The organism is Microbacterium sp. LWO14-1.2 (assembly GCF_038397715.1).
GTDB lineage: Bacteria > Actinomycetota > Actinomycetes > Actinomycetales > Microbacteriaceae > Microbacterium.
In genome coordinates this window covers 2,242,238-2,297,809 of the sequence record NZ_CP151633.1, presented here as the reverse complement: position 1 = coordinate 2,297,809, position 55,572 = coordinate 2,242,238, and the positions used below count along the sequence as shown (strand labels likewise).

At 70.6% G+C, this 55,572-nt stretch carries 53 protein-coding genes and 1 pseudogene (2 of these 54 only partly in view); 28 read left to right on the top strand and 26 right to left on the bottom strand.

Annotated features, from left to right (window positions below):
- Positions 1–738, bottom strand: partial view of an epoxide hydrolase family protein gene (locus MRBLWO14_RS11010; RefSeq protein WP_341933198.1) — the 5' portion only. It extends 411 nt beyond the left edge of the window; only the first 738 of its 1,149 coding nucleotides appear in the window; it begins with the start codon at positions 736–738; the stop codon falls past the left edge of the window.
- A 67-nt stretch (positions 739–805) separates the two neighbouring features.
- On the opposite strand from MRBLWO14_RS11010, the gene MRBLWO14_RS11005 reads away from it, so the two are divergent.
- A complete protein-coding gene (locus MRBLWO14_RS11005; protein ID WP_341936190.1) occupies positions 806–1,801 on the top strand; it encodes a WYL domain-containing protein in 996 nt (331 codons plus the stop codon).
- On the opposite strand, the gene MRBLWO14_RS11000 is transcribed toward MRBLWO14_RS11005, so the two are convergent.
- Both MRBLWO14_RS11000 and MRBLWO14_RS10995 read right to left on the bottom strand, forming a co-directional pair.
- A complete protein-coding gene (locus tag MRBLWO14_RS11000) occupies positions 1,788–3,173 on the bottom strand; it encodes a glycine--tRNA ligase (RefSeq protein ID WP_341933197.1) in 1,386 nt (461 codons plus the stop codon). The two genes, MRBLWO14_RS11005 and MRBLWO14_RS11000, sit on opposite strands and share 14 nt — an antisense overlap.
- Positions 3,174–3,250: 77 nt before the next feature.
- Positions 3,251–3,943: a GNAT family N-acetyltransferase gene (locus tag MRBLWO14_RS10995; RefSeq protein ID WP_341933196.1), complete on the bottom strand. Its 693-nt coding sequence runs from the start codon at positions 3,941–3,943 to the stop codon at positions 3,251–3,253.
- A 93-nt stretch (positions 3,944–4,036) separates the two neighbouring features.
- On the opposite strand from MRBLWO14_RS10995, the gene MRBLWO14_RS10990 reads away from it, so the two are divergent.
- Positions 4,037–5,500, top strand: a complete 1,464-nt coding sequence (locus tag MRBLWO14_RS10990; protein ID WP_341933195.1) for an oligopeptide:H+ symporter — start codon at positions 4,037–4,039, stop codon at positions 5,498–5,500.
- A gap of 57 nt (positions 5,501–5,557) precedes the next feature.
- On the top strand, positions 5,558–7,000 hold the full coding sequence (locus tag MRBLWO14_RS10985) for an MFS transporter (protein ID WP_341933194.1): 1,443 nt from the start codon (positions 5,558–5,560) through the stop codon (positions 6,998–7,000).
- A 46-nt stretch (positions 7,001–7,046) separates the two neighbouring features.
- Here the strand turns inward: MRBLWO14_RS10985 and MRBLWO14_RS10980 are convergent, their stop codons facing one another.
- The 4 genes from MRBLWO14_RS10980 to MRBLWO14_RS10965 all read right to left on the bottom strand — a co-directional run bounded on the left by MRBLWO14_RS10980 (position 7,047) and on the right by MRBLWO14_RS10965 (position 11,188).
- Entirely contained in the window at positions 7,047–7,442 is a 396-nt protein-coding gene (locus MRBLWO14_RS10980; RefSeq protein WP_341933193.1) for a hypothetical protein, read from the bottom strand.
- Positions 7,443–7,496: 54 nt separating this feature from the next.
- Positions 7,497–8,420: a serine hydrolase gene (locus MRBLWO14_RS10975; protein ID WP_341933192.1), complete on the bottom strand. Its 924-nt coding sequence runs from the start codon at positions 8,418–8,420 to the stop codon at positions 7,497–7,499.
- Between the two features lie 187 nt (positions 8,421–8,607).
- Positions 8,608–10,572 (bottom strand): M13-type metalloendopeptidase, encoded by a 1,965-nt coding sequence (locus MRBLWO14_RS10970; protein ID WP_341933191.1) that lies wholly within the window; start codon positions 10,570–10,572, stop codon positions 8,608–8,610.
- Between the two features lie 46 nt (positions 10,573–10,618).
- A complete protein-coding gene (locus tag MRBLWO14_RS10965) occupies positions 10,619–11,188 on the bottom strand; it encodes a DUF1992 domain-containing protein (protein ID WP_341933190.1) in 570 nt (189 codons plus the stop codon).
- 90 nt (positions 11,189–11,278) lie between these two features.
- Here MRBLWO14_RS10965 and MRBLWO14_RS10960 point away from each other — a divergent pair, with 90 nt between their 5' ends.
- Positions 11,279–12,598, top strand: coding sequence for an MATE family efflux transporter (locus MRBLWO14_RS10960; RefSeq protein WP_341933189.1), 1,320 nt, complete (start codon positions 11,279–11,281; stop codon positions 12,596–12,598).
- A 134-nt stretch (positions 12,599–12,732) separates the two neighbouring features.
- Positions 12,733–13,020, top strand: coding sequence for a hypothetical protein (locus tag MRBLWO14_RS10955; RefSeq protein ID WP_341933188.1), 288 nt, complete (start codon positions 12,733–12,735; stop codon positions 13,018–13,020).
- A gap of 46 nt (positions 13,021–13,066) precedes the next feature.
- Here MRBLWO14_RS10955 and MRBLWO14_RS10950 read toward each other — a convergent pair whose 3' ends face one another.
- Positions 13,067–13,744, bottom strand: a complete 678-nt coding sequence (locus MRBLWO14_RS10950) for a TrmH family RNA methyltransferase (RefSeq protein ID WP_341933187.1) — start codon at positions 13,742–13,744, stop codon at positions 13,067–13,069.
- A gap of 69 nt (positions 13,745–13,813) precedes the next feature.
- Between MRBLWO14_RS10950 and MRBLWO14_RS10945 the strand changes: the two genes are divergently transcribed.
- The 6 genes from MRBLWO14_RS10945 (at position 13,814) to MRBLWO14_RS10920 (ending at position 17,753) form a co-directional block, all read left to right on the top strand.
- Positions 13,814–15,097 (top strand): Nramp family divalent metal transporter, encoded by a 1,284-nt coding sequence (locus tag MRBLWO14_RS10945; RefSeq protein ID WP_341933186.1) that lies wholly within the window; start codon positions 13,814–13,816, stop codon positions 15,095–15,097.
- 71 nt (positions 15,098–15,168) lie between these two features.
- A complete protein-coding gene (locus tag MRBLWO14_RS10940) occupies positions 15,169–15,471 on the top strand; it encodes a hypothetical protein (protein ID WP_341933185.1) in 303 nt (100 codons plus the stop codon).
- A gap of 38 nt (positions 15,472–15,509) precedes the next feature.
- Positions 15,510–16,142, top strand: coding sequence for a metal-dependent transcriptional regulator (locus MRBLWO14_RS10935; RefSeq protein ID WP_341933184.1), 633 nt, complete (start codon positions 15,510–15,512; stop codon positions 16,140–16,142).
- 63 nt (positions 16,143–16,205) lie between these two features.
- Positions 16,206–17,015, top strand: a complete 810-nt coding sequence (locus MRBLWO14_RS10930; protein WP_341933183.1) for an HAD-IIA family hydrolase — start codon at positions 16,206–16,208, stop codon at positions 17,013–17,015.
- A 1-nt stretch (position 17,016) separates the two neighbouring features.
- Positions 17,017–17,583, top strand: coding sequence for a YdeI/OmpD-associated family protein (locus MRBLWO14_RS10925; RefSeq protein ID WP_341933182.1), 567 nt, complete (start codon positions 17,017–17,019; stop codon positions 17,581–17,583).
- Positions 17,580–17,753 carry a hypothetical protein gene (locus MRBLWO14_RS10920; protein WP_341933181.1) on the top strand — a complete coding sequence of 58 codons (174 nt, stop codon included), beginning with the start codon at positions 17,580–17,582 and terminating at the stop codon, positions 17,751–17,753. The genes MRBLWO14_RS10925 and MRBLWO14_RS10920 overlap by 4 nt, the downstream gene beginning before the upstream one ends.
- A 93-nt stretch (positions 17,754–17,846) precedes the next feature.
- On the opposite strand, the gene MRBLWO14_RS10915 is transcribed toward MRBLWO14_RS10920, so the two are convergent.
- Positions 17,847–19,013 carry an anhydro-N-acetylmuramic acid kinase gene (locus MRBLWO14_RS10915; RefSeq protein ID WP_341933180.1) on the bottom strand — a complete coding sequence of 389 codons (1,167 nt, stop codon included), beginning with the start codon at positions 19,011–19,013 and terminating at the stop codon, positions 17,847–17,849.
- 241 nt (positions 19,014–19,254) lie between these two features.
- Between MRBLWO14_RS10915 and MRBLWO14_RS10910 the strand changes: the two genes are divergently transcribed.
- Positions 19,255–19,686, top strand: coding sequence for a hypothetical protein (locus MRBLWO14_RS10910; protein WP_341933179.1), 432 nt, complete (start codon positions 19,255–19,257; stop codon positions 19,684–19,686).
- Between the two features lie 27 nt (positions 19,687–19,713).
- On the opposite strand, the gene MRBLWO14_RS10905 is transcribed toward MRBLWO14_RS10910, so the two are convergent.
- Both MRBLWO14_RS10905 and pyrE read right to left on the bottom strand, forming a co-directional pair.
- Positions 19,714–20,616: an ROK family protein gene (locus MRBLWO14_RS10905; RefSeq protein ID WP_341933178.1), complete on the bottom strand. Its 903-nt coding sequence runs from the start codon at positions 20,614–20,616 to the stop codon at positions 19,714–19,716.
- Positions 20,613–21,173, bottom strand: coding sequence for an orotate phosphoribosyltransferase (gene pyrE, locus MRBLWO14_RS10900; RefSeq protein WP_341933177.1), 561 nt, complete (start codon positions 21,171–21,173; stop codon positions 20,613–20,615). Before pyrE ends, MRBLWO14_RS10905 begins: the two co-directional genes overlap by 4 nt.
- Before the next feature lie 37 nt (positions 21,174–21,210).
- On the opposite strand from pyrE, the gene MRBLWO14_RS10895 reads away from it, so the two are divergent.
- Together MRBLWO14_RS10895 and MRBLWO14_RS10890 are read left to right on the top strand one after the other, a co-directional pair.
- The gene (locus MRBLWO14_RS10895; RefSeq protein ID WP_341933176.1) at positions 21,211–22,071 is read left to right on the top strand and encodes an exodeoxyribonuclease III; all 861 of its coding nucleotides are present in this window, start codon (positions 21,211–21,213) and stop codon (positions 22,069–22,071) included.
- 110 nt (positions 22,072–22,181) lie between these two features.
- Positions 22,182–22,991 (top strand): Cof-type HAD-IIB family hydrolase, encoded by an 810-nt coding sequence (locus MRBLWO14_RS10890; protein ID WP_341933175.1) that lies wholly within the window; start codon positions 22,182–22,184, stop codon positions 22,989–22,991.
- Between the two features lie 15 nt (positions 22,992–23,006).
- Here the strand turns inward: MRBLWO14_RS10890 and MRBLWO14_RS10885 are convergent, their stop codons facing one another.
- The 4 genes from MRBLWO14_RS10885 to MRBLWO14_RS10870 all read right to left on the bottom strand — a co-directional run bounded on the left by MRBLWO14_RS10885 (position 23,007) and on the right by MRBLWO14_RS10870 (position 26,051).
- A complete protein-coding gene (locus MRBLWO14_RS10885) occupies positions 23,007–23,591 on the bottom strand; it encodes a dihydrofolate reductase family protein (protein WP_341933174.1) in 585 nt (194 codons plus the stop codon).
- A gap of 75 nt (positions 23,592–23,666) precedes the next feature.
- Positions 23,667–24,365 carry a helix-turn-helix domain-containing protein gene (locus MRBLWO14_RS10880; protein WP_341933173.1) on the bottom strand — a complete coding sequence of 233 codons (699 nt, stop codon included), beginning with the start codon at positions 24,363–24,365 and terminating at the stop codon, positions 23,667–23,669.
- The gene (locus tag MRBLWO14_RS10875; RefSeq protein WP_341933172.1) at positions 24,365–24,814 is read right to left on the bottom strand and encodes a VOC family protein; all 450 of its coding nucleotides are present in this window, start codon (positions 24,812–24,814) and stop codon (positions 24,365–24,367) included. Before MRBLWO14_RS10875 ends, MRBLWO14_RS10880 begins: the two co-directional genes overlap by 1 nt.
- Before the next feature lie 58 nt (positions 24,815–24,872).
- On the bottom strand, positions 24,873–26,051 hold the full coding sequence (locus MRBLWO14_RS10870) for an MFS transporter (protein WP_341933171.1): 1,179 nt from the start codon (positions 26,049–26,051) through the stop codon (positions 24,873–24,875).
- A 76-nt stretch (positions 26,052–26,127) separates the two neighbouring features.
- Between MRBLWO14_RS10870 and MRBLWO14_RS10865 the strand changes: the two genes are divergently transcribed.
- The 6 genes from MRBLWO14_RS10865 to MRBLWO14_RS10840 all read left to right on the top strand — a co-directional run bounded on the left by MRBLWO14_RS10865 (position 26,128) and on the right by MRBLWO14_RS10840 (position 32,802).
- Positions 26,128–27,516 carry a sensor histidine kinase gene (locus MRBLWO14_RS10865; RefSeq protein ID WP_341933170.1) on the top strand — a complete coding sequence of 463 codons (1,389 nt, stop codon included), beginning with the start codon at positions 26,128–26,130 and terminating at the stop codon, positions 27,514–27,516.
- Complete coding sequence (locus MRBLWO14_RS10860) at positions 27,513–28,226, top strand: response regulator transcription factor (protein WP_341933169.1); 714 nt, start codon at positions 27,513–27,515, stop codon at positions 28,224–28,226. The genes MRBLWO14_RS10865 and MRBLWO14_RS10860 overlap by 4 nt, the downstream gene beginning before the upstream one ends.
- Before the next feature lie 23 nt (positions 28,227–28,249).
- Positions 28,250–29,443: a benzoate/H(+) symporter BenE family transporter gene (locus MRBLWO14_RS10855; RefSeq protein WP_341933168.1), complete on the top strand. Its 1,194-nt coding sequence runs from the start codon at positions 28,250–28,252 to the stop codon at positions 29,441–29,443.
- A gap of 9 nt (positions 29,444–29,452) precedes the next feature.
- The gene (locus MRBLWO14_RS10850; RefSeq protein WP_341933167.1) at positions 29,453–30,676 is read left to right on the top strand and encodes a hypothetical protein; all 1,224 of its coding nucleotides are present in this window, start codon (positions 29,453–29,455) and stop codon (positions 30,674–30,676) included.
- A 120-nt stretch (positions 30,677–30,796) separates the two neighbouring features.
- On the top strand, positions 30,797–31,690 hold the full coding sequence (locus MRBLWO14_RS10845; RefSeq protein WP_341933166.1) for an ATP-binding cassette domain-containing protein: 894 nt from the start codon (positions 30,797–30,799) through the stop codon (positions 31,688–31,690).
- Between the two features lie 50 nt (positions 31,691–31,740).
- Positions 31,741–32,802 (top strand): ABC transporter permease, encoded by a 1,062-nt coding sequence (locus MRBLWO14_RS10840; RefSeq protein WP_251588659.1) that lies wholly within the window; start codon positions 31,741–31,743, stop codon positions 32,800–32,802.
- Between the two features lie 282 nt (positions 32,803–33,084).
- Here MRBLWO14_RS10840 and MRBLWO14_RS10835 read toward each other — a convergent pair whose 3' ends face one another.
- Complete coding sequence (locus tag MRBLWO14_RS10835) at positions 33,085–36,558, bottom strand: bifunctional proline dehydrogenase/L-glutamate gamma-semialdehyde dehydrogenase (protein WP_341933165.1); 3,474 nt, start codon at positions 36,556–36,558, stop codon at positions 33,085–33,087.
- A 146-nt stretch (positions 36,559–36,704) separates the two neighbouring features.
- Here MRBLWO14_RS10835 and MRBLWO14_RS10830 point away from each other — a divergent pair, with 146 nt between their 5' ends.
- From MRBLWO14_RS10830 to MRBLWO14_RS10820, 3 genes are all read left to right on the top strand, one after another.
- Positions 36,705–37,613: a LysR family transcriptional regulator gene (locus MRBLWO14_RS10830; protein ID WP_341933164.1), complete on the top strand. Its 909-nt coding sequence runs from the start codon at positions 36,705–36,707 to the stop codon at positions 37,611–37,613.
- 113 nt (positions 37,614–37,726) lie between these two features.
- Positions 37,727–38,314, top strand: coding sequence for a nitroreductase family protein (locus tag MRBLWO14_RS10825; protein ID WP_341933163.1), 588 nt, complete (start codon positions 37,727–37,729; stop codon positions 38,312–38,314).
- 191 nt (positions 38,315–38,505) lie between these two features.
- On the top strand, positions 38,506–40,011 hold the full coding sequence (locus MRBLWO14_RS10820) for an amino acid permease (RefSeq protein WP_341933162.1): 1,506 nt from the start codon (positions 38,506–38,508) through the stop codon (positions 40,009–40,011).
- A 1-nt stretch (position 40,012) separates the two neighbouring features.
- On the opposite strand, the gene MRBLWO14_RS10815 is transcribed toward MRBLWO14_RS10820, so the two are convergent.
- The 4 genes and pseudogenes from MRBLWO14_RS10815 to coaBC form a co-directional block, all read right to left on the bottom strand.
- Positions 40,013–41,464: a nucleobase:cation symporter-2 family protein gene (locus MRBLWO14_RS10815; protein ID WP_341933161.1), complete on the bottom strand. Its 1,452-nt coding sequence runs from the start codon at positions 41,462–41,464 to the stop codon at positions 40,013–40,015.
- Positions 41,465–41,590: 126 nt separating this feature from the next.
- Positions 41,591–42,972: pseudogene (locus MRBLWO14_RS10810) on the bottom strand (8-oxoguanine deaminase).
- Positions 42,973–43,270: 298 nt separating this feature from the next.
- Positions 43,271–45,463: an AAA family ATPase gene (locus MRBLWO14_RS10805; RefSeq protein WP_341933160.1), complete on the bottom strand. Its 2,193-nt coding sequence runs from the start codon at positions 45,461–45,463 to the stop codon at positions 43,271–43,273.
- Between the two features lie 70 nt (positions 45,464–45,533).
- A complete protein-coding gene (gene coaBC, locus MRBLWO14_RS10800; RefSeq protein WP_341933159.1) occupies positions 45,534–46,748 on the bottom strand; it encodes a bifunctional phosphopantothenoylcysteine decarboxylase/phosphopantothenate--cysteine ligase CoaBC in 1,215 nt (404 codons plus the stop codon).
- A 68-nt stretch (positions 46,749–46,816) separates the two neighbouring features.
- Between coaBC and MRBLWO14_RS10795 the strand changes: the two genes are divergently transcribed.
- Positions 46,817–47,515, top strand: a complete 699-nt coding sequence (locus tag MRBLWO14_RS10795) for an NRDE family protein (RefSeq protein WP_341933158.1) — start codon at positions 46,817–46,819, stop codon at positions 47,513–47,515.
- 67 nt (positions 47,516–47,582) lie between these two features.
- Here the strand turns inward: MRBLWO14_RS10795 and MRBLWO14_RS10790 are convergent, their stop codons facing one another.
- Positions 47,583–48,554, bottom strand: a complete 972-nt coding sequence (locus MRBLWO14_RS10790) for a helix-turn-helix domain-containing protein (protein WP_341933157.1) — start codon at positions 48,552–48,554, stop codon at positions 47,583–47,585.
- An 86-nt stretch (positions 48,555–48,640) separates the two neighbouring features.
- Between MRBLWO14_RS10790 and MRBLWO14_RS10785 the strand changes: the two genes are divergently transcribed.
- The 3 genes from MRBLWO14_RS10785 to MRBLWO14_RS10775 all read left to right on the top strand — a co-directional run bounded on the left by MRBLWO14_RS10785 (position 48,641) and on the right by MRBLWO14_RS10775 (position 49,987).
- Complete coding sequence (locus tag MRBLWO14_RS10785) at positions 48,641–48,802, top strand: hypothetical protein (RefSeq protein WP_341933156.1); 162 nt, start codon at positions 48,641–48,643, stop codon at positions 48,800–48,802.
- A 404-nt stretch (positions 48,803–49,206) separates the two neighbouring features.
- Positions 49,207–49,464, top strand: a complete 258-nt coding sequence (locus MRBLWO14_RS10780; RefSeq protein ID WP_341933155.1) for a hypothetical protein — start codon at positions 49,207–49,209, stop codon at positions 49,462–49,464.
- Positions 49,465–49,477: 13 nt separating this feature from the next.
- Entirely contained in the window at positions 49,478–49,987 is a 510-nt protein-coding gene (locus MRBLWO14_RS10775) for a hypothetical protein (RefSeq protein ID WP_341933154.1), read from the top strand.
- Here the strand turns inward: MRBLWO14_RS10775 and MRBLWO14_RS10770 are convergent.
- Together MRBLWO14_RS10770 and MRBLWO14_RS10765 are read right to left on the bottom strand one after the other, a co-directional pair.
- Positions 49,981–51,186: a glycosyltransferase gene (locus MRBLWO14_RS10770; protein ID WP_341933153.1), complete on the bottom strand. Its 1,206-nt coding sequence runs from the start codon at positions 51,184–51,186 to the stop codon at positions 49,981–49,983. The genes MRBLWO14_RS10775 and MRBLWO14_RS10770 overlap by 7 nt on opposite strands.
- Positions 51,187–51,195: 9 nt before the next feature.
- Complete coding sequence (locus MRBLWO14_RS10765; protein ID WP_341933152.1) at positions 51,196–52,422, bottom strand: glycosyltransferase; 1,227 nt, start codon at positions 52,420–52,422, stop codon at positions 51,196–51,198.
- Positions 52,423–52,586: 164 nt separating this feature from the next.
- Here MRBLWO14_RS10765 and MRBLWO14_RS10760 point away from each other — a divergent pair, with 164 nt between their 5' ends.
- Positions 52,587–53,177 (top strand): hypothetical protein, encoded by a 591-nt coding sequence (locus MRBLWO14_RS10760; RefSeq protein WP_341933151.1) that lies wholly within the window; start codon positions 52,587–52,589, stop codon positions 53,175–53,177.
- Positions 53,178–53,191: 14 nt separating this feature from the next.
- Here MRBLWO14_RS10760 and MRBLWO14_RS10755 read toward each other — a convergent pair whose 3' ends face one another.
- The 3 genes from MRBLWO14_RS10755 to MRBLWO14_RS10745 all read right to left on the bottom strand — a co-directional run.
- The gene (locus tag MRBLWO14_RS10755; protein ID WP_341933150.1) at positions 53,192–54,697 is read right to left on the bottom strand and encodes a DUF222 domain-containing protein; all 1,506 of its coding nucleotides are present in this window, start codon (positions 54,695–54,697) and stop codon (positions 53,192–53,194) included.
- 313 nt (positions 54,698–55,010) lie between these two features.
- On the bottom strand, positions 55,011–55,421 hold the full coding sequence (locus tag MRBLWO14_RS10750; protein WP_341933149.1) for an MmcQ/YjbR family DNA-binding protein: 411 nt from the start codon (positions 55,419–55,421) through the stop codon (positions 55,011–55,013).
- 87 nt (positions 55,422–55,508) lie between these two features.
- A protein-coding gene (locus MRBLWO14_RS10745; RefSeq protein WP_341933148.1) for a glycoside hydrolase family 38 C-terminal domain-containing protein crosses the window boundary here: on the bottom strand, positions 55,509–55,572 show its 3' portion. It continues 2,933 nt past the right edge of the window; 64 of the gene's 2,997 nt are visible here — the last part of the coding sequence; the start codon falls outside the window, past its right edge; its stop codon occupies positions 55,509–55,511.

Here is a 55,572-nt window from a genome sequence, read left to right as displayed (position 1 = left end):
CGAGGCGTTCATGGCGTTGTAGCCGCCGACCGACTGGAACCACTGCATGTGCTCAAGGGCGGCGTAGTCCTGCGGCTCCAGCTTCTCGAACTCCGTCGGGTCGCCCGACGGGAACGAGAACAGCTGCAGCACGTGCAGACCGAGGAACCCGTCCGGATTCCGCAGACCGAGTTCGCGCGCGACCATCGCTCCGTTGTCGGAGCCGTGGATGCCGTACGACTCGTAACCGAGTCCCCGCATCAGACGGTCGTAGGCGGCGGCGACCCTCGCGGTCGTCCAGCCTGGCGACGCGAGCGGCTGCGAGAAGCCGTAGCCGGGCGCGTCGGGGATGACGACGTCGAAGGCGTCCTCAGCACGACCGCCGTGCGCGACCGGGTCGACGAGCTCGTCGATGAGGTCGAGGTAGTCGACGGCGGACCCCGGGTAGGTGTGCGCGAGGAGGATCGGCGTCGCACCGTCATGCGGAGAGCGCACGTGGATGAAATGGATGGTCTGCCCGTCGATCTCGGTCGTGAAGTGGGGGACGTCGTTGATCCGCCGCTCCGCCGCGGCCCAGTCGAAGTCGCGCCACGCTGCGATCGCCTCACGCAGGTACGAGTTGGGGGTGCCGGCATCCCAGTCGTCCGTGGGCGACGACTGGGGAAGGCGGGTGCGGGCGAGGCGATCCTGCAGATCGGCGACCGCGGTGTCGGAGACCGAGACGGTGAAGGGGCGGAACGTGAGTGTCGTGTTGTCCATGTGTCCACGGTAGGAAGCCATTAGGTTGAATCCATTCCTAATGACGAACCGATTCTCGGAGGCGATGATGGCCGATCCGACCGCACGTCTGCTGGCCATGCTGTCGCTGCTCCAGACCGGACCGGAGCGCTCCGGCTCCGAGTTGGCAGAGCGGCTGGGCGTCTCGACCCGCACCGTACGGCACGACGTCGAGCGGCTGCGCGACCTCGGCTATCCCGTCGACGCCACCCGGGGGTCGACCGGCGGCTACCGCCTCGGCGCGGGCGGGAAGCTGCCGCCGCTCCTCCTCGACGATGAGGAGGCGGTCGCCGTGACCGTCGGCCTCCGGGCCGCGGCCGGCATCGCCGGCGTGAGCGAGTCCGGCGCGCGGGCACTCGCGAAGCTCGAACAGGTCCTCCCCTCGCACCTGCGGCCGACCGTCGACGCCCTCCGGTCGAGCGTCGACCGCGCACCGGAGAACAACGACACCGACGCTCCCGACCCTGAGGTGGATGCCGCCGCACTGCAGGCGATCGCCACCGCCATCCGGGGCGAGGAGTGGGTGCGGTTCGACTACGAGGGCTCGCCGACGCTCGTCGAGCCCTACCGACTGCTGACGTGGCACCGGCGCTGGTATCTCGTCGGCCGCGACCCGCAGGCCGGCAGCTGGGCGACCTACCGCGTCGACTGGATGGAACTGCGGATGCCGACACGGCGCCGCTTCACACCGCAGCCGCTGCCCGGCGGCGACTACACCGCTTTCGCGATGCGGACGATCGCCGTGAGCGGATGGGTCGTGCACGCCCGGTTGCGGATCGACGCACCGGCGGAAGCGGTGCTCGACCGCATCCATGCCGCCGTCGGCGTCGTCGAGCCGGTCGACGAGAGCCACTGCATCCTCGTCACCGGTGCGGACAGCCTCGACACGGTCGCGGCGTACATCGGGATGCTGATGATGGACTTCACCGTCGAGTCACCGCCCGAGCTGGTCCCCCGCCTGCAGGTGCTGTCGGAGCGCTATGCGCGGGCCGTCGCCGGGAGCCCCGCGACGGCCGCGCATCGCGCCGAGGTCAGGCGCCCTTGAGGCGCGCAGCCAGGTAGTCGTGCAGCTCGTCGATGCCGACGCGCTCCTGAGCCATGGTGTCGCGGTCACGCACCGTGACGGCCCTGTCGTCGAGCGAATCGAAATCGATCGTGACGCAGAACGGCGTGCCGATCTCGTCCTGACGGCGGTAGCGACGGCCGATGGCACCGGCGTCGTCGAAGTCGACGGCCCACGAGCCGCGCAGTGTGTCGGCGACCTCGCGCGCGAGCGGCGACAGGCGCTCGTTGCGGCTCAGCGGCAGCACGGCCGCCTTGACGGGGGCGAGGCGCGGGTCGAGCTTGAGCACCGTTCGCACATCGGTGCCGCCCTTGGCGTTCGGCACCTGCTCCTCGACGTACGCGTCGACGAGGAAGGCCATCATGGCGCGGGTCAGGCCGAACGACGGCTCGATCACGTACGGGGTGTAGCGCTCGCCCGACGCCTGGTCGAAGTACGTCAGGCTCTGGCCCGACGCCTCGCTGTGGCTCGACAGGTCGTAGTCGGTGCGGTTGGCGACGCCCATGAGCTCGCCCCACTCCTTGCCCTGGAAGCCGAAGCGGTACTCGACGTCGATCGTCCCGGCCGAGTAGTGCGCACGGTCCTCCTCCGGCACGTCGAACTGGCGCATGTTCTCGGGGTCGATGCCGAGGTCGATGAACCAGTTCCAGCACGCCTCCACCCAGTGGTCGAACCACTGCGGCGCCTCGGCCGGAGGAGTGAAGAACTCGATCTCCATCTGCTCGAACTCGCGCGTGCGGAAGATGAAGTTGCCCGGCGTGATCTCGTTGCGGAACGCCTTGCCGACCTGCCCGATGCCGAACGGCGGCTTCTTGCGGCTCGCGGTGAGCACGTTCGAGAAGTTCACGAAGATGCCCTGCGCGGTCTCCGGGCGCAGGTAGTACAGGCCTGACTCGTCGTCGACGACACCGAGGTACGTCTTCACGAGTCCGGAGAAGTCCTTGGGCTCGGTGTACTGGCCCTTGGTGCCGCAGTTCGGGCACGGCACGTCGGCGAGGCCGTTCTCGGCCTTGCGGCCCTTGCGTGCCTCGAAGTCCTCGATGAGGTTGTCGGCGCGGAACCGCTTGTGGCAGCTCAGGCACTCGACGAGCGGGTCGCTGAAGGTCGCGACGTGACCGGACGCCTCCCACACCCGCTTGGGCAGGATGATGCTGGAGTCGAGGCCCACCATGTCGCCGCGGCCGCGCACGAACGTCTGCCACCACTGCCGGCGGATGTTCTCCTTGAGCTCCGTGCCGAGGGGCCCGTAGTCCCACGCCGACCGCGAGCCGCCGTAGATCTCACCCGCCTGGAAGACGAACCCGCGGTGGCGGGCAAGGGCGATGACCTTGTCGAGACGGGACTGTTCGGCCACGGTGGCTCCAATGGTCGGATGCGGCGGGAAGCGGAGAAACCCGGGAATCCGGGCACGTCAATCTTATCCGCGCCGGATTATGCCCGCGTGAACAGGTACCCGCGCTCGACGTCGAAACCGGCGATCCGCAGGCCGCTCCCGAGTAGTCCCTCCATCTGCGCGCGCAGGCGCGTGCGCCATTCGTGCGCGGCGGCGGGATCGGACTCCCGCATCGCCTCGATGTCGGTCGGGATCTCGAGCGTCTCGACCACGAGATCGGATGCCGGCGGCTTGGCGATGTCGGCGAGCGCCCACTCCACGTCGAGACGGTCGCTCTCGTCTCCGGCGTCCCCTCCGCCGAAGATGCCGTAGCGGTTGACCGAGTAGCCGGTGACCCGGGCCCCGAGCACCGAGAGGAAGAAGTGCGCGTTGCGGGCGACGAGCGGGTCGTACGTCCACGTGATGCGGCCGACGTCGCGGGAGAACGCCCACTGGCGCTGGTGCTCCTTGAGCTCGCGACCCCACCCGCGTCCGCGGTACTCGGGAAGGAGAGCCGTGATGTGCGAGTGCATCGCACGACGAGCCGGGGCGCCGAAGAACGCGATCGACGCTCCGACCATCCGCTCCTCCCCGCCCTCGCCGTCGAAGAGCCCGACGACGTAGTTGCCCGACTGCTGCAGGGCGCGCAGCGTCCCGGCGTCGATGACGCGCTCGGGCCCGCGGATGGAATCCAGCAGGCTCTGCGCGTCGATGATCAGTTCAACGGTGTCGAGGTCACGGATGGTTCGCACGCCCCCAGTCTGCCCCTCTCGCCCGCGATAGCGGAATCCGACGCCCTGGGGAATCCTCTGCCGCGGCCTCGGCGGCGGGCGTACCGTGGGGGAATGGCAACACGCGACACGGCGACGACGGCGTCCGACACCCGGTTCTTCGGCCAGCCGTGGGCGCTCGTCCACGTCTTCGGCGTGGAGATGTGGGAGCGTTTCAGCTTCTACGGCATGCAGGGCATCCTGCTCATCTACCTGTACTTCTCGGTCACCGAGGGCGGGCTCGGGCTCTCGCAGGCCGTCGCGGGCGGCATCGTCGGCGCCTACGGCGGCTCCGTCTACCTGTCGACAATCCTCGGCGCGTGGATCGCCGACCGGATGCTGGGCTCGGAGCGTGTGCTGTTCCTCAGCGCGATCGTGATCGTCGCCGGTCATGTCGCCCTCGCCCTGCTGCCGGGGTTCCTCGGCGTCGGCGTCGGACTGGTGCTCGTCGCCCTCGGGTCCGGCGGGCTCAAGGCCAACGCGACCTCGGTGGTCGGCACGCTCTACAGTGCAGACGACACACGCCGCGACGCCGGGTTCTCGCTCTTCTACCTCGGCATCAACCTCGGTGCGTTCCTCGGGCCGATCCTCACCGGCATCCTGCAGTCGACCCTCGGCTTCCACTTCGGGTTCGGCCTCGCCGCGATCGGCATGACGCTCGGGCTCGTGCAGTACTCCTTCGGTCGCAAGGCGCTGCCCGACGAGGCGCGGCGCGTGCCCAATCCGCTGCCCCGCTCGCGGTACCCGCTCGCGGCAGTCGTCGCCGCGGCCGCTGTCGTCGTGATCGCCGTGCTCGTGCTGCTCGGAGTCATCAAGGCCGATAACCTCTCGACGATCGTCATCATCGGCACGGTCGTCGCCGCGATCGCCTACTTCGCCGTCATCCTCGGCAGCCGCCGCATCGATGCGACCGAGCGGTCACGCGTGTGGGCGTTCCTGCCGCTGTTCATCACCAGCGTCGCGTTCTGGTCGCTGTACCAGCAGCAGTTCACGGTGCTCACGGTGTACTCCGACGAGCGCCTCGACCGGAACCTGTTCGGCTTCGAGATGCCCGTGTCCTGGGTGCAGTCCATCAACCCGGTCTTCATCATCATCCTGTCGGGCGTCTTCGCGGCGATCTGGACGAGGCTCGGGAAGCGCCAGCCGTCGACGCCGGTCAAGTTCGCCTTCGGCGCGATGATCATGGGCGCCGCGTTCCTGCTGTTCCTGATCTTCGCGAACGGCAGCGCGAACTCCACCCCGCTGCTCGCCATCGTCGGCATCCTGCTCGTCTTCACGATCGCCGAACTCCTCATCTCGCCGGTCGGCCTCTCGGTGACGACCAAGCTCGCACCGAAGGTCTTCCACACGCAGATGGTGGCGCTGTTCTTCCTCTCGGTCGCGCTCGGCACAGCGATCTCAGGGTGGCTCGTGCGGTTCTACGACCCGAAGAACGAGGTGCCCTACTTCTCGATCCTCGGCCTGATCGCCATCGCCGTCGGCGCAGGACTGCTGCTGTCGGTCAAGCCGGTGCTCAGACTCATGAAGGGTGTCAGCTGACGGGATCCGGGGGGGCGATCGGGCCCCGGAGTCCGACACCGCCGATAGCCTGAGGGGATGGGAGAGACCGATGATCGCGCGCGCAGAAGACTCTCCCGGAAGGTCCCGCGCTGGGCGATCGTCGCGGTGCTCGCCTTCGCGGGCCTCTGCTCGTCGTTCATGTTCACGCTCGTGGTGCCTCTGCAAGCGGAGCTCCCCCGACTGCTGAACGCCTCCCGCGAGGACACCACGTGGGTGGTCACGATCACCCTCCTCGTCGCCGCGGTGGCGACGCCGATCTCCGGTCGGCTCGGCGACATGTACGGCAAGCGCCGTGTCGTGATCGTGCTTCTCGGCCTGCTCATCGTCGGTTCGCTGATCGCCGCCCTGTCGGGCTCGATCGTCGGCGTCATCATCGGCCGCGCGCTGCAGGGCGCCGTCACCGGCGTCGTCCCGCTCGGCATCGCGATCATGCGCGACGTGCTGCCCTCGGAACGCCTCGGCACGGCCGTCGCATTGATGAGCGCGACCATGGGCGTCGGGGGCGCGATCGGGATGCCGGTGGCGGCGCTGCTCGCCGAGAACGCCGACTGGCACTGGCTGTTCTGGCTCGCCGCCGGCCTCGGCGTCATCGGCCTCGTGCTCGTGCTGCTCGTCGTCCCGGAGGATGTGCTGCGCTTCCCCGGCCGCCTCGATGTGCTCGGCGCCATCGGGCTCGCGATCGGCCTCACCGGCATCCTGCTGTTCGTCTCCCGTGGTGCCGAGTGGGGCTGGACCGCCCCGCTGACTCTCGCGAGCATCATCGGCGGTGTCGCCGTGCTGCTGATCTGGGGCTGGTACCAGCTGCGCACCGATGACCCGCTGCTCGACCTGCGCGTGGCCGCCCGTCCCGCCGTGCTGTTCACGAACATCGCCGCGATCGGCATGGGCTTCGCGCTGTTCGCCTCGAACGTCACGTTCCCGCAGCTGCTCGAGATGCCGGTCGCGACGGGGTCAGGCTTCGGTCTCGACATGGTGTCTGCGGCGCTCGTCATCATGCCGGCCGGACTCGTGATGATGGTCATCTCTCCGCTCTCCGGATGGCTCGAGCGCACCGTCGGACCCCGGCCGCTCTTCACGGTCGGGGCGGTGGCGATCGTGCTCGCCTACGTGTTCGTGCTGCTGTGGTCGAGCGAGGTGTGGCACATCCTCGCCGCCAACCTGCTCATCGGCGTGGGAATCGGCTTCACGTTCGCCGCGATGCCGATGATCATCATGCGCTCGGTCCCCGCGAACGAGACCGGAGCCTCGAACGGTCTCAACGCGCTCTTCCGCTCGGTCGGCACGTCGAGCGCCTCCGCGGTCATGGGCGGCGTGCTCGCGGCGATGAGCGTCGACGTCGGCGGGGTCGCGGTGCCGACCAGGGCGGCGTTCGACGTGTGCTTCTGGCTCGCGATCGCCGCCGGCCTCGTCGCGGTCGTCCTGTCGCTGTTCATCCCGCGGCAGCGGGCGAGCGAGCAGCACCCCTCGCTTCCGGGCTGAGTGTCCGAGGGCGGACGGAGTCGCGCTGCGCGTCGCAGCGTTCGCGTCAGAGCACGCGCGGGTCGGGGTCACCGGGGCGCGGCGGGCGCAGACGCGTCGGCATCGGCCACGGCAGCACGTACTGCTGCGTCGGGGGACGGTTCACGTCGCCGAAGTCGTCGATCTTGACCACGATGCGACCGGGTGCGGCCTCGTCGTCTGGCGTGACCTCGAGGATGCGCACCCGCAGCGGTCCGCCCGCCTCGTCGTCGAGCACCCAGGGATCGGCGAGCCAGGCGATCCCTCGGTCGTCGAGAGCGGCCTCGGCGTCGAGCCAGTCGGTCGGGTCGGAGCACACCCGACCGAGCACGTCGACGGCGACCCAGTCGTCGCCGGAGGGGTGGATCCAGCCCAGCAGCTCGCCGTCGTCTCGGCGATGCGGGGTCCAGTCGGTGCGCGGCATCCTTCGATGCTAGCGACCCGGTGTCGCCGGGCGCCGGTCGTGCCGGCGGGGGGGCTAGTGCGTGTACTCCATCAGCTCGACCCCGAGCACGCGGAACGCGTCGTGCGCCCGAAGTCGATGTGTGATCGAGAGGTCGTCGAAGCACACGATCAAGGAGTAGGCGACACCCGCGCGCGGACCGGCGAGCACACCGGCCTCGGCACGCACACCACGGTCCCGGCCGGTCTTGTTGATGAACAGCAGGCCGTGCGCGTCGTGGTCGTGGGCGAACGGGTCGAGGCCGGTGGCGGCCGCGACCAGGCTCAGGTCCTGGTTGAGGCTGAGCCACTCCGACACCTGAGCGCTCACCGGCGCCCCGACCACCTGCGAGTTGACGAGAGCGGAGAAGAGGCCCGCGAACTCCCTGGCCGAGCCGACGGCGACCTGCGGGGCGTCGTCGGGGCCGCGTTCGTCACGGAAACGGTCGAGAAGCGCGGTGCGACGCAGGCCGAGGTCCTCGATGCGCTGCCGCACACGATCGTGACCGACGCGGGTGAGCAGCGCATTGACGGCGATGGGGTCCCCGGCCGTCGCCGCGAGCACGGCGAGGTCTTCGAGCGGCAGCGCGGGGGCATGCAGATGACGCCACACGCCCGAGGTCGAGACCGAGTCGACGGCAGACCGGTCGACGATCTCGAGCGGGTCGAGCGCGCCCGACTCGAACGCTGCCGCGACCTCGATCAGGAGCGGGACGACGCCGAGACCCGCGACCGGCATCGTGACGTGGTCGTCGCCGGCCAGCACGTGCACGTGGCTGTCGAGATCGACCACGTGCACCGAGACCTGCGCTCCCGCATCCGCGAGCTGCTCGAGTGCGCGGAGCGTCGACGTGAACGAACGACGCCCCTCGGCAGCGCGCCGCGGCAGGCGGCGTCCCGCTCGCTGGGAGCGGCGCAGCGAGGCTAGAGGAGGCCCATCGAGAGGCTCGGGAGCGCCCACGCGTGATCCTTACAGGGGGTCGGATTGGCGGGATGCCGGAGGCTCGCGGCCTACGGCACGGATATCGTAACCCCCGGGGGTGAGGATGCCCTACAGACGACGATGATCGGTCACCAGAACGTCACATGCCCGACGGCAGGGCACCCCTCTGGGGCGTGCGGGTCGCGCGCAGCGGCGCGACCGACGGTCACCAGATGGTGACGCGAGACTCCTCGGGCAGCCATAGCGCATCGCTCTCCGTCACGCCGAACGCCTCGTAGAACGCGTCGATGTTCCGCACGATCTGGTTGCAGCGGAACTCGTTGGGCGAGTGCGGGTCGATCGTGAGCAGGCGCAGCGTCTCGGCCTCACGGCTCTTCTGCTGCCATACCTGCGCCCACGAGAGCAGCAGTCGCTGCACCCCGGTGAGGCCGTCGATGACCGGCGCCTCCGCACCGCGCAGCGACAGCTCGTAGGCCTTCAGCGCGATGCCGAGACCGCCGAGGTCGCCGATGTTCTCGCCGATGGTCAGGGCCCCGTTCACGTGGTGCTCCGCATCGAGCCCTTCGGGCACCAGCTCGTCGTACTGCGAGATCAGCGCCGCGGTGCGCTCCTCGAACGCCGCGCGATCGGCATCCGTCCACCAGTCCTCGAGCTTGCCGTCGCCGCCGTAGCGGCTGCCCTGGTCGTCGAAGCCATGGCCGATCTCGTGTCCGATCACGGCGCCGATCCCGCCGTAGTTCGCGGCAGCGTCGCGCGAGGCGTCGAAGAAGGGGTACTGCAGGATCGCCGCCGGGAACACGATCTCGTTCATGAGCGGGTTGTAGTACGCGTTGACCATCTGCGGAGGCATGTACCACTCCGTCCGATCGATGGGCTTGCCGATCTTGTCGACGTTGCGGTCGTGCTCGAAGATCGCCGCGCGACGGACGTTGCCGAACAGGTCGTCACGGTCGATCGTGAGCGTCGAGTAGTCGCGCCACACCTCGGGGTGACCGATCTTCGGCGTGAAGGCGTCGAGCTTCGCGAGAGCGCGCTCGCGCGTCTCGGCCGTCATCCACTCGAGGTCGGTGATGCTCTGCCGGTACGCCTCGATGAGGTTCGCGACGAGCTCGTCCATCGCGGCCTTCGCCGTCGGCGGGTAGTGCCGTTCGACGTAGACCTTGCCGATGGCCTCGCCCAGCGCTCCCTCGGTGACCGAGACACCGCGCTTCCACCGCTCGCGGATCGTGGGGACGCCGGTGAGTTCGGTGCCGTAGAAGGAGAAGTTCTCCTGCACGATCTCGTCGGTCAGGTAGGGGGCGGCGGCGTGCACGACCTGCGCGCGCAGCCAGGCCTTCCAGTCGTCGAGGCGATCGGCGGCGAGCAGGGTGCCGAGTCCCTCGAGGAAGCTGGGCTGGTAGACGACGGCCTCGGCGAAGGCGCCGTCGTTGTTCGGGGCGACGGCCTCGCGCCAGGGCGTCAGGTCCACTCCGACGAGCGCCTGGATCTCGTCCCAGGTCTTGAGGTTGTAGGTCGCGACCGCGTCACGGCTTCGGACGTTGTCCCAGTGGTGTGAAGCGAGCTCGCCCTCGAGGGCGATGGAGCGGTGCGCTTGCGTCGCGGCGTCCGCGACCCCGGCCAGCGCGAGCAGGCGCTCGAGGTGGGCCCGGTAGGCCGCGCGCGTTCCCTCGAAGGTGTCGAGCCGGTAGTAGCTCTCGTCGGGCAGCGAGAGACCGGACTGCACGAGGAACGGCACGTACCGCTCGGGGTTGCCGGGATCGGGCTCGATGTAGAGGCCGATCAGGTGGGCGCGCCCGTCGCGGTCGTACGCGCCGACTGTGCGGAGGAATGCCGCGACGTCATCGATCGCGTCGATCTCGGCGAGAGTGTCGGCCAGCGGCGAGACACCAGCCGCGGCGATGCGCTCGGTGTCCATGAAGCTCGCGAAGAGATCGCCGATCTTGCGGGCGAGGGTGCCGCCCTCGGCATCCTGCGACTCCTCGATGATGGTGCGCACGTCTTTCTCGGCCTGCTCGGCGAGGAGGTGGAACGAGCCCCACCGCGCCTTGTCGCCGGGGATCTCGGTGCGCGCGAGCCACGCTCCGTTGACGTGGCGGTACAGATCGTCCTGCGGACGGGTGTCGGAGCTGAACTCGGAGGTCTCAAGGCCAGAGGGGAGCACGTCGGTCATGCGACCAGCCTATGCGGGCCTCCGACATCGGCGGCGGGCGCGTCGCTCACTCGGGCCGTTCGGCTCGGCGACGGCGGCGGAAACGCCGCCGACGCGGCTCGTCGGATGCCGGAGCGGATGCGGCGGCGGAGCGCGCGGCCCGTCGCTCGCGCCACGCCTGCACCTCGGCATCGACGTCGCGCGGGGCCGTGACGACGGGCGGCCCGCCCTGCAGCTGGCGTCGAGCCTCGATCACGCGCCGGTTGAAGTCGTCGAGGACGGAGCGAACGTCGTCCTCCCGCCCGAGCAGGTCGAGCTGCGCGTCGAGCTCGCGATCCTCGGTGCGGAGCATGATCGCGGGCGGGCCGAGCCCCGTGAGGTTCTCGGTCTCGATCTTGCGACGGATCCACCAGTCCGGGTCGTGCTGCGTCCCCAGCCCCTCGATCGGCTTGCCCGCACCGGGCAGGTCGTCGAAGTCGCCGCGGCGGATCGCGACCTGGATCGCCGACTCGATGAAAGCCGCCCGGTCGACAGCCGCGGCGGCGCCGGGAGTCGTGGCGACGCGGGACTCCTCGTCCCCCTCGTCGGCCTGCCTCTGCGCGCGGTACCTCGCCGCGGCCTCGCGTGGATCGGTCATGGCGCACCTCCGTGCCTCCGGTCCTCTCCACCCTAGAACGCGAAGCACGAGCACGGGGCGGGCGTCGGTGGCACCCCATAGGCTCGGAGGATGACCGGGCGCACCCTCAACCGCGAGATCCTGCGGCTCGCGGTTCCGGCGCTCGGGGCGCTGATCGCCGAGCCCGCCTTCCTCATCGTCGACGCCGCGCTCGTCGGCCACCTCGGGACCACACCGCTCGCCGGCCTCGGCATCGCCGGGGCCGTGCTGCAGACGATCGTCGGCCTCATGGTCTTCCTCGCCTACTCCACGACCCCTGCCGTCGCCCGTCACTTCGGCGCCGGGCGCCCGGGCGACGCGGTGTCGGTCGGCGTGAACGGCATGTGGCTCGCGCTCGCCCTGGGCGCCGTGCTCGCTGCGGCGGGAGCTGCCTCCTCGCCGTGGCTCGTGTCGCTTTTCGGCGCGAGCGAGGCCGTGTCGGAACAGGCAGGCGCCTACCTCGTCGTGTCGATGTGGGGTCTCCCGGCGATGCTGATCGTGTTCGCCGCGACCGGTCTGCTGCGCGGGATGCAGGACACGGTGACACCGCTCTGGATCGCCGGTCTCGGCTTCGGCGCCAACGCCCTGCTCAACGTCGTGTTCATCTACGGTCTGGGCTGGGGCATCGCCGGGTCGGCCGCCGGGACCGTCGTGGCACAGTGGGGCATGGTCGGCGCGTACGTGCTGGTCGTCCGACGGCTGGCCGCGAAGCACCGGGCGTCGCTGCGCGTGCAGCGCGAGGGTCTCGGACGCACGGCGCGCTCGGGCGGCTGGCTGTTCCTGCGCACCGTGAGCCTGCGCGTCGCGCTGCTCGCGACGGTCGCCGTGGCGACCGGGATCGGCACGTCGGAGCTCGCGGGCTGGCAGATCGTGTTCACGATCTTCTCCGCGGCCGCGTTCGCCCTCGATGCCCTGGCCATCGCCGCGCAGGCGCTCATCGGCAAGGAGCTGGGCGCCGGCGACGAGCAGCAGGTGCACCGCGTCCTGCAGCGCACGGTCGCGTGGGGCGTGTGGTTCGGCGTGATCGTGGGCGGCGTCATCGCGGCTCTGTCCGGCGTTCTGGGCATCGTGTTCACGGGTGATGCGGGGATCGCGGCACTCGTGCAGCCCGCACTCCTCGTGCTCGCGGTGGCGCAGCCGATCGCCGGCGTGGTGTTCGTTCTCGACGGCGTGCTGATGGGGGCGGACGACGCCCGGTACCTGGCGGTGGCCGGCGGGCTCAACCTCGTCCCCTTCCTCCCTGCCCTCTGGATCATCGCCGCGACCGGAATCGACGGCACGGCCGGGCTGATCTGGCTGGCCGTCGCGTTCTTCGGCGTGTACCTGCTCGCTCGCCTCGCGACTCTCGGATGGCGCGTGCGCTCCGGCCGCTGGGTGGCCGCAGGCGCCTGATCCCTCGGCGGTCCCCTCCTGCACATCTCCACTGCGGAGAACGCTGTTCACAGACCCCGGAGTTTTCCGGGATACAGCGTCCGAACGACTCGCGCCGCCCTGCATCATCGAGGGACACTGAAGGGATGCTGGGGATGAACGAACCACAGGTGTGGACACTGATCGGCGTCTTCGCGGCGGGGATGTGCGGCACGATCACGCTGGTCGTGACGATGTTCGTGCGCATCATGAAGACCGAGTTCGCGAGCGTGCGGAACGAGTTCACGAGCGTGCGGAACGAGTTCGCGAGCGTGCGCAGGGAGATGGCGCTCGGCTTCGAGGCCGTGAGAACGGAGTTCCGCGCTGTGCACGGCCGCATCGACGCCATCGATCGCGACGTCAACGCGATCTATCGTCACCTCTTCGGCATCGATCGCAGCTGACCGCCGAGGCCGAACAGGCGACTCCGGAGCGGATCCGCGGCTCGGCTCAGGCCGCGTACCTCCGGCACCACTCGTACATGATGACGGCGGCCGCGGCGCTCGCGTTGATCGAGCGCGTGGAACCGTACTGAGTGATCTCGATGTGGGCGGATGCCGCGGCGAGCGCCTCCGCCGACAGCCCAGGCCCCTCCTGCCCGAACAGCAGCACGCACCGCGAAGGGAGCTCGGCGCGGTCGACCGGCACGGCGCCCTCCACGTTGTCGACCGCGATGATCGGAAGCTCCTGCGCGCGCGCCCATGCGGCGAAACCCTCGACGTCGTCGTGATGCACGACGTGCTGGTAGCGGTCGGTGACCATGGCTCCGCGCTTGTTCCAGCGACGCCGACCGATGATGTGCACCGTGTCGGCGAGGAAGGCATTGGCGCTTCGCACGATCGATCCGATGTTCATGTCGTGCTGCCAGTTCTCGATCGCGACGTGGAACGGGTGTCGGTGCGTGTCGAGGTCTGCGACGATCGCCTCCATGCGCCAATAGCGGTACCGGTCGATGACGTTTCGCGTGTCGCCCGTGGCGAGCAGTTCGGGGTCGTACTGCACTCCCTCGGGCCATGCGTCCTCTCCCCCGGGCCAGGGTCCGACGCCGTAGCCGGGCTGGGGTGAGACCGCGTCGCCGTCGGTCGATCCACGCGGCACGGGGTGCTCGGAGAGGGGCTGCTCGTCCATTCCGTCAGGGTATCCCGCGCCTCCCCCGGTCATATTTAGGTACACCGAAATATCCGCTACGATTTCGGCATGCCGAAAAATGACGTGCTCCCGACGCCGACGTCGCGCGTGACCCCGACTCGCAGCCTGTGGCTCCTGGGGCCCGCCCTCGTCGCCGGGGTGGCGTACCTCGACCCGGGAAACGTCGCCAGCAACATGACGGCGGGCGCCCAGTACGGCTACCTGCTGGTCTGGATCGTCGTCGTCGGCAACGTCATGGCCTGGCTCATCCAGTACCTCTCCGCGAAGCTCGGCGTGGTGACGGGGCAGAGCCTGCCGCAGGTGCTCGGCGCGCGCATCCGGCGCCCCTGGGCCCGCCGCGCCTACTGGCTGCAGGCCGAGCTCGTCGCCATGGCGACGGATCTCGCCGAGGTGATCGGGGGCGCGGTCGCGCTCAATCTCCTCTTCGACGTGCCGCTGCTCCTCGGCGGAGTCATCACCGGCGCCGTCTCGATGATCCTGCTCGCCGTGCAGAGCCGTCGCGGCCCCCGTCCGTTCGAGTTCGTCATCATCGGCCTCATGGCGATCATCACCGTGGGCTTCGTCGCCGGCCTCTTCATCGCCCCGCCCGACCCGTCCGGAGTCGTCGGCGGCCTCGCGCCGCGCTTCGAGGACACCGGGTCGGTGCTCCTCGCCGCATCCATCCTCGGGGCGACCATCATGCCGCACGCGATCTACGCCCATTCGTCGCTCGCCCGCGACAGGTTCGGGTCCGCCGCTGAGCACGCACCGACGGAGGCCGCGCGCACCGAGACCTCGCGCATCCGCCGCCTGCTCAGCGCGACCCGGTGGGACGTCTCGATCGCGATGCTCATCGCGGGCTCGGTGAACCTCAGCATCCTGCTGCTGGCCGCGGCGAACCTCGCCGGCGTCGAGGGAACCGACTCGCTGGAGGGTGCGCACGCGGCTCTCGCCGCCGGACTCGGTCCGGTGTTGGCGACGTTCTTCGCCGTCGGCCTGCTCGCCTCCGGCCTCGCCTCCACGTCGGTGGGCGCCTACGCGGGAGCCGAGATCATGCACGGCCTGCTGCGCGTGCGCATCCCGCTGCTCGCCCGACGACTCGTGACGCTGATCCCGGCGCTGGTGATCCTCGGAGTCGGCGTCGACCCGACGCTCGCCCTCGTGCTGAGTCAGGTCGTGCTGTCGTTCGGCATCCCGTTCGCGCTCATCCCGCTCGTGGCGCTCACCGCCCAACGGCGCACGCTCGGCGCGTGGGCCAACCGCGCGTGGACGACCGCCGCCGGTGTGATCGCCTCCGTTCTGCTCATCGCGCTCAACGGCGCGCTGCTTTGGCTGGTTCTCACGGGAGCCTGAGCCGCGACAGCGCAGAGCAGAGCAGAGCAGAGCAGCCTGCGGGCTCTCCGCCGCCGATTAGGCTCGATGACATGTCTGCCGATTCCGCGCGCCGCACCGTCCGCATCCTCACCTGGGTCGGACTCGCCACCGGCGTCATCGGCGGCCTGCTCGTCGCCTTCCCGAAGGTGCTGCCCGTCGGCGGTCCGTGGGTGCAGCTCGCGCTCGGCGTCGCGACGCTCGTGCTCGCCTTCCGTGCGCGCAAGATCGGGATCGCCGAGGTCGAGGGCTTCGACGGGCGTCTCTCCCTGTTCGCGGCGCTGCTCGGGTTCCTCGTGGTGTTCTTCGCGGGTCAGGTGGCCTTCGGCATCCTCGTCGCGGTCGCCAACCCCTGACTCACGGCTGTCCGAAGGGGCTCGCCTAAGCTGGAACAGTGGCATCCCCGGCAGCAGACGACTACCTGAAGACGGTCTACGCGCACACCGAATGGCAGGACGCGCCGATCACCCCGTCGGTGCTCGCGGCGAAGCTCGGCATCGCGCCGTCGTCGGTCACGGAGATGGTGAAGAAGCTCGCCGCGGCGGGTCTGGTCTCGCACGTGCCCTACGGGGCGGTGCGATTGACGGATGCCGGAACGCAGCGGGCCCTCGCCATGGTGCGGCGTCACCGGCTGATCGAGACGTGGCTCGTGCAGGAGTTCGGCTACGGCTGGGACGAGGTGCACGACGAGGCCGAGGTGCTCGAGCACACCATCAGCGACCGCCTGCTCGAAGGCATCGACGAGCGCCTCGGACGCCCGCGGTTCGATCCGCACGGCGACGCGATCCCGGATGCGGACGGCATCGTCGACCGGGAGCCGTTCGTGCTGCTCGCCGACGCGCCGGCCGGTCACACCGGTCGCGTGCTGCGCGTCGACGATCGCGACCCCGAGCTGCTGCGCACCCTCGATGCGCTGGGTCTGGTCGTGGCGGCGACGGTCGAGACGACGGCATCCGGCATCCGCCTCGACGGCGCTGACGTGGAGCTCCCCGCGGGAGCGGCCGACGTCGTCTGGCTGACCGCCTAGCGCCTGACTCGGCCGCCAGGAGACTGTCACCTCCCGGCAACACGCGCCCAATAGGCTGTGCACATGGGACACCGCGACGACATCGAGTGCTGGCTGACCGACATGGACGGCGTGCTCGTGCACGAGAACACCGCCATCCCCGGCGCCTCCGAGCTGCTCGCCGGATGGGAGCAGAACGAGATCCCCTACCTGGTGCTCACGAACAACTCGATCTTCACAGCACGCGACCTGTCGGCGCGACTGCGAGCCAGCGGACTCGTCGTGCCCGAGGAGCGCATCTGGACCTCGGCGCTCGCGACGGCGGACTTCCTCAAGCAGCAGCTGCCCGGTGGCTCGGCGTTCGTGATCGGCGAGGCGGGCATCCTCACGGCCCTGCACGAGGCCGGGTTCATCATGACCGAGACGGCCCCCGACTTCGTCGTCGTCGGCGAGACGCGGAACTACTCCTTCGAGGCGATCACGAAGGCGATCCGGCACATCAACAAGGGCTCGCGCTTCATCGTGACGAACCCCGATGCGACCGGTCCGTCCGCCGACGGAGTGCTGCCGGCGACCGGCGCGATCGCGGCGCTCATCACGAAGGCGACGGGCAAGGAGCCCTACGTCGTCGGCAAGCCCAACCCGATGATGTTCCGGTCGGCCCTGAACAAGATCGGCGCCCACTCGAAGAAGACCGGCATGATCGGCGACCGCATGGACACCGACATCGTCGCGGGCATCGAGGCCGGTCTGCACACCGTGCTCGTGATGACCGGCATCAGCGACGAGGCCGAGATGCAGAAGTACCCGTTCCGGCCCGACGAGGTCGTCGACTCGGTCGCCGACCTGCTGCCCACGGTCACCGAGTCGATCCCGACGCTCGACGAGGACTGACATGGGCGCGCTCGACGACGGCGAACGGATCTCGGCAGCGGATGCCGCGACCTGGCGCGCCTGGCTCGAGCAGAACCACGAGCGCACGGCCGGCGTCTGGCTGCTGAGCGTGCGAGGCCGCTCCACGGGCGTCGGCTATGACGACGCCGTGCGCCAGGCGCTGTGCTTCGGCTGGATCGACGGCCCCGTGCGCACCTTCGACGACACGACCGTCGGACAGTGGTTCAGTCCGCGCCGACGCGGGAGCGGGTGGGCGGCGACCAACAAGGCCCGGATCGCGGAGCTCGAGGCGACGGGGCAGATGGCGCCCGCAGGGATCCGGGTGCTCGAGGCCGCCCGCGCCGACGGATCGTGGACGGTGCTCGACGGCCCCGAGGCGGGAGTCGAGCCGCCGGAGTTCACGACGGCACTGGATGCCGTGCCCGCGGCGCGCGAGAACTGGGACGCGTTCCCCCCGTCGGTGAAGAAGTTCGGCCTCACGCACATCGCGATGGCGAAGCGACCGGAGACCCGAGCATCCCGCATCGCCAAGATCGTCGCCGACGCGGCGGAAGGGAGACGCCCGTGAGCCAGTCCGACCTGCTGTTCCTGGTGCTCGTCGTCATCATGTCGTCGTCGCTCATCGTGCTCGTCGTGCAGTTCGTGCGCTCCCGCCGACGCGGACCGGGTGCCGGCAAAGGTGACGGCCGCGCGGGCTGGTGGGAAGGCCCCTGGGAAGACGACGACCGCAGGCGCTGAGGTTCCCTCGTGGTTCGGTGAGCGAGCGGAGCGAGACCAAGCGCGCGAGATTCCTCACGACTCCGTGCCCGCACGGCTCTACGCCCGCGCCACTCAGCTCAGCGTGAGGCTCCGCACCGACGCCACCGGCTCCGGCATCCGCAGCGGACCGCGACCCGGTGTGATCGTTCCGAGGATGCGCGCATCGCGCGCGCCCGTCCCTCCCGGAGTGACCGCGGCCACGCCGTGCATCGTGCACCAGCCGATGAGCGCGAAGAGGATCGCCTCCTTGCTGTCGACGGGCGCGCCGAGTTCGTCGGCGAGCACGACCTCGACTCCGGGCAGCGCATCGCGAAGCCCCTGCAGCAGGAGCGGGTTGTGGCAGCCGCCACCCGACACGGCGAGGAAGCCGATGCCTGCCGCACGGACGTCTCGGGCGACGGTGCGCACCGTGAGCTCCGTGAGCGTGCGGACGAGATCGGGTGCCGAGATCTCCCGTCCCTGACGACGAGCATCGTCGACGTGGGAGCGCACGTAGTCGAGGTGGAAATGCTCCTTTCCCGTGCTCTTCGGAGCCGGCAGAGCGTAGTACGGGTCGGCGAGCAGGGCGGCGAGCAGCGCGTCGTCGACCGACCCGGTCCGCGCGATCGCAGCATCGGCATCGTAGCCGCGAGGATCGAGTCCCTCGGAGACGACGACCGCGTCCACGAGCGCGTTGGCCGGACCGATGTCGTAGGCGATGAGCCCGTCCGGACCGACCACGGTCATGTTGGCGATGCCTCCGAGGTTCACGGCTGCTGAGACGCCCGCGCGGTCGCGGAGCAGCAACTCGTCGAGGAACGACACGAGAGGTGCACCGTGCCCTCCGACGGTGATGTCGCGGATGCGCACGTCCGACACGACCGGAGCGCCGACGCGCTCGGCGATCCAGGCCGCCTGACCGATCTGCAGGGTGCCGAGCGCGTGGTCGCCGTCGACCCAGTGGTAGACGGTCTGACCGTGGGTGCACACGGCGTCGACTCCGCCGACGGCCTCGGATGCTGCGGCAGCGACCTCCGCGAACGACTGGCCGATCAGCGTGTCGAGCTCGCACACCTCGGCCAGCGTGGTCTGCGCGGGCGGGAGGGCGGCGACGAGGCGGGCGCGCAGCGCGGACTCGTACGGGACACTGTCCTCGTGGAGCACGATGCCGTGCAGAGCTCCCGCCTCCTCGCGGAAGTCGACGACGGTCACGTCGATCCCGTCGTGCGAGGTGCCGGAGAGCAGTCCGAGTACGCGCATGAGTGTCCTTCCCGCTGCGTGAGTGTTGTGATCCGAGCCTACGGGGAATTTGTTAGGGATGTAGACCGAACGTCACGGCCTCCCCTGCACGTGCCTGGCTCATCCTGAGTTATCCCCCGCTCGGGTAGACGAGCGGTCGGGCCGGACGAGCGGTCACCGGGTGCCAGCTAGCATTCTGCGGAACCCACCGAGGTCCCGTCAGAATAGGAGCATGTTCGTGTCCGCAGAGATCATTGCGGTCGTGCTCAGCGCGGTCGGCATCGTGGTGACACTGGGATCGAGCATGTTCGTAGGCTTCGCGTGGTGCGTGCGTCGGACGGATGCGGTCGAACACAAGCTCAGCGCCCGGATCGACGGCGTCGAGCGCACACTCAACGCCCGGATCGACGACGTCGAGCACAAACTCAGCGCGCGGATCGACGAGGTCGAGCGCAAACTCAGCGCGCGGATCGACGAGGTCGAGCGCACACTCAACGCCCGGATCGACGACGTCGAGCGCAAACTCAGCGCGCGGATCGACGAGGTCGAGCGCACACTCAACGCGCGGATCGACGAGGTCGAGAGAAGTCTCACCGACCGGATCGACGCGGTGGGACACGAGACCACCGAAGTGAAGATCGCCGTCGCCCGGCTCGAAGGTCCGGTGCCGCGCCTGTTGACCCGCGCCCGCTGATCGTCGCTCCGAGAAGCCCGAGGACGATCAGCGCAGCACGAGGGCGGCCGCACCGATGAGCGGCCCCTCGTCGCCCAGCCCCGACCGCACCACGCGGGTGCGACGGGAGTACTCGTGCGCGGCGCTCGCTGTCAGAGCTGCCTGCACCAGGTCGATGTAGTCGGCTGACACCCGGGAGAACCCGCCGCCGATCGCGACGACATCGAGGTCGACCAGGGTGGCCGCGTCGGCAAGGGCCTGCCCGACCGCCGTCGCCGATCGCTCGATCGCCGCCCGGGCGACGGCGACGCCCGCCGCAGCATCCCTGGCGAGATCCTCGCCGGTCGACCCCGTCCAGCCCTGCTGCTGCGCCCACGCGGCGCTGGCCGGTCCGGAGGCGATCTCCTCGAGCGTGAGCCCGCCCTCGCGGCGAACCTGGCCGAGGTGACCGGCGTTGCCGGTCGCGCCCGGGATGTAGGCTCCACCCACGACGAAACCGCCGCCGACGCCCGTCGACACGACGATCGACAGCGACGCTCCGGCACCCTGCGTCGCTCCGAGCCATGACTCCGCGAGCGCGAGGGCGCCGCCATCGTGGCCGAGCACGGTGCGCACGTGCGCACCGCGGATCGCGGACGCTGCGGTGTGCACGGATGCCGCGAGGCCGTAACCGCGCGCGAGCGGCATGTTCACGGGCAGGATGGCGCCGGCAGAGCGATCGATGGGTCCGGCGCTGCCGACTCCGGCGCCGACGAGCTCGGCGTCCGCCGGCAGCGGCGCCAGTGCGTGCGAGACGACCGCTGCGACCGCGAGATCCAGCGAGGGGAACGTCGCTTCACGACCGGTGGCCTGGCGGCTGCGGCTGCCGTCGACGAGCGTGCCGTCCTCGCGGACGAGCGCGGCCTCCATCTTCGTGCCGCCGATGTCGAGGGCGAGAGCGTAGCGGGTCACTGGGGGTCGAGCCCGAGGTCGTCGAGGTCGAAGGCCGCTCGCCATTCGAGACCCTCGGCTTCGATGGCTGCCTGTGCCCCGGTCTTGCGGTCGACGATCACGGCGACAGCGACGACTTCGGCGCCCTCCTTGCGAAGCGCCTCGACCGCCTTGAGCGCGGACTGCCCGGTGGTGGACGTGTCTTCGAGCACGACGACGCGCTTGCCCTTCACATCGGCGCCCTCGATCTGACGGCCTCGGCCGTGGTCCTTCGGCTCCTTGCGCACGACGAAGGCGTCGAGCGGACGATCCGTGGCCACCGAGGCGTGCAGCACCGAGTTCGCGATCGGGTCGGCACCGAGGGTCAGGCCGCCGACGGCTGCGACGTCGAGGTCGGCGATGAGGTCGAGCATGATCCGCCCGATGGCCGGCGCTGCGCGGTGGTCGAGCGTGAGCTTGCGCATGTCGACGTAGTACGTCGCCTTCTTGCCGCTGGAGAGGGTGAAGTCGCCGTGGAACACCGCCTCGTCGGTGATGAGATCGAGGAGTGTCTGGCGGTCTGCGTCGAGTGCGGTCACGGCATCCAGTGTAGGAGGCAAGCCCTAGGCTTGACGCATGCGCTTGGCCACCTGGAACGTCAACTCCATCCGCACCCGCGTGACCCGCACCGTCGAGTTCGCCGTCCGAGAGGACATCGACGTGCTGGCGATGCAGGAGATCAAGTGCAAGCCGGAGCAGTTCCCGTACGGCCCGTTCGAAGAGGCCGGGTACCACGTCGAGGTCCACGGCCTGAACCAGTGGAACGGCGTCGCGATCGCCAGCCGCCTCCCCGTCACCGACGTGCGCACGTCTTTCGACGGCATGCCGGGCTTCGCGAAGGGGCACGAGGGGCCCGATGCACCGCTCGAGGCCCGCGCGCTGGGCGTGCTCGTCGACGGCGTGCGCGTGTGGAGCCTGTACGTGCCCAACGGCCGTGCGCTCGGCGATCCGCACTACGCCTACAAGCTGCACTGGCTCGAAGAGCTGAAGAAGTCGACGGCCGCGGAGCTCGCCGCGAACCCCGACCTGCCGCTCGCGCTCGTCGGCGACTTCAACATCATCCCGTTCGACGGCGACAACGGCGACCCCGACATCGTCGAGGGTGTCTCCACGCACGTCTCCCCGCCGGAGCGCGAGGCCTTCTTCGCCCTCGCCGATGCGGGCGTGAGCGACGTCGTGCGGCCGCTGCTGCCCGAGGGGTACACGTACTGGGACTACCAGCGTCTCAAGTTCCCGCGCAACGAGGGCATCCGCATCGACTTCATCCTCGGCTCGAAGACGCTCGCCGATGCGGTGACCGGCGCATCGATCCACCGCGAGGAGCGCAAGGGCGAGCAGCCCAGCGACCACGTGCCCGTCGTCGTCGAGCTCGACAACAGCCGCCTCGGGACTGCCGCCGGGGAGGACGACGACGACCTCCCGATGATCTTCTCCTGAGAGCGCGTCGTTCAGCGAGCGAAGCGAGACGAAACGCCGTGATATTCCCCGGCCCCCGAGCGAATGACCCCTTCGCGGGTCGTTGAGCGAGCGAAGCGAGACGAAACGCCGTGACCCTGCGCCTGATCGCGACCGATCTCGACGGCACGCTGCTCACGTCCGCGTCGGAGGTGAGCGCCCGCACGCGCGCGGCTCTCGATGCGGCGCGCGAGCGCGGCATCCACGTCGTCCCTGTGACCGCGCGGCAGCCCATCGGTCTGCGGGCGATCGCGTCCGGTGCGGGCTTCGACGGCTGGGCGCTGTGCAGCAACGGCGCATATGCGACGCACCTCACCGAGGGCAGGATGCTGTTCGCCGAGGAGCTGCCGGCCGAGACGATCCGGACGCTGGCTCAGGCGTTGGGCGACAGCATCCCCGATCTGCTGTTCGCGAGCGTGCGAGAGGGCGGGGAGACGTTCGTGGCCCAGCACGGCTACGCCGCCGTCGCCGACCTGTCCGACCACAAGCGCGACCCCGGCACGATGGGCGGCGTCGACCTCGCCGAGGTGCTCGCCGCTCCGAGTCTGAAACTCGTGATCCGGCATCCGGAGCTCGCACCTCCGGTGTTGTTCGAGGCGCTCCGGGGTCTCGGGCTCACCGGTTTCGAGGCCACTCTCTCCGGAGCGCCCTTCGTCGAGGTCATGGCCGAGGGCGTCACCAAGGCCACGGGACTCGCGCGGCTCTGCGAGCACCTCGCGATCGACCGCGCCGATGTCGTGGCTTTCGGCGATGCGCTGAACGACGTCGAGATGCTGCGCTGGGCCGGTCACGGGGTCGCGATGTCCAACGGCCTGGATGCCGCGAAAGCCGCCGCCGACGAGACGACCGCGTCGAACGACGACGACGGGGTGGCTCGGGTCATCGAGCGGATGCTGGACTGAGACGGGGAAGTGTAGCTAGTCCTCGAACGTCCCGACTTCGGGCGTGCGGTCGGTGCGGCCGTAGCGGAACAGCGTCACGCCCTCGGGATCCGTGACCGGCGTCTCGAGCAGCTCGAGCACCGAGGGCAGGGCGTCGTCGCGGAACACCTTCTTGCCGGCCCCGAGCAGGATCGGGTACACCCAGAGGTTGAGCTGGTCGAACAGCCCCTCGGCGAGCAGGGTGTGCACGAAGTCGATGCTGCCGATCACGTGCACCTCGCGATGCCGCGCGCGCAGGTCGGCGATCTCGCTGGCGAGGTCCGCCCCCACGCGGGAGCTCCCCTGCCAGTCGAGGGCCCGATCGGCATCACGGGTCGCGACGTACTTCGGCACGCGGTCGAACAGCTGCCCGATCTCGCCGGACGGGCCGTCGGTGTGCTGCGGCCAGTACGCGGCGAAGATGTCGTATGTTCGGCGGCCGAGCAGCAGGGCGTCGAGCTGCTGCATCCCCTCCGTCACCTGGGATCCGACACCCGACGACGGGTAGCCGGCCTGCCAGCCGCTGAAGGTGAAGCCGCCCGAGGTGTCTTCACCGACACCGCCCGGCCCCCTGGGCGACACCGTCGAGGGTGGCGAACAGGTCGATCACGATGCGTCCGGTCACGAGAGTGCTCCTTTGCACGGGAAACAGCGGTGCTACACGGGAAGGGATGCGCCCAGCGGCGCGATGTGGAACGTGCGGGCGAACGACTCGAGGTGCGAGATATCGCCCCGTACGACGGCGAGCACGTCCTGCGCGATCGCCTCGTCCGGCGTGATCTCGCCGGCGATCAGCCGACGGATGCCGGGACCGGCGACGATCACGGCATCCGCCTCTCCTTGCGGCTGCCGCGCGTCGCCGCCGGGGGCGGGCGGAGCAGGAGGGGAGATCTGCGCGACGACGAGGTCTCCTCCGCGCACCGATGCGCGGAGCGCGACGTCGCCGACGTGCAGCTCGTACTCGGCGTCGGCGGCGGCGTCAGCCTGGAACGCCGTGCGCAGGGCCATCGTGAGCGAGTCGGGTGTGACGACGTCGCCTTCTCGGGGGTCTCCCATGGTCTGGAAGCCCCAGCGCCCGAGTTCGAGGATGACGGACTCGAGCGCCTGCCCGTACGGAGTGAGCTCGTAGGCGAGGCCGCGCCGCAGCGGGATGCGGCGTACGACGCCGCCGTCCTGCAGCTCCTTGAGCCGGGAGGACAGGATGTTGGTGGGGATGCGCGGCAGGCCCTGCTTGAGGTCGGTGTACCTACGGGGCCCGACGAGCAGATCGCGGACGATGAGCAGCGCCCACCGCTCCCCGATCAGCTCGACGGCCGTCGTGACCCCGCAGTACTGGCCGTAGCTGCGCGCCGCCATCAGGATGCGGCGTTCTGCTCCGCGGCGTGATCGGCCACGTGGTCGGGGCCGTTCTCGGCGGCCTCCGGGGTCATGTAGAGGAAGCCGAGCGAGTTGCCGTCGGGGTCGTCGAGGTCGCGCGAGTACATGAAGCCGTAGTCCTGGGCAGGCCGCGGCTCGACGCCGCCGGCGGCGAGGCCCTTCTCGAGGATGGCGTCGACCTCGTCGCGCGAGTCGCGGCTGAACGAGACCGAGACCTGCACGACCTGGTTCGGGTCGGCGATCGGCTTGTCGGTGAAGGTCTGGAAGAACTCGCGCTTGAGGACCATGAAGTAGATGTCCTTCGACCAGACGACGCACGCGGCGTTCTCGTCGGTGAAGTTCGGGTTGATCTCGCAGCCGAGGGCCGTGTAAAAGGCCTTGGCGCGGTCGAGATCGGTGGTGGGCAGGTTGACGAAGACACTGGTCACGATGACTCCTTTGTCGTGGGTCGTGGGTGATGATGCTCGATACTTGCAAAAAGCAAGTTCACTTGTCAAGAGCAAGTCCTCGGTTTCTCGACCTGCGCGTCCCGACCGCCGCCAGCACGCCCGCGCCCGCGGTGAGGGCGGCCACCACTCCCAGCCCGATCCCCGGGACGGATGCCGTCGCCACGGCCCCCGCGACCAACGGTCCGCCCGCGTCACCGAGCTCGCGACCCAGCTCCGCGCTGCCCATCGTGCGCCCCATGCGCTCGGGCGGTGTGGAGGCGGCGAGGTGCGAGAACGCCACCGGCGTTGCCGTGCCCACACCGAGTCCGACGAGCAGGGCCGTCGTGACCAGCGCGGCGGGGTGACCGGTCACCGCCGACAGGGCGATGCCGACCGCGATGAGCAGCAGTCCGCCGACCGTGCCGCCGCGCACCGAGATCCGGCCGCGGTCGTGCGCCGAGCCCACCAGGGGCTGCGCCGCGCTCGAAGCGACAGCCAGCACCGTGACGATCGCCATGCTCCACGCGGTGTCGAGTCCGGCCTGCCTGCCGAGAAGCGGGAGGAATCCGACCGCCACGGCGAGCGCGCCGGTCGTCGCAGCCAGTACGAGAGTCGGCACGAGGAACCCGGGGGCGACGAGCTCGCGCCCGAGATCGAGGAGCGTCACGCGCTTGCGGGGCAGCACCGGAACGTGCGGCACGGAGACGGCGACCCATGCCGCGGCGCCGAGGCCGAGCGCGGCGAGCGCCCAGAACAGCGCGGGCAGTCCGCCCCACACGACGAGCACGGCCCCGAGCAGCGGACCGAGGGCGTAGCCCAGGCTCTTCCACGAGCCGTAGCGACCGAAGTACTTTCCGCGCGTGGCATCGTCGGTCAGCCGCGCGACGGCGGCCGACGACGACGGGGAGAACGCCGACGCCGCCGCCCCCTGCCCGAAGCGCCCGATCACCAGTCCGGCCATCCCCGGCACCACGGCCCCCACCACCGAGAACGCGGCGAAGGCCAGCAGGCCGCCGATGATCACGGGCCGGACGCCGACGCGATCGCTCAGCGCGCCGAACAGCGGTTTGAGCAGCACCTCAGCGAGGTCGTACAGCGCGAGGGTGAAGCCGAAGGCGAGCAGCGTCCACCCGATGTCGTCGGTCTCCGCGCCCAGCGCGGCGGCGATGCCGTGCGCGCCGAAGGCGGTGGTGAAACCGGCGAGGTACAGCGGGGCGAGGCGCGGCGCGGAGGTCACGCTCGATTCTCGCAGGTGACGACGGTCCGTCGCGCGGGGGATGCCGCGGCATCCGTCCCGCCCGTACGGTGGGGGCATGCCCGCCGCGACGTTCACCCGCACGCCGAGCGCCCGCGAACAGCGCGCCGACCTCGTGCTCGCCGCGATCATGTTCGTCGGCGCCGTCCTCAGCGCCGCCCTCTCGACCATCGCCGAGATCTACGGCGACACGAGGGCGGAACCGTGGACCGCGCTCGTCTACGCGGTCGTCGTCACGGCGCCGCTCGCCGTGCGGCGACGCTGGCCGGCGCTCGTGGCGATCGTGATCTGCGTCGCGTACTTCCTCGCGATCTCGTTCCAGGTGCCCGAGATCTACGTCGGCAACATCGCCATGTTCGTGGCGCTGTACACGGTCGGCGCGTGGATGAACGATCGCAGGGCGGCGATGATCGTGCGCATCGCGATCATCGTCGGCATGTTCGTCTGGCTGCTCATCACGATGTACCGCGAGGCGATCGAGCAGGCCGACAAGGCCGAGGTCGTCGCCGGCCTGATGTCGCCGTACGTCGCGTTCATGCTGATCCAGGTGCTGCTCAACGCGCTGTACTTCGGCGGCGCCTACTACTTCGGCGATCGCTCGTGGAACGCCGCGCAGGCGCGCGAGGTGCTGGAGCTGCGCACGGCCGAGCTCGAGCGCGAACGCGAGGTCACGGCCGCCCAGGCCGTCGCGCTCGACAGGGTGCGCATCGCCCGCGAGCTCCACGACGTCGTCGCCCATCACGTCTCGGTGATGGGCGTGCAGGCGGGTGCGGCACGGCTCGTCATCGATCAGGACCCGGAGAAGGCCCGCGGCATCCTCTCGGGCATCGAGGGGTCGGCGCGCGACGCGATCCACGAGCTGCGGCAGCTGCTCGAGACGCTTCGCACGCCCGGCGGCGACAGCACGGAGACCGCGTCGACCGTCACCCTCGACGACATCGCCGACCTGGCCCGCGCGTCGACCGATTCGGGCCTGCCCACCGACTACGCCGTGATCGGCGACCCCGTCGCCGTGCCGTCGGTCGTCGCCGTGAACCTCTACCGCATCGCGCAGGAGTCGCTCACGAACGCACGTCGGCACGCGGGCTACGGCGCGACCGCCGATGTCAGGGTCCGCTACGACGCGGATGCCGTGGAGGTCGAGGTCGTCAACACCGGACGCGCGGTCGCCGTCCTCCGTCCAGGGCTCGGACAGCTCGGGATGCGGGAGCGCGCTGCCGCATCCGGCGGCACCCTCGAGGTCGCGCCGCGCAGCACCGGCGGTCTGCGCGTGCGAGCCAGGGTGCCGCTCGGCAGCCGCGACGCGGGCAGCGCTCAGGATGCCGGACGCGATCAGCCCGCCGAGACCGTGCAGGCCGACACTGTGCGGGCCGACACTGTGCGGGCCGACACCGTGCGGGCCGATACCGTGCCCGCCGATACCGTGCAGAAGGGCGCCCCGTCATGACCGGGGACCGTATCCGTGTGCTGCTCGTCGACGACCACGCGATGCTCCGCGCCGGCTTCCGCACGATCCTCGACACGCAACCCGACATCGCCGTCGTGGGCGAGGCGGCGACCGGTGCCGATGCGGTCGCGCAGGCCGCCGCGCTGCGCCCCGACGTCATCACGATGGACGTGCAGATGCCCGACATGGACGGCATCGAGGCGACCCGCCGCATCGTCGCCGACCCGAGCGTCTCGGCCGCGATCGCGATCATCACGACCTTCGACCGCGACGACTACCTCTATCAGGCGCTGGACGCCGGAGCGAGCGGCTTCCTGCTCAAGAACGCCGGAGCGGAGGATCTCATCGCCGCGGTCCGGGCGCTGGCCGCGGGCGACGGCATGCTCGCGCCCGAGGTGACGCGGCGGGTGCTCGCCCGGTTCGCCACGGCATCCGCTCCGACACCGCCGTCGACCGCGGTCCCGCACCCGTCCGCGCAGACGCCGCCGACGCCGCCACCGCCGACGCCGCCGCTCAGCGAACCGCTCACCGAGCGCGAGGCCGAGGTGCTCTCACTGCTCGCCGACGCCCGCACGAACTCCGAGATCGCGGCAGCGCTGTTCATCGGCGAGGCCACCGTGAAGACGCACGTGTCACGCATCCTGCAGAAGCTCGGCGCGCGGGATCGCGTGCAGGCGGTCGTGCTCGCCTACCGGCTCGGGCTCGCCTGACGGCATCCCGCTACTCTCGGAGGGTGTCCGCTCCGCCGCCCCGATCCCCCCTGGCCCGGCCGGTACTCGCCGGCATCGTCACGGCACTCGTGGGCTTCACGAGCTCGTTCACCGTCGTGCTCACCGGGCTCGGCGCGGTCGGCGCGACCCCCGTCGAGGCGGCGAGCGGTCTGCTCGCGCTGTGCCTCACGATGGGCCTCGCCTGCATCGTGCTGGCCTGGCGCTACCGCATGCCGATCACGGCCGCATGGTCGACGCCCGGTGCCGCCCTCCTCGCGGCGACCGGCGCCGTCGACGGCGACTGGCCCGCCGCGGTCGGCGCCTTCCTTGTCGCCGCCGCGCTGATCCTGCTGACGGCGCTGTGGCCCGCGCTCGGCGCGCTGATCGCCCGCATCCCTCCGTCCATCGCCCAGGCCATGCTCGCGGGCGTGCTGCTGCCGCTCTGCCTCGCGCCCGTCATCGGGTTGGTGGCGAACCCGTGGGGCGTCGTGCCGGTCGTGCTGACCTGGCTCGTCTTCGCCCGCCTCGCGCCGCGATGGGCCGTGCCGCTGGCCTTCGTCGCCGCGGCCGTCGTCGTCGCGGTCTCGCTCGTGCAGTCAGGCGCCCCCGTGGACGCCGGACTGCTGCTGCCCCGCGTCGAGCTCACCGCCCCCGTGTTCACGGTCGGCGCCGTCGTCGGCATCGCCCTGCCGCTCTTCATCGTCACGATGGCCTCGCAGAACGTGCCCGGCATCGCCATCATGCGCAGCTTCGGCTACGAGGTGCCGTGGCGCCCCGCCATGCTCGTGACCGGCATCGGCACCGCGGCGGGCGCCGCCGCCGGCGGCCACGCGATCAACCTCGCCGCGATCAGCGCCGCGCTCGCGGCATCCCCCGAGGCCGACCCCGACCACGGACGACGCTGGATCGCCGGCGTCTCGACGGGCGCGTCGTACCTCGTGCTCGGGGCCTTCTCGGCCGCCTTCGCCGCGCTGGTGCTGCTCGCTCCGGATGCCGTGATCCCCGCCGTCGCCGGGCTCGCCCTCTTCGGAGCTTTCGGCTCGTCGGTGCAGCAGGCCATCGACGATCCCGGCGAGCGCATCCCCGCCGTGGTCACTTTCCTCGTCGCGGCGTCCGGCATCGCGGTGCTCGGGGTGAGCGCGGCGTTCTGGGCCCTCGTCGCCGGGCTCCTCGTGCGCGGCGTGCTGCACACCGGTCGGCGCGGCGAGGCGCGTTAGCGTGGACGCGTGAGCCTTCCCCCGCCCGCCGCCCCGCCGTCCGACACTCCGGTCGGGTTCTTCGACGCCAGGGCGCTGACCGACCCGGTCGATCCCGCCGAGGTCGACGCGTTCGCCCGCGCGCACCGGCGGGCGAACCCCACGACGGCAGGGCAGGTCGTCGCCTGGGTGCTCGTGATCGTGGCGGTGCTGCTGATCGTCCCGGTGGCCGGCGTGCTGCTCATGGGCATCGGCTACGCCATCGGGCGCGACGCGGGCGTGCTCGTCGGCGCCCTCACCGGTCTGCTCCTGTTCGGCGGGCTCACCGTCGGCCTGGTCGCGCTCGTGCGACGGGCCAACCGCCAGCGGGCCCTCACCCGCTTCCGGCTCAGCCGTTTCGCGGCCTCGAACGCCCTCGCCTACCTCGAACGGATCGACGAGCCGCCGCTCCCCGGCCTCATCTTCCAGACCGGATCGAGCCGCGTCTCGACCGACGTGCTGCGTGGCACGAGCCCGCGGTTCGTGGAGTTCGGCAACTACCAGTACACGACGAGCAACGGGAAGCAGAGCCAGACGCACCGGTGGGGGTACGTCGCGGTGAAGCTCGACGTGCCGCTGCCGAACATCCTGCTCGACGCCCTGGGGAACAACACCCTGGGCAGCAGCCTCGCCGGAGCGTTCCGCCGCGACCAGCGCCTCTCGCTCGAAGGCGACTTCGACCGGTACTTCTCGCTGTACTGCCCCGAGGGCTACGAGGTCGACGCGCTGTACCTGTTCACCCCCGACGTGATGGCGCGGTTCATCGATCACGCGGCCGAGCTCGACGTCGAGATCGTCGACGACTGGCTCTTCCTCTACACGCGCCGCGAGGTCTCGACGCTCGATCCCGCGACCTGGGCGTGGCTGTTCGGTGCGGTCGGTGCGCTGCTCGTGAAGCTCGATCAGTGGGCGCGGTGGCGCGACGAGCGGCTGCGCGGGCAGGTCACGGCGGCGCCTCGGCATCCGTCGCTGCCGGTGCCGACGAGCGGGGCGCCCGTTCCACCCGCGGCCCCCGTGCCCGCGGGTGCCCCGGCCCTGCCGTTCGCCGCTCCCGCCGGCGTCGTCACCCCGCCGCCCGTCGGTGTCGCACCGCCCGGCCGGCGCCTGCGGCGGCGCAGCCCGTGGGTCGCCGTCGTCGTCATCGTCGGGGCGGTGTTCTTCGTGACGACGGCGCCGTTCGCCCTCGGCATCCTCGTGTTCCTCACCTCGCGCTGAGCGCATCCCACCCCGGGGAGGATGGCGTCCGCCGCGCGGCGGACCCGCGCTCGGAGCCCTCGACGGCGATCCGCCGCACGGGGGATGCCGCGGCCCCCGCCACCGCCCTAGCGTGAAGGCATGACAGGACAGCTCGTACTCACCGGCATCACCAAGAGCTACGGCTCTCGGCGCGTGCTCGACGACGTCTCGTTCGAGGTGGCCCCCGGCCGCCTGACGGGTTTCGTCGGCGGCAACGGCGCAGGCAAGACCACCACCATGCGGATCGTCCTCGGGCTGCTCTCCGCCGACGGAGGCACCGTCGCCCTCGACGGACAGCCGCTCACCGGCGACCAGCGCAGCCACTTCGGCTACATGCCGGAAGAACGAGGGCTGTACCCCAAGATGAAGGTGCTCGAACAGATCGTGTATCTCGCCCGGCTGCACGGCTTCAGCAAGCCGGATGCCACGGCCCGCGCGACCGCGCTGCTCACCGAGCTCGGACTCGAGGAGCGCCTGAACGACACCATCGAGTCGCTGTCGCTCGGCAACCAGCAGCGCGCGCAGATCGCCGCCGCCCTCGTGCACGACCCCGAGGTCCTGATCCTCGACGAGCCGTTCTCGGGACTCGACCCCCTCGCCGTCGACGTCGTCGCGTCGGTGCTGCAGTCGTCCGCCGCCAAGGGAGCGTCGATCCTGTTCTCGTCGCACCAGCTCGACGTGGTCGAGCGGCTGTGCGACGACCTCGTGATCCTCGCGGGCGGGCAGATCCGTGCCGCGGGCTCCCGCGACGGCCTGCGGGCCGAGCACGCCGGCAACCGCTACGAACTCGTCTCCTCCGGGGATGCCGGGTGGCTGCGCGCCGAACCGGGCGTCACCGTCGTCGACTTCGAGGGCGGCTACGCCCTGTTCGACGCCGACGGCCCCGAGACTGCGCAGCGCGTGCTGCGCACCGCCGTCGAGCGCGGCGACGTCGCGAGCTTCGCGCCGAAGCATCCCTCCCTCGCCCAGATCTTCAAGGAGGTCATCCAGTGAGCACGCCAGCCCCCTCCCGCCGCCCTGCCCGTTCGAGCACCCAGGCCTCGATGATCTGGCTCGTCGCCGAACGCGAGATCGGCTCGAAGCTGCGCAGCAAGGCCTTCCTGATCTCGACCGGCGTGCTGCTGCTCATCGCGCTCGCCGGCATCGTGATCGGCGGCTTCGCGAGCAAGAACGCCGCCGCGGAGTCCATGCCGGTCGCGGTGACGTCCGAGACGGCATCCGTCGTGTCGGCCCTGCCGAACGTCGAGGCCACCGAGGTCGCCGACACCGCAGCCGCCGAAGAGCTGCTCCGCTCCGAGAAGGTCGACGCGGCGGTCGTTCCCGGCGAGGGCGCGACCGGGCTCACCGTGATCGCCCTCAAGGACGCCCCGAGCGGACTGGTGTCGGCGCTGTCGCAGGCGCCCGAGGTGCAGATCCTCGAGCCCGCGACCACGAACCCGCTGCTGCGCTACTTCATCGCCATCGCGTTCGGCATCGTGTTCATGGGGGCAGCGGCGACGTTCGGCGGCACGATCGCGCAGAGCGTCGTGGAAGAGAAGCAGACCCGCGTGGTCGAGATCCTGCTGTCGACCATCTCGTCGCGCACCCTGCTCGCGGGCAAGGTCATCGGCAACACGATCCTCGCGATGGGGCAGATCCTCGCGCTCGCGGCGATCGCCACGATAGGCCTCACGGCGACGGGTCAGAGCGAGGTGCTCGCGACGCTCGGGGCCCCGATCATCTGGTTCGCGGTGTTCTTCCTCTTCGGGTTCATCCTGCTCGCATCGATGTTCGCCGCCGCGGCCTCGATGGTGTCGCGCCAGGAGGACATCGGATCGACGACGACCCCGATCACGATGCTCATCATGGCGCCGTACGTGCTGGTGATCGTGTTCAACGACAACCCGCTGGTGCTCACGATCATGTCGTACGTGCCGTTCTCGGCTCCGGTCGGCATGCCGATGCGCCTGTTCGTCGGGGAGGCGCAGTGGTGGGAGCCGCTGCTGAGCCTCGTGATCCTGCTCGCAAGCTGCGTCGCGGCGATCGCCGTTGGCGCGAAGATCTACGAGAACTCGCTGCTGCGCATGGGCACCCGGGTCAAGCTGGGCGAGGCGCTGCGCGGCTGAGCACGCGCTCCCGCGTCATCGCCGGGCTCGCGCCGACCCGCCCTGCGCCGGACCCGCCCCTGCGCCGAGGCCCTCCCCTGCGCCGGTCCCGCCCCTGCACAGGACCCGGCCCTGCGCCGAGACCCGGCCCTGCGCCGAGACCCACCACCCCCGTCGAGACCCACCACTCCCGACGTCCGGGGTGGTGGGTCTCGACGCTCGTGGTGGGTCTCGACGTACGTGCGTGCGTGCTGCGTGCTGCGTGCGCGTGCGCGGTGCGCGGGGGAGCTCAGAGGGGCGGGGTCAGAGCACGCCCTCGGAGAGAGTGGTCGGGTTGCCGAAACGGTGGTTCGTGATCGACACGGCCTGCTCGTGCAGGAACGGCAGCATCTCGACCCGGCCCGCGCCCGTCACGGCGTGCGACCACACGGCCACGTCGGGGGTCCCGCCGAGCGCCTCGAACAGCGCGGAGGCGTCGCCGCCGACCAGGCGCACGCGGCGCCAGCTGTGCTCCGCCTTCGCGGCGGCCTTGGCGTAGCGCTTGACCCACGCCGCGTCCTTGTCGCTCGACACGGTGACGCCCGCGGCGCGGAGCGCCTTCTCGACGCGCGAGGGCAGTGCGGCGGCCGACACCGTGAACGGGCTGCCGCTGCGCAGGGCGGCGGCGATCACCCGGATGCCGTCGGCGAGCGTCGCACCCTCGGCGATGCGCACGTCGACCTCGACCGGGCGGTACCGGAACACGTTGCGCTCCACGCCGAGGCCGGACTTGTCGGAGACGGCGCCGAACTCGGAGACCCACGCGCGCTCGTCGGAGGCGGCCGCACGGTGCAGCCACTCGATCTGGACGGCGTCGAGGTCGGCCGCGGCGGCCGCGAGCACGGCGTCGACCGCGGGGACGATGGCGGCTCCGGGGGCGGCCGCGGGCAGCTCGGCCGGGGCCCACTCGCCGAGACCGAACAGGTAGTTGGGTCCACCGGCCTTCGCGCCGGCGCCGACGGCGGAGCGCTTCCACCCGCCGAACGGCTGCCGCTGCACGATCGCCCCGGTGATGCCGCGGTTCACGTAGAGGTTGCCCGCGTCGACGCGGTCGATCCACGTGGCGACCTCGTCGGAATCGAGCGAGTGGATGCCGGCGGTCAGGCCGTAGTCCACCGCGTTCTGCAGCCGGATGGCCTCGTCGAGATCCTTCGCGCGCATGATGCCGAGCACCGGTCCGAAGAACTCGGTCAGGTGCGTGGTCGATCCCGGCGCGACGCCGATCTTGACGCCCGGCGTCCACTGGCGTCCCTCGGTGTCGAGCTTCTTCGGCTCGACGAGCCAGCGCTCGCCCTTGTCGAGCGTGGTGAGGGCGGTGAGCAGCTTGCCGTTCGCCGGCTCGATGATCGGTCCCATCTGGGTCGACGGGTCGTCGGGCAGACCGACGCGCATCGAGGTGACGGCGTCGACGAGCTGGCGCTCGAAGCGCGCGGAGTCGGCGACCGATCCGACGAGGATCGCGAGCGATGCGGCCGAGCACTTCTGCCCTGCGTGCCCGAAGGCGCTGCGGGCGACGTCGGCGGCGGCGAGGTCGAGGTCGGCCGACGGGGTCACGATGATCGCGTTCTTGCCGCTCGTCTCGGCGAGCAACGGCAGGTCGGAGCGGAACGAGCGGAACAGCTGCGCCGTCTCGTACGCACCCGTGAGGATCACCCGGTCGACTGCAGGGCTCGCGACGAGCTGTGTGCCGAGGTCGCGGTTCGCGAGATCGACGAGAGCGAGCAGCTCGGTCGGCACGCCGGCCGCCCACAGGGCCTCGACCATGACGGCGCCGCAGCGCTGGGTGAGCTTGGCCGGCTTGATGATGACGCCGGAGCCGGAGGCGAGGCCGGCGAGCACGCCGCCGGCGGGGATCGCGACGGGGAAGTTCCACGGCGGGGTCACGACGGTGACCTTCGACGGCACGAAGTCGGCCCCGGTGATGTTCTCGAGGTCGAGAGCCCGCTCGGCGTAGTAGTGCGCGAAGTCGATCGCCTCACTGACCTCGGGGTCGGCCTCGGCGATGGTCTTGCCCGCCTCGTGCGCCATGATCTCGATGAGCTGCGCACGACGGGCGGCGAGCTCGTCGCCGGCCCGGTGCAGGATCGCGGCGCGCTCGGATGCCGGGCGGGCAGCCCACTTCTCGGCAGCGCTCTGCACCGTGGCGAACACGCCGTCGAGCTGCGCCTCCGCGTCGATGCGCGCTGCGGCGATGGCGTCCAGACCGAGGGTCGAGCCGACGGAGCGCTGCAGGATCTCGCGACCCCACGCGCGGTTGGCGGCGATCGCGGGGTCGGTGTCCGGCTGGTTGTGGAATCCGGTGGTCACGGCATCCGTCAGCTCTTCGGCGGCGCGGTTCTGCACGCGGTTCGGCGACGGCACCGACGGGTCGGCGACGAGCGCGGCCAGCGACCGCTCGAAGCGCTCGCGCTCACGGGTCAGCAGCTGCGGGTTCGAGGCGAGCTCGAACACGGCCGACATGAAGTTCTCGGGGCTGGCGTTCTCTTCGAGGCGGCGCACGAGGTAGGCGATCGCGACGTCGAACTCGGCGGGGTTCACGACGGGCGTGTAGAGCAGCAGGCGGCCGACGTCCTTGCGGACGGCCTCGGCCTGACCGGTCGCCATGCCGAGCAGCATCTCGTACTCGACCGCGTCGGTCACACCGCGGGCCTGGGCGAGCAGCCAGGTGTAGGCGATGTCGAAGAGGTTGTGACCGGCGACGCCGATGCGCACGGCATCCAGTCGCTCCGGCGTCATGGCCCAGTCGAGCACGCGCTTGTAGTTGGTGTCGGAGTCCTGCTTGGTGCCGTAGGTCGCGAGCGGCCAGTCGTGGATCTTCGAGTCGACCTCCTCCATCGCGAGGTTCGCGCCCTTGACGACGCGCACCTTGATGGGGGCGCCGCCCTTCGCGCGGCGCGCGGCGGCCCACTCCTGCAGGCGCTGCATGGCGGCGAGCGCGTCGGGCAGGTAGGCCTGCAGGACGATGCCCGCCTCGAGGTCTTCGAGACCGGGCTGGTCGAGGATGCTGGTGAACGCCGCGATGGTCAGATCGAGGTCGCGGTACTCCTCCATGTCGAGGTTGATGAACTTCGCCTTGCCCGCGGCCTCCGCTCTGGCGGCGAGGCGGTACAGCGGGGTGAGCTTCTCGACGACGTCGGCGACGGCCTCGTCGAACGACCACATGGAGAGCTGGCTGACGACGCTCGACACCTTGATCGAGACGTAGTCGACGTCGCCGCGTGCGAGGAAGTCCTGGGTGCCCTGCAGACGGCGGCCGGCCTCGCGCTCGCCGAGCACGGCCTCGCCGAGGAGGTTGAGGTTCAGTCGGTTGCCGCCCTTGCGCAGCTTCGCGATCGCAGGGCCCAGCTTCGAGGGGGTCGCGTCGAGCACGAGGTGGCCGACCATGGCACGCAGCACGCGGCGCGAGATGGGCACGACGACGCCGGGCAGCGTGGGTGCGAAGAAGCCGCCGGCCTTGATCGCGGCGCGCAGGTAGCCGGGCAGCAGCGTCGGGGTGATGTCGGAGAGCTCGGCGAGCTTGCGGCCGGCGACGCCGAGGTCTTCGGGGCGCATGACGCCGTCGACGAAGCCGACCGTGAAGGCGAGGCCGTTCGGGTCCTTCAGCACCTCGGAGAGGCGCTGAGCGGCGGGCTCGACGGGGTGGGTCTCGCTCTCGGCGAGCCAGCGCTGCACGAGCGCGGCGACCTCCTCGGTGCGCGGAGTGGTGTCGGGGGTGGCGGTGTCGGCGGCGACAGTCATCGGGAGACCTTCCAGGGGGATCGCGCGTGCGGGTGCGTGCGTGGCTCGATCATTGTCAGACGCCGCAGTAGGCTACGTCTATCAACCGATTCGCGTGATCATCGTTCAGTAAGGATGAACGATCCGCGTGCGCCTGAGGAGCCGGGATGCTCGACGTCAACCGCCTGCGTATGCTCGTCGAGCTCTCGCGCCTCGGCACGCTCTCCGCGGTGGCCGATGCCCTCTCGTACAGCAAGGCGTCGGTGTCGCAGCAGCTCGCGGCCCTGGAGCGCGAGGTCGGCGTCCCGCTGCTCCGACGGGTCGGCCGCGGCGTCCAGCTCACGCCGCAGGGCACCGTGCTCGTCGGCGAGGCCGTCGGCATCCTCGACCGCCTCGAGCAGGCCGAGGTCGCGGTCGCCGAGTCGCTCACCGAGGTCACCGGCACCGTGCACCTCGCGGTGTTCCAGTCGACCGCGCACTCGCTGCTGCCCGGCGCCCTCGCCGCGCTCCGCGCGCAGCATCCGTCGCTCCGCGTCGAGGTCACCGAGAGCGACCCCGAGACGGGTCTCGTCGGCGTCTCGAGCCGCGACTTCGACCTCATCCTCGCCGAGCAGTACCCCGGTCGCACGCGCCCCCTGCACGCCGACCTCGACCGCGTCGTGCTCGCCCATGACGCGATCGCGCTCGCCCGGCGGCCGGGGAGCCCGGCGGAGGCGGATGCCGTGGCGGCGCTGTGGTCGACGCGCGACGAGCCCTGGGTGCTCGAACCGGCGGGGACCGCGTCCCGCGCGTGGGCAGAGCAGCTGTGCCGCACCGCGGGGTTCGAGCCCGACGTGCGCTTCGAGGTCGCCGACCTCACCGCCCACGTGCGCCTGATCAGGGCGGGGCTCGCGGTGGGCCTTCTGCCCGAGCTGGTGTGGGCGGGCGAGACGCCGACCGTCGACCTGTCGCCGCTCCCCGACGAGCCCCGGCGGGAGATCTTCTCGTCTGCGCGTCGGGTCTCGGCGGCCGCCCCGTCGATCCGCGCCGTGCGCAGGGCGCTCGCGTCGACGGCATCCCGCAATCTGCTCGACTGAGAACGGCGCTGCGCGTCACACGACGTCACGGGAATATGCGTGCACATACATTCGTTGGCACCCTCGTACGCGGACGAAGGAGTCCGGTTCCGACTCCTCTGAAAGGCATTCCCGTGAGCACTCCCGTGATCGACCGCACCGCCCCCACCGAGCACCCCGTCCTCGACGTCCTCGCCGGACGCTGGAGCCCCCGCGCGTACGACGCGCAGAACGACATCGACGAGGCCAAGCTCGCGACCGCCCTCGAGGCCGCTCGCTGGAGCCCGTCCGCCAACAACTCGCAGCCGTGGCGCTTCATCGTCGCCCGCCGCGGCACCGCCCTGCACGCGCAGGTCACCGACTCGCTCGTCGGCTTCAACCAGACCTGGGCGCGCAACGCCGCCGTGCTCGTCGTCGCGATCGCCGAGACCGCGACCGCCGACGGCACCCCGCTCACCCACGCCCTCTACGACCTCGGCCAGGCCGTCGCGCACTTCTCGGTCCAGGCCCACCACGACGGCCTCGTCGTGCACCAGATGAGCGGCTTCGACCCCGAGGTCGTGCGCGAGTTCGCCGACCTCGAAGAGCGTTTCGTGCCCGCCACCGTCTTCGCCGTCGGCGAGTTCGGCGACGTCGAGTCGCTGCCCGAGGTGCTGCAGGAGCGCGAGGTCGCCCCGCGCGTGCGTCGTCCGATCGACGAGACGGTCATCCTCAGCGCCTGAGCGGAGTCCCGTCTCGGCGCACCGCCGCCGCATACGCGCGTCGAAACCCCACACGCGCGCCGAAACCCCACTTGAGCTACGTATCTCGGGTGGGGTTTCGGCGTTCCCGTAAGGTCTCGGCGAACAGAGCGGGAGACGCCGCGTCATTTGTCAGGAACACTGCGCGACGGCCCCGACCTAGACTCGTCGGCATGGCAATTCTGCGCAGGATCAAGTCGGTCGAGCAGTCCATGGCCGAGACCCACGACGAGAAGCGCTCCCTCAAGCGCTCCCTCGGGGTGTGGGACCTCGCCGTCATGGGCGTCGCCGTGGCCGTCGGCGCCGGCATCTTCTCGGTGGGCGCCGAGGCGTCGGCCCGCCATTCCGGTCCGGCAGTGATCATCTCGTTCGTGATCGCCGCGGTCGTGTGCGGCCTCGCGATCCTCTGCTACGCCGAGTTCGCGTCATCCATCCCCGTCGCGGGATCCGCGTACACGTTCACGTACTCGACGCTGGGCGAGTTCCTCGCGTGGATCATCGGCTGGGACCTCATCCTCGAGATGCTGATGGCGTCGGCCGTCATCGCGAAGTACTGGGGCGTGTACCTCGGCGACGCGGTGTCGCTGTTCGACCTCGACATACCGATGACGCTGCAGCTGGGACCGCTCGCGTTCGACTGGGGCCCCGTCGTCATCGTCGCGATCTTCACGACTCTGCTCGCCCTCGGCACGCAGCTGTCGAGCCGCGTGAACAGCGTGTTCACGGTCATCAAGGTCGCGATCGTGCTGTTCGTGATCGTTGTCGGGTTCTTCTTCATCAACGGCGCCAACTACACCCCTTTCGTGCCCCCGGCTCAGGAGGGCGCGGCCTCGGAGAGCGCGTGGACGCAGTCGCTGTTCTCGTTCATGACGGGCTCCGAGCCGACCATGTACGGCGTGTTCGGCATCCTCAGCGGCGCAGCCCTCGTGTTCTTCGCCTTCATCGGCTTCGATGTCGTCGCGACCAGCGCCGAGGAGACCAAGGACCCGAAGCGCACGGTGCCGCGCGGCATCATCCTCGGCCTCGCGATCGTGACCGTGCTGTACGTGCTCGTCGCCGTCGTGATCACCGGCATGGTGTCGTACACCGAGCTCGCGAAGCTCGACGAGCCGTCCTTGGCGAGCGCGTTCGAGCTGGTGGGCGCGACGTGGGCGGCGCAGGTCATCGCGATCGGCAGCCTTGTCGGCCTCACCACCGTCGTGATGGTGCTCCTCATGGGCCTCGCCCGCGTCGTGTTCGCGATGAGTCGCGACGGACTGCTCCCCCGCTCGCTGAGCGTCACCGACGCGAAGCGCGGCACGCCGATCCGCATCCAGCTCATCGTCGGCGTGATCATCGCGATCATCGCCGGCTTCACCGACGTGCAGGTGCTGGGCGACATGATCAACATCGGCACCCTGTCGGCGTTCGTGCTGGTGAGCATCGGCGTGCCGATCCTGCGCAAGTCGCGTCCTGACCTGGAGCGTCCGTTCACGGTGCCGCTGTCGCCGTGGCTGCCGTGGATCTCGGCGATCGCGTGCTTCTGGCTCATGCTGAACCTCAGCACCGAGACGTGGCTGCGCTTCGCGATCTGGCTCGCCCTCGGCCTCGTGATCTACTTCGCGTACTCCCGACGCCACTCGCTGATCGGACAGGGTCTCGAGAAGGACGCCCTCGGCGGCATCCGTCGCGACCGGTGACTCAGTCGCCGGCCCGCACCTCGTTGCCGTGCCTGTCGAGGATGCGGCCTCCGACGATCGAGTCGCCGTCCTCGAACGCCTCCAGGTAGGCGACGGGGATGCTGCGGGTCGGCGCTGCGGCGAACACGGACGCGTCCTTTCCCGGTCGGCGTCCGAGGTGGTTGAAGAGCAGGTTGAGCAGGATGGCGGTGACCGCGGCCGAGCTGATCCCGGAGTGGAAGATGGTCGTGAACCAGTCGGGCATCCGGTCGTAGATCGTGGGGGCCGCGATCGGCAGCATCCCGATGCCGATCGCCGAGGCGACGATGATGAGGTTCATGGTGCCGCGGTAGTCGACCTTGGCGAGGGTGCGGATGCCGCTGGCGGCGACGCTGCCGAAGAGCACGATGCCGGCCCCGCCGAGCACGGGCGTCGGCACGGCGGCCACGACGCGGCCGAGCACCGGCAGCAGACCGAGCACGACGAGCACCGCGCCGCCGGCGGTCACCACGAACCGGCTCTTCACGCCCGTGATCGCGACGAGTCCGACGTTCTGCGCGAAGGCCGACTGCGTGAACGGCCCGAAGACCGGGGATACCGCGCTCGATAGCATGTCGGCGCGCAGCCCCGCCGCGATGCGCTTCGCATCGACCTTCGTGCCGACGATCTCGCCGACCGCGAGGATGTCGGCGGTCGTCTCGGTGAGCGTGACGAGGATCACGATGAACATCGAGATGATCGCGGCGACCTCGAAGGTCGGCATCCCGAACGCGAAGGGACTCGGCAGCGCGAGGATCGGCCCGTCGCCCACGGCGCTGAAGTCGACGCGACCGAGGCAGGCGGCGACGATCGTGCCGACCACGATCGCGAGCAGGGTCGACAGTCGTGAGATGGCGCCGATGCCCACCTTGCTCAGGGCGACGACCACGACGAACGTGATGACCGCGAGCAGCAGGTTCGACGGATCCCCGTAGTCGGATGCCGTGCTGTCGCCGCCCATGGCCCAGCTCGCCGCGACCGGCAGCAGCGTGAGGCCGATCGTCGTGATGACGGCACCGGTGACGACGGGCGGGAAGAAGCGGATCACCGTCGCGAAGATCGGCGTGATCACGAGGCCGATCACGGAGGCGACGATCACCGATCCGAAGACCGCGGGGAGGCCTCCGCCGCTGGTCACGATCGCGCCCATGGTCGCGACGCCGGCGAACGAGACACCCTGCACGAGCGGCAGCTGGGAGCCGAAGAACGGGATGCCGACGGTCTGCAGGATCGTCGCGAGGCCGCCCATGAACAGACACGCGGTGATGAGAACGCCGATCTCCGCCCCGTTCAGGCCGGCCATCGAGCCGATGATCAGCGGCGGGGCGATGATCCCGCCGTACATGGTCAGGACGTGCTGGATGCCGTAGGCGACCGTCACTCCGATCGGGAGCCGCTCGTCTTCGGGGCGTGCGGCAGTCGAGCGCTTCTTCATCTCGACCTCTTCGTCGTGGGTGGGTGGGGGGGGTGGTGCGGGTCGTTCAGCTCGTGCGGGGTCTCGCGCGGGTCGCGCGGGGGCTCGTGCAGGGCGGGCGGGGGCTCGCGCGGCTCGCGCGGCTGTTCAGCCGTGCCGGGCGAGCAGGGCGCGGGCGGCCTCGCTGTGGTGGGCGATGAGCCGCTCGACGTCGAGCCCGACGATCTGGCCGTCGAGCACCCGCCAGGCGCCGCCGATCATCACGCGGTCGGCGCGTTCGGCTCCGCACAGCAGCAGCGCGGCGACCGGATCGTGGCTGCCGGAGAACCGCAGCTCGTCGAGCGTGAACATCGCGAGGTCGGCCTGGCGTCCCGGTGCGAGCACGCCGATGTCGTCGCGGCCCAGGGCGCTGGCCGATCCGGCGGTCGCCCAGCTCAGCGCTCGTTCGGGGGTGACGGCCGCGGCGCCGTACCGCAGCCGCTGCAGGTACAGCGCCTGACGCACCTCCTGGATCATGTTCGATCCGTCGTTCGAGGCCGAGCCGTCGACTCCCAGTCCGACCGGCGCTCCGGCCTGTTCCAGTTCGAGCGTGCGGGCGATGCCCGAGGCGAGGCGCATGTTCGAGGTCGCGCAGTGCGAGACGGCCGTGCCTGCGGCACCGAGCCGGGCGACTTCGTCGTCGTCGAAGTGGATGCCGTGCGCGAGCCATGTGCGGTCCGACAGCCAGCCGACGCTCTCGAGGTAGTCGACCGTGCGGAGTCCGAACATCTCGCGGCAGAAGTCCTCCTCGTCGAGCGTCTCGGCCAGGTGCGTGTGCAGGCGCACGTCGAGGCTCTCGGCGAGCGCCGCGGTGTCGCGCATGCCCCCGGTGGTCACCGAGAACGGCGAGCACGGCGCGAGGCCGATCTGCACCAGGGCGCCGTCGCCGCGCTCGTGGTAGGCGCCGACGAGGCGTTCGCTGTCGGCGAGGATGACGTCGGCGTCCTGCACGGTGCGTTGGGGCGGCAGCCCGCCGTCGTCCTCGCCGAGCGACATCGACCCGCGGGTGAGCGTCGCCCGCATCCCGAGTCGACGGACCGCGTCGACCTGGACGTCGATGCCGTCTTCGAGACCGTCCGGGAAGAGGTAGTGGTGGTCGGCGGCGGTGGTGCAGCCCGAGAGCAGCAGCTCGGCGAGGGCGACCGTGGTGGCGAGCTCCAGGTCTCGCGGCGTGATGCCCGCCCAGACCCCGTAGAGGCCCTTGAGCCAGGGGAAGAGTTCCGCGCTCACGACGGGCGTCCAGGCGCGGGTGAGGGTCTGGTAGAAGTGGTGGTGCGTGTTGATCAGGCCGGGGATGACGACGTGCCGCGAGGCGTCGACGACCTCGTCCACCGGGGCGGCGGGGGCGCCGCCCCGGTGGGCACGGTCTCCGCGATGCGGCCCTCGGCGACGACGAGGCCGCCGGAGGCGTCGGCATCCGTTCCGGTGAAGATGCCGAGGGGGTTCTTCAGCCACACGCGAGGGGTGTGCGACGACATGACGGGCTCCATCCGTAAGCGGAGCCGCGGGCCGGCCCCGAAGGGGCCAGCTCAGTGTCGTCCTGTCTGCTGATCCAGGAACCCCGTCACCGGGGTGCCCTCAGGTCTACCAGCATCCCGCGCGAGCCGTCAAGAGTTCCTTCCGCATGATGATGAACTTCTTCCGCTGGACGAAACCAGCGCCTCTCCTCGCGAGGCCGGACACCCCACCGGGTCGCCGAAACCCCACCGGGTCGCCGAAACCCCACCCGAGATACGCGATTCGGGTGGGGTTTCGGCGCTTCTGTAGGGTTTCGGCACTCAGACGGGACTAGACCTCGAAGGCCTCAGGCGCGGAGACCTCGTCGGGCGTCGTCGCGGTGAGCACGAGACCGGAGCCGTCCGCCGCGACGTCGACACGCACCGTGTCGCCGTCGTGCACGCCGCCCGAGAGCAGCGCCGTGGCGAGCTTGTTCTGCACCTCGGTCTGGATGAGACGACGCAGCGGGCGCGCACCGAACACCGGGTCGTAGCCGCGCTCCGCGAGCCACGACCGCGCATCGGGAGTGACCGCGAGCGACAACCGGCGGTCACGGAGCCGATCGTGCAGCTGGTCGACCGACAGCTCGACGATCTGCGCGAGGTCGTCTTCGCTGAGGGCCTGGAACATCACGATGTCGTCGAGGCGGTTCAGGAACTCCGGCCGGAACGCCTGCCGCACGAGCGCCATCACCTGCTCGCGCTTCTCATCGGGCGACAGCGTGGGGTCGATGAGGATCGGCGAGCCGAGGTTCGAGGTGAGGATCAGGATGACGTTCGAGAAGTCGACCGTGCGCCCCTGCCCGTCGGTCAGCCGGCCGTCGTCGAGCACCTGCAGCAGCACGTCGAACACCTCGGGGTGCGCCTTCTCGACCTCGTCGAGCAGCACCACGCTGTACGGGCGCCGCCGCACGGCCTCGGTGAGCTGACCGCCCTGCTCGTACCCGACGTACCCGGGAGGAGCGCCGACGAGTCGCGAGACCGAGTGCTTCTCGCCGTACTCCGACATGTCGATGCGCACCATGGCCCGCTCGTCGTCGAAGAGGAAGTCGGCGAGCGCCTTCGCGAGCTCGGTCTTGCCGACACCGGTCGGGCCGAGGAACAGGAACGATCCGGTCGGGCGACCGGGGTCGCTGATGCCCGCACGCGAGCGGCGCACGGCATCCGACACCGCCTTCACGGCATCCTTCTGTCCGATCAGTCGACGGCCGAGCTCGCCTTCGAGGTGCAGCAGACGTTCGCTCTCGCCCTGCAGGAGACGCCCGACGGGAATGCCGGTCCACGCCGCGATCACGGCCGCGATGTCCTCGTCGGTGACCTGCTCGTTCACCATGCGGGGCTCCGCGGATGCCGTGGCCTCGGCCTTCTCGGCCTCGGCGATGTCACGCTCGAGGCGCTTGATCGTCTCGTACTCGAGCTTCGAGGCACGGGTGTAGTCGGCCTCGCGCATCGCGAGGTCGCGCTGCGTGACGGCGTCGTCGAGCTGCTTCTTGAGCTCGCCGACGCGGTTCAGGCCCTGGCGCTCGCGCGCCCACCGGGCCTCGAGCTCCGCGAGCTGCGCCTCCATGCCGACGAGCTGCTCGCGCAACGCGCCGAGGCGCTCCTTCGACGCGGCGTCCTTCTCGCGCTTGAGCGCGAGCTCCTCGAGCTTCATGCGGTCGACCTGCCGCTTGAGCTGGTCGATCTCGACGGGCGAGGAGTCGATCTCCATCTTGAGCCGCGACATCGATTCGTCGATCAGGTCGATGGCCTTGTCCGGCAGCTGCCGGGCGGGGAGATAGCGGTTGGAGAGGGCGGCGGCCGCGACGAGCGCGCTGTCGGAGATCGTGACCCCGTGGTGCGCCTCGTACCGGCCCTTGAGCCCGCGCAGGATCGCGATCGTGTCCTCCACCGTCGGCTCGCCGACGTAGACCTGCTGGAAACGGCGTTCGAGCGCGGCATCCTTCTCGATGAACTCGCGGTACTCGTTCAGCGTGGTCGCGCCGATCAGCCGCAGCTCGCCACGCGCCAGCATGGGCTTGAGCATGTTCGACGCGGCAACGGATCCCTCGCCGCCACCGGCGCCCATGAGCACGTGCAGCTCGTCGATGAACGTGATGATGCGGCCGTCGGACTCGGTGATCTCCTTGAGCACGCTCTTCAGGCGCTCCTCGAACTGGCCGCGGTACATGGCACCGGCCACGAGCGCGGAGATGTCGAGCGACACGAGCTCCTTGTCCTTGAGCGACTCGGCGACATCGCCGGCGACGATGCGCTGCGCGAGCCCTTCGACGACCGCGGTCTTGCCGACGCCCGGCTCCCCGATGAGCACCGGGTTGTTCTTGGTGCGCCGGGTGAGCACCTGGCTGACGCGTCGGATCTCGCTGTCGCGGCCGATCACGGGGTCGAGCTTGCCCTGACGGGCGCGGTCGGTGAGGTTGATCCCGAACTGCTCGAGGGCGGACTGCTGGTCGTCGTTCTGCGGTGTGCTCTGTGGGCCTGGCATCTGTTCCTCCTGAGGAGACTCCTTGTCGTCGCGTGCTCCGCCCGAAAAGTTGAGTGGAGATGACTCAAGTTTAGCGCACGGCGACGACGGCGTCCAGGATCGTCCGCGCGACCTGGCGTTTCGTGCCCTCCGCCGAGGCGACGACCGCCCCGCCGTCACCGACGATCTCGACCGCGTTGTGGCCCACCTCGAACCCGTGACCGGCGTTCGCGAGGTTGACCGCGAGCAGCTCGACACCCTTGCGCTCCCGCTTGCGGCGGGCTCGGTCGAGGCGCTCGTCCGAGCTCTCCGAGGTCTCCGCAGCGAACGCCACGATCGTCTGACCTGCGGGCGCCCTCCCCTGGCCGCGGGCGGCGGACAGCGCCGCCACGACATCCTCGGTCTCGACGAGCTCGATGCTGCTCAGCCCGCCGAGCTCCTTCGTGACCTTCTGGTCCGACACCGACGCGGGCCGGTAGTCGGCGACCGCCGCCGCCATCACGACGACATCGGCGTCGGCGCTCGCGTGCCTCATGGCCGCAGCGAGCTCGGCGGCCGTGCCGACGGGCACGACACCGATCGACGGATGCCGCGCCTCGCCCAGCACATCGCGCGAGACGTTCGCGGCGACGAGCGTCACGGCGGCGCCGCGCGCGGCGGCCTCGGCGGCGAGCGCGACGCCCTGCCGCCCGCTGGAGCGGTTGCCGAGGAAGCGGACAGGGTCGATGGGCTCGCGCGTGCCGCCCGCCGACACGACGACCCGGAGTCCGTCGAGGTCGCGCGGTGCGAGGAGCTCGAGGGCCGCGGCGAGGATCTGCTCCGGCTCGGCCATGCGCCCCGGACCGCTGTCGCCGCCGGCGAGCTCGCCCTCCGCGGGGCCGACGAGGTGCACGCCTCGGCTCACCAGGGTCGCGATGTTCGCCTGCGTCGCGGCGTTGCGCCACATCTCGGTGTGCATGGCGGGCGCGAGCAGCACGGGGGCCTCGGTCGCGAGAAGCGTGGTGCCGAGCAGGTCGTCGGCGATGCCCGCGGTGATCTTCGCGATCGAGTTCGCCGTGGCGGGGGCGACGACGACGAGGTCGGCGTTCTGCCCGAGCGCGACGTGGCGGACGCGGGCGACGTCGTCGTGGACGCTCGTCGTGACGGGGTGCCGACTGATGGCCTCCCACGTCGGCAGCCCCACGAAGCGCAGCGCGTCCTCCGTCGGCACGACCGTGACGTCGTGCCCGGCCTTCGTGAGCAGTCGCACGAGGTGCACTGTCTTGTAGGCGGCGATTCCTCCGGTGACTCCCACGACGATGTTCACGGTTCGATTCTGCCGCACGGCACCGACCTCGCGGTCGGCCCCCGCGCACCCCGACCTAGACTGGCAGGGTGTGCACGGTGGTGATCGACGTCGAGGATGCCGCGAACGCCCGACTCCTCGCGGTGCGCGACGAGGATCCGCAGCGGGCATGGGATGCTCCGGGCGAATGGTGGCCGGATCGGTATCCCGGCGTCTCGGGGATCCGCGACCGGCGGGCCGGCGGCGCCTGGCTGGCCGTGAACCCCGCCGAGCGCCGACTCGCCGTGCTGCTGAACCGCGCTGACATCGCCGACCTGCCCGACGACCTCGCGCAGTCGCGCGGCTCCCTCGTGCTGGAGTCGGTGACCGGCCGCTCCCCCGAGGCACCGCTGCCCATGCACGGCTTCAATCTGCTGGAGGTGCGCCCCGAGGGCGCGCGCGTGCTGAGCTGGGACGGCGTCGAGTTGCGCGAGAGGCCCGTCGATCCCGGCATCCACATGATCGCGCACGACGACCTCGACGATCCGCAGACACCGCGCATCGCGACGTGGCTGCCCGAGTTCCGCGCGCTGGGCCCGGCCGCCGACAGCTCCGACTGGGCGGCGGACTGGATCGCCCTGCTCGGGGTCTCCGCACGGCTGGACCCCGAAGACGATCGGGCGATCATCCGCGACAACCGACCGTATGGCTTCCCGACGCAGTCGCTGCTCTACTCGACCGCCGCCGTGACGCCGCAGGGGATCGACCTCGGCTACCGGGCGCTGCCGAGCCCCGGCCACTGGGAGTAGCCGGACGGATCGGGCCTCCCTGGCCAGGCCTTCCTGGCCAGGCCCTCCCCGGTCGGGCGCTCCCCGGTCAGGCCGCCGACGTCTCGGGGTCGGTGCACGAGAACCGCGCGCGATACGCGGTCGGCGTCGTGCCCAGCACCCTGGCGAAGTTCTGCCGCAGGACGGCCGCCGAGCCGAACCCGCACTCCTCCGCGATGCGGTCGAGCGGCAGGTCGCTGCGCTCCAGCATCCGCTGCGCATGCAGCACCCGCTGCCTGGCGAGCCATGCGGCGGGCGTCGCCCCGTACTCGGCCTTGAAGCGGCGGGCGAAGGTGCGCGGCGACATCAACGCGCGGGCGGCGAGCTGGTCGACGCCGAGGTCTTCGGTGAGGTGCTCGACCGCCCAGTCGGCCACGGCCGCGAGCGAGTCGTTCGGAACCACGGGGATCGGACGGTCGATGAACTGCGCCTGTCCGCCGTCGCGCTGCGGCGGCACGACCATGCGGCGTGCGATGCGGTTGGTGAGCTCGGCGCCGAGCTCGAGACGCAGCAGGTGCAGGCAGGCGTCGATGCCGGCGGCCGTGCCTGCGCTCGTGATGATGCGACCGTCCTGCACGAAGAGCACGTCCGGGTCGATGTCGATCTGCGGGTACATGTCGGCCATCACGTCGGAGTAGCGCCAGTGCGTCGTCGCGCGGCGACCGTCGAGCACACCGGCCGCGGCGAGGATGAACGATCCGCTGCAGACGGTCAGCACCCAGGCGTCGCGCGCCACGGCGTCGCGGGCGAGATCGATCAGCCGCTCGTCGACGGACGTCCAGGACGACCGGGGAACCGGGCAGAAGACCACGAGATCGGCCTCGTACGCGAAGGACAGGTCATGCTCGACGTTGACGGAGAACCCCATCGTCGACGCCACGGCGCCGGGCTGCGGCGCGACGACCCGGAAGTCGAAGTTCGGCACTCCGGAGTCCGTGCGGTCGAGTCCGAACGCCTCGCAGGCGACACCGAACTCGAAGGGGGAGAACCCGTCGTGGATCACGCAGGCTACGGTCTTCATGGCGCTCCTCGGCATGGCAGTATTCGTACGATACAAGTCTATTCTGCCACTCGTGGCGGATCAAGACCGACCGTAGCGTTTCTGCCATGATCCTTCTTCTCGCACTCCTCGCTCTCATCATCTGGGCTCTCATCGCCACGGTCGTCGAGCTCCGTCGTGACGGCTATCGCCGTCAGCCCACCGACTGGCGGCGGGTCGCCGGCCGCGACGCCCTCGACCGCGCGGAGTCCGGCCACGTCTACCACTGAGCACGGCCCTCCGTCCATCCACTCCTGAGTCCGCGACGGCGGGGGCTACGCTCATGACCATGAGCGAGCCGCACCAGCAGCAGCCGTCCGGACAGCCCTCCGGGCAACCGTCCGGGCACCCGGGCCAGCCCCACGGAAGCCTGGGCCAGCCCCACGGAAGCCTGGGACAGCCCTACGGAAGTCCCGGGCAGCCGTACGCGCAGCCACGCCAACCATACGGGCAGCCGGGCCAGCCGTACGGGCAGCCAGGCCAGCCGCACGGGCAGCCAGGCCAGCCGTACGGGCAGCCGGCGCAGCCCGGGGTCTACCCCGGCGCCTCGACGCCCACCGGAGCCCCGGCGTCCACGGGTGGGGCACTCGGCCGCGTCGCCTTCATCGTCGCGCTCGCGTCGCTCGCGGTCGGGGTGCTCGTCGCCGTCGGAACCCCCGTCCTCCTCAGGGCGGTCGACTTCTCGGCATCCGCCTACGGCGCCATCCTCGGGGTGGGCAATCTCCTCGTGCTCATCGTCGCGGTCGTCGCCCTGATCCTCGGGATCGTCGCCGTGCGGCGCCCCGGCCAGCAGATCCTCGCGGGGATCGCGATCGGCGTCGCGGCGTCGGAAGTGCTCGGCACCCTCGTGGCGTGGGTGTCGAGCCTCGCCCTCACCCTGACCTACAGCTGACCCGGGAGACACCATGACCGATCCGCATCAGCAGTATCCGCCGCAGGCACCGCAACCGGGAGCGCAGCCGGCAGGCCAGCCGCAGGGCTACCCGCCCCAGGGTCAGCAGTACCAGGGCCAGCCGTACCAGGGCTACCCGCCCCAGGGTCAGCATCACCAGAGCCAGCCGTACCAAGGCCAGGGCTATCCGGCGGCGCCGCCCACGCCCCGGGCCTCGGGCGGCGCACTGGGACGCATCGCGTTCATCGTCGCGCTGGTGGCGCTCGGCATCCGCCTTCTGTCGTCGCTGCTCACGCCGCTCCTGTACAGCGTCGACTACTACGGCGCCATGATGGGCTTCACCGGCGTGATCAACTTCCTCGTGTTCCTCGGCAACGCGGGAGCGCTGGCTGTCGGCATCGTCGCCCTGCGCCGCTCGGGCCCGCATCTGCTCGCCGCGATCGCAATCGGTCTCGCGGGGGCAGCCTTCGTGGGCTATCTCGCCACCGCGCTGTCGAGCGTGGTCTCGTGGGTCGCCTACTGAGCGAGCACGCGTTCGTAGACCTCGACCATCGCGGCGGTCCTCGATGACTGGCGGAAGGCCTCGGCGACCTCGCGTGACGGCACGGGGGCGATCCCCGAGGCGATGTCGGATGCCGCGCGCTGCAGCGTCTCGACCAATCCTGCGCTGCGCTGCGCTTCGGTGCCCGCCGCACCGGGGACGGCCCACAGCCCGCCCCCGAGTTCGGCGGCGATGTCGGGATCGCTGATGATCGACGGCGTGCCGAGGGTCGCTGCCTCGAACGGCGTCATGCCCTGCGTCTCGAACCCGATCGACGTCTGGACGAGCGCGTCGGCCGCGGCGATGCGGGCGAGCGTCTGCGGGTAGCCGAGTCGGCCGGCGAACCGGACGTGCGGCAGCGCGGCGACGATCTTCTCGGCCGCCGCGCGCTGCGCGCCGCCGCCGATGATCTCCAGGTCGGCGTCGACACCCGACTCGACGAAAGCCTCGAGGAACGGCAGCAGACGCTTCTCCGGACTCATGCGCCCGAGCCATACGAACCGCGGGCGCCCGGGTTCGCGCTGCGCGGGCGCGGCGGCGAGGGTCTGCTCTCGGATGTCGTCGTCGATGCCGTTCCACACGACGTCGACCGGCGAGAAGACACCGTGCTCTTCGAGTCGGCGGGCGAAGTGGGTCGACGGCGCGGTGACGGCATCCGCGCCACTCGCGAGTCCGCGCAGGAACGCCCAGCCGTCCGAGCCGCCGACGGGTGCGACGACTCCGCGGAGGGCGAGGCGTCGCCACGCGTTGAGCACCGTGAGGACCGGCCGGTGCAGCGGCGTCACGGCGGCGATGCCGACGTCCACGCGGTTGTGCATGGTGTGCACGACGGGGATGCCGTGGCGAGCCGCGTAGCGGTGCCCGATGAAGGCTCCCCAGAAGTCGGCCTGCACGTGCACGAGGTCGACCGGGGGCCGGCGGGTGAGCGCGCGGTCGAGCGCGCGGTCGGTCGCCCGCCCCGGCCACGTCATCGAGTACTCGCGGTCGACGGTGATCGGTATCGACGGCAGGTCGACGTTCGCGGGGTCGGGCGTGCGCGCGGCGCGGGGACCGTGCATGCGCGGCGCGACGACCGTGACGGTGTGACCGGCGCGTTCGAGGAACTCGTGCTGCAGCCGCATCGACACCTGGGCGCCGCCGAGGGAGTCCAGGTGCTGATCGCCGAAGAAGACGACGTGCATGATCGGCCGCTACTGCGGCAGCGGCTCGTCGCGGTACAGCGCCTCGAAGGTGTCGAGGGTGCGGTTGATGTCGTGGATCACGACGCCGTCGAGAGACGCCTGCTGCATGCGCTCGTACTCCGCCTGGTCGGCGGTGAGCACATCGGTGAGACGCGCGGCGAGAGCATCCGCGTTGCCCGGCTCGAAGAGGTAGCCGTTCTCGCCGTCGTGCACGAGGTGCGGAAGGGCGACCGCGTCGGCGGCGACGATCGGCAGGGCGGAGGCCATGGCCTCCATGGTGGCGATCGACTGCAGCTCGGCGATCGAGGCGATCGTGAAGACCGACGCGCGAGACAGCAGCGCCCGCAGCTCCTCGTCGGTCGTGCGACCGTGGAACGTCACGCGGTCCGTGAGCCCCAGCTGTCCGGTGAGGTTCTCGAGCTGCTTGCGCTGGTCTCCGCCGCCGACGATGTCGAACGTGACGTCGAGCGCCGGGTCGAGCTTCGTCATCGCCTGCAGGATGACCTCGACCTGCTTCTCGGCGGTCAGACGGCCGACGAACACGATGCGGTTCTTGTCGCGGGGGCCGATCACCGGCTGGTACTGGGTGCGGTCGATGCCGCAGCTGACCGGGATCACGTTCTTCACCGCGACCGTGCGCTCGAGGAAGTCGGCGGCACGTCGCGTGGGCGTCGTGATGGCGCGGGTCAGCGAGAAGGTGCGCTTCGCGTCGGCCCACGCGAACCGCAGCACGAGGTCGTCGATGAACTTCGGCATCGTGGTGTGGTCGAGGATGTTCTCGGCCATCACGTGGTTGGTCGCGATCACGGGGATGCCGCGCTCGTGCGCGATGCGGGCGAGACCGCGCCCGATGACGATGTGCGACTGGATGTGCACGACATCGGGCTGCACCGCGTCGAGCACCTTGCGGGCGTAGTGCTTAGAGCGCCACGGCCACACGAAGCGCAGCCAGTCGTGCGGCGCCCAGCGCACCGACGGCAGCCGATGCAGCGTCATCGGCTCACCCTCGATGACCTCGGTGCGCGCCGGGGTGCGGCGGTAGGCCTGGTTGGGGGCCACGACGTGGACGTCGTCGCCGCGCTGCACGAGACCGGCGGCGAGGCGCTCGGCGAAGCGCGCGGCTCCGTTGATGTCGGGCGCGAACGTGTCGCAGCCGATCAGGATGCGCAGCGGACGCGACCCGGTCGTGGGGGCGGCGTCGGGAGCGCTCGTCGGATCGGAGGAAGAGGAAGACATTCTGCCTATCGGTCTGGCGGCCAGGAAGCCCGATCTGGGCGCTGGCCACTCTACCCGAGGGCCCTGATCGCGCCGCGGAGGCGGGCCGGGGGCTCCGCATCGACGCATCGTCGGCGGTGGGGCGAGAACTTCACCCGCACAGGTTCGCGCCGTAGCGTGGTGTCATGCGATTGACTGCCGACGCCGACCCGCAGCTCTGGATCCCCGTGACCGATTCGCTCGGATGGAAGGGGCGTCGCCACCGCAAGGCCGCGATCAGGATGCTGCTCGGCCAGGCGAACGCCGCGCTCGGCGCGACCGAGCGGCCGGGGTCGCGGTTCGGTGCGTGGGCGATGAGCCAGGCGGCTCCGATGCTCATGCGGCGGGCCGACGGGCGCGTGCTCGTGTGGACATGGAAGGCCGACCCCGAGCTCGTCGTCGCCATGGCCACGGTGCAGGTCCTGACGCCCGACGTGCGGATCGCCCGAGCATCGATGCCGATGGACTACGACGACACCCAGTCGTTCTCCAGCCGGTGGCTCGGCGCGGGCGAGAAGCTCGTCGTCGCGATGCCGCCGTCCCCCGCGACACCGCCCTTCGCGACGTACACCTGGGACACGGGGACGCACCTCATCACCCTCACGGCGGTGTGCAGCGATCGGGAGCGCTTCGGAACCCTCGACGGCGCACTCGACGATCTCGCGCGCAGCATCCGGATCGCGGACGAGCTCACCGGAGGCGAGTCGCCGGAGGTGCTCCGCCTCGGACCGGCTTGAGACCCTCTCGCTTATCACGCCGACCTGGCCAGTGATCTCGTGGTGTGGGTGGGTGTGTGCCAGTGGTGGGTGGGGTCCCACCAGGAGGGTCCGCGGACTTGGGGGATCCCGTGGTTCATGCGGATCTCCCACCCGGACGTGGCCAGGGAGCGGTGGTGCCACCAGCACAACGGGACCCCGTTGTCGGTGGAGGTCGGCCCGCCGCGGGCGTGTTCGGTGACGTGGTGGATCTCGCACCACGCCGCCGGGACATGACAGCCGGGGATGAGGCACTCGGAGTCGCGGGCGATGATCGCCCGCCGCTGATGCACGGTGAACACCCGGTCCGTGACCGTGATCCCCACGATCCTGCCCTGATCGACCAGCACCCGCTGGATCACCCCGGAGCACGCCGTGTGCACGGCCGCGGTGGTGGGGATCGTCGCGTCCGACCCGGGAAGCCGCGCCCGCCCGGACTGGCCGGCGAGGTCTGTCGCATCGACCGTGACGACCAGGGTCGGTGCGGCACCGCCCAGGGAGGGCATGTCCTGGTGTCGGGCCGCGATCCCCACCGCTGCCGCGAACGCATCATGACGTTTCTGGGTAGGCGTGCGGGGATCGATCACCGCCCGAGGATCCTCATTCCACCCCTCCGACCCGACCGCACCCGACCCGACACCGTCGTCTGTTGACCCTGCGGCGCCCTCACCCGGCGACGGTGCGAAGCGGACGCCGGTCGGGTGGGGTGGGCCGTCGACTTTCGGGTTGAGCATCGCATCCAGCACCGCCTGGAGTTGTGCCGCCGCATCCGGGAGGAGATGCCCGGTGATCCGATGCAATCCCTGGTGCAGGCGCCCGATCGTCAGGCCGCGGCGCTGCAACGCCTGCTGGTCATCGGGTTCTGGGCCGTCCGGGTCCAACACCAGCGCGATCTGTTGCGCCACCCGCCCCAGATCCTCCGGCATCACCCCCGGGCCCCGGGCCGGTTCCCCCGACGCCCCGGTGCTGTCACCCTCGTCCTCGTCCTCGAGGTCGGCAGCGTCATCCTGATCGGTCAGACCGCGGGCGACATCGGCGAGGAACGCATCCGCCGCCAACCGCTCCTCCGCCCCGATCCGGTCACGGATCCGCTCCACCGGGCCCGTCGCCGCCAACACCCCCGCCACCCCGATCACCCCGTCCCGCAGCGCCTCCCGCACCGCAGGCCACCGAGCCGGCAACCACTCCCCCGACACCAGACTCGACTCCCGCCGCACCAGACCCGCCGCCTTCACCACCCGCCCCGCACCCGACCCATCCACCAGCAGCGTGCGCTGCACCAACTCCTGCGCCGAGCGACACCCCGCCCCATGGGCGAGATCGACCGGGTTCGTCGACCCCAGAGTCTCCACCACCACCGCGTCCACCCGCCGCGCGACCGCACCCGCCGCCTGCAACACCCGCACCCGATCCGCGTCGGACAACCCCGCGAGGGTGTTGTCGGACAGCACCGCATCCAGGTCGCACGCGACCTGAGCGAGAACATCGGCGGGATGGGTCATACGGACAGTCAACCCGCGACCACCGACATTCACACGGGTAAAACCCGGCAGGAATAGGGCAGGTCAGAAGGGCATTCCAGAACACTGGAACGCTACCGGACAGGATCGAGGACAGGCACAGAACCCGACCGGCACGTCACCGCGTTTCGTCTCGCTCCGCTCGCTCAACGACCAGACGGGGTGCGTTTCGTCTCGCTCCGCTCGCTCAACGACCACGACCGGAACCCCACCGCGTTTCGTCTCGCTCCGCTCGCTCAACGACCAGCGGAACGTCCGCTCGCTCAACGACCGACGCACGCCACCTCACCCCGCGCTAGGCGAGTCCGCGCTCGTCGAGCCATCTCTTCGCGACGAGCACCGGCGCGCGCACGAGCCAGGCGTCGGCGATGAGCTCGGCGAGGCGGTCGCGCTCGATCGCGTCCAGCCGCACGAGAAGTCCCGAGTAGCCGTCGAAGTGCGGAATCGTGAAGAGGGCCTCCGGTTCGGCCGCGAGCAGGGCCTCCTTCTCCTCCTGACTGCCGACCCGCACGGCGAGCACCGGCCCCTCCGGCCACGCGGCTCCGAGCGCGGCGAGCTGCCGCAGGTCGGTCGCCCGAGGACCGCGGATCCACGCGATCTGGCCGCTCGACAACCGCCACGCCGGCTCCCCGGTGTGGCCGCCCACCCGCTCGGTCACACCGGGGAGCGCGAGCGCGATCGCTCGCGCGTCGTCGATGGTCGCCATGGCGCCATCGTCCTCCCGTAGAGCGGTCGCCACAACCGCCCCTCGCGCACGTGCGCGGAACGATCGCACACGTGCGCCGCGGACGGCTCAGCGCACGATGCGCAGCGTCCGCACCTCGAACGGGCGCAGGCTCAGCTCACCACCGACCCGC

Excerpts from the sequence above, each read along its gene's own strand:
- MRBLWO14_RS11005 (WP_341936190.1), top strand. The coding sequence starts at position 806 with ATGGCCGATCCGACCGCACGTCTGCTGGCCATGCTGTCGCTGCTCCAG.
- MRBLWO14_RS10990 (WP_341933195.1), top strand. The coding sequence starts at position 4,037 with ATGGCAACACGCGACACGGCGACGACGGCGTCCGACACCCGGTTCTTC.
- MRBLWO14_RS10985 (WP_341933194.1), top strand. The coding sequence starts at position 5,558 with ATGGGAGAGACCGATGATCGCGCGCGCAGAAGACTCTCCCGGAAGGTC.
- MRBLWO14_RS10980 (WP_341933193.1), bottom strand. The coding sequence starts at position 7,442 with ATGCCGCGCACCGACTGGACCCCGCATCGCCGAGACGACGGCGAGCTG.
- MRBLWO14_RS10970 (WP_341933191.1), bottom strand. The coding sequence starts at position 10,572 with ATGACCGACGTGCTCCCCTCTGGCCTTGAGACCTCCGAGTTCAGCTCC.
- MRBLWO14_RS10965 (WP_341933190.1), bottom strand. The coding sequence starts at position 11,188 with ATGACCGATCCACGCGAGGCCGCGGCGAGGTACCGCGCGCAGAGGCAG.
- MRBLWO14_RS10960 (WP_341933189.1), top strand. The coding sequence starts at position 11,279 with ATGACCGGGCGCACCCTCAACCGCGAGATCCTGCGGCTCGCGGTTCCG.
- MRBLWO14_RS10955 (WP_341933188.1), top strand. The coding sequence starts at position 12,733 with ATGAACGAACCACAGGTGTGGACACTGATCGGCGTCTTCGCGGCGGGG.
- MRBLWO14_RS10950 (WP_341933187.1), bottom strand. The coding sequence starts at position 13,744 with ATGGACGAGCAGCCCCTCTCCGAGCACCCCGTGCCGCGTGGATCGACC.
- MRBLWO14_RS10945 (WP_341933186.1), top strand. The coding sequence starts at position 13,814 with ATGCCGAAAAATGACGTGCTCCCGACGCCGACGTCGCGCGTGACCCCG.
- MRBLWO14_RS10940 (WP_341933185.1), top strand. The coding sequence starts at position 15,169 with ATGTCTGCCGATTCCGCGCGCCGCACCGTCCGCATCCTCACCTGGGTC.
- MRBLWO14_RS10930 (WP_341933183.1), top strand. The coding sequence starts at position 16,206 with ATGGGACACCGCGACGACATCGAGTGCTGGCTGACCGACATGGACGGC.
- MRBLWO14_RS10925 (WP_341933182.1), top strand. The coding sequence starts at position 17,017 with ATGGGCGCGCTCGACGACGGCGAACGGATCTCGGCAGCGGATGCCGCG.
- MRBLWO14_RS10915 (WP_341933180.1), bottom strand. The coding sequence starts at position 19,013 with ATGCGCGTACTCGGACTGCTCTCCGGCACCTCGCACGACGGGATCGAC.
- MRBLWO14_RS10895 (WP_341933176.1), top strand. The coding sequence starts at position 21,211 with ATGCGCTTGGCCACCTGGAACGTCAACTCCATCCGCACCCGCGTGACC.
- MRBLWO14_RS10880 (WP_341933173.1), bottom strand. The coding sequence starts at position 24,365 with ATGGCGGCGCGCAGCTACGGCCAGTACTGCGGGGTCACGACGGCCGTC.
- MRBLWO14_RS10865 (WP_341933170.1), top strand. The coding sequence starts at position 26,128 with ATGCCCGCCGCGACGTTCACCCGCACGCCGAGCGCCCGCGAACAGCGC.
- MRBLWO14_RS10860 (WP_341933169.1), top strand. The coding sequence starts at position 27,513 with ATGACCGGGGACCGTATCCGTGTGCTGCTCGTCGACGACCACGCGATG.
- MRBLWO14_RS10845 (WP_341933166.1), top strand. The coding sequence starts at position 30,797 with ATGACAGGACAGCTCGTACTCACCGGCATCACCAAGAGCTACGGCTCT.
- MRBLWO14_RS10840 (WP_251588659.1), top strand. The coding sequence starts at position 31,741 with ATGATCTGGCTCGTCGCCGAACGCGAGATCGGCTCGAAGCTGCGCAGC.
- MRBLWO14_RS10835 (WP_341933165.1), bottom strand. The coding sequence starts at position 36,558 with ATGACTGTCGCCGCCGACACCGCCACCCCCGACACCACTCCGCGCACC.
- MRBLWO14_RS10830 (WP_341933164.1), top strand. The coding sequence starts at position 36,705 with ATGCTCGACGTCAACCGCCTGCGTATGCTCGTCGAGCTCTCGCGCCTC.
- MRBLWO14_RS10820 (WP_341933162.1), top strand. The coding sequence starts at position 38,506 with ATGGCAATTCTGCGCAGGATCAAGTCGGTCGAGCAGTCCATGGCCGAG.
- MRBLWO14_RS10815 (WP_341933161.1), bottom strand. The coding sequence starts at position 41,464 with ATGAAGAAGCGCTCGACTGCCGCACGCCCCGAAGACGAGCGGCTCCCG.
- MRBLWO14_RS10805 (WP_341933160.1), bottom strand. The coding sequence starts at position 45,463 with ATGCCAGGCCCACAGAGCACACCGCAGAACGACGACCAGCAGTCCGCC.
- MRBLWO14_RS10790 (WP_341933157.1), bottom strand. The coding sequence starts at position 48,554 with ATGAAGACCGTAGCCTGCGTGATCCACGACGGGTTCTCCCCCTTCGAG.
- MRBLWO14_RS10785 (WP_341933156.1), top strand. The coding sequence starts at position 48,641 with ATGATCCTTCTTCTCGCACTCCTCGCTCTCATCATCTGGGCTCTCATC.
- MRBLWO14_RS10775 (WP_341933154.1), top strand. The coding sequence starts at position 49,478 with ATGACCGATCCGCATCAGCAGTATCCGCCGCAGGCACCGCAACCGGGA.
- MRBLWO14_RS10770 (WP_341933153.1), bottom strand. The coding sequence starts at position 51,186 with ATGCACGTCGTCTTCTTCGGCGATCAGCACCTGGACTCCCTCGGCGGC.
- MRBLWO14_RS10765 (WP_341933152.1), bottom strand. The coding sequence starts at position 52,422 with ATGTCTTCCTCTTCCTCCGATCCGACGAGCGCTCCCGACGCCGCCCCC.
- MRBLWO14_RS10760 (WP_341933151.1), top strand. The coding sequence starts at position 52,587 with ATGCGATTGACTGCCGACGCCGACCCGCAGCTCTGGATCCCCGTGACC.
- MRBLWO14_RS10755 (WP_341933150.1), bottom strand. The coding sequence starts at position 54,697 with ATGACCCATCCCGCCGATGTTCTCGCTCAGGTCGCGTGCGACCTGGAT.
- MRBLWO14_RS10750 (WP_341933149.1), bottom strand. The coding sequence starts at position 55,421 with ATGGCGACCATCGACGACGCGCGAGCGATCGCGCTCGCGCTCCCCGGT.